Origin of the sequence: Iodobacter sp. BJB302 (assembly GCF_002735645.1) — a bacterium.
Classification (GTDB): domain Bacteria; phylum Pseudomonadota; class Gammaproteobacteria; order Burkholderiales; family Chitinibacteraceae; genus Iodobacter.
Genome location: NZ_PDZG01000024.1, coordinates 1 through 57671, shown reverse-complemented (window position 1 = coordinate 57671; position 57671 = coordinate 1). Strand labels below are relative to the sequence as shown.

General features: G+C 50.8%; 43 protein-coding genes and 1 pseudogene (1 of these 44 running past the window's edge). 22 read left to right on the top strand and 22 right to left on the bottom strand.

Annotation, left to right across the window (positions count from 1 at the left end):
* A protein-coding gene (locus tag CSQ88_RS09855) for an RNA polymerase sigma factor (protein WP_099397931.1) crosses the window boundary here: on the top strand, nt 1-442 show its 3' portion. It extends 119 nt beyond the left edge of the window; the window shows 442 of its 561 coding nt (coding positions 120-561); its start codon lies off the left edge, out of view; the stop codon is at nt 440-442.
* 252 nt (nt 443-694) lie between these two features.
* On the opposite strand, the gene pbpC is transcribed toward CSQ88_RS09855, so the two are convergent.
* The 3 genes from pbpC to CSQ88_RS09840 all read right to left on the bottom strand — a co-directional run bounded on the left by pbpC (nt 695) and on the right by CSQ88_RS09840 (nt 10198).
* Entirely contained in the window at nt 695-2968 is a 2274-nt protein-coding gene (gene pbpC, locus CSQ88_RS09850; protein ID WP_218963060.1) for a penicillin-binding protein 1C, read from the bottom strand.
* Nucleotides 2969-3171: 203 nt separating this feature from the next.
* On the bottom strand, nt 3172-3762 hold the full coding sequence (locus tag CSQ88_RS09845) for a YigZ family protein (protein WP_099397930.1): 591 nt from the start codon (nt 3760-3762) through the stop codon (nt 3172-3174).
* Between the two features lie 658 nt (nt 3763-4420).
* Nucleotides 4421-10198 (bottom strand): alpha-2-macroglobulin, encoded by a 5778-nt coding sequence (locus CSQ88_RS09840; protein WP_099397929.1) that lies wholly within the window; start codon nt 10196-10198, stop codon nt 4421-4423.
* Nucleotides 10199-10522: 324 nt separating this feature from the next.
* On the opposite strand from CSQ88_RS09840, the gene CSQ88_RS09835 reads away from it, so the two are divergent.
* Entirely contained in the window at nt 10523-10855 is a 333-nt protein-coding gene (locus tag CSQ88_RS09835) for a hypothetical protein (protein ID WP_099397928.1), read from the top strand.
* Nucleotides 10856-10927: 72 nt separating this feature from the next.
* Here CSQ88_RS09835 and CSQ88_RS23655 read toward each other — a convergent pair whose 3' ends face one another.
* The 4 genes from CSQ88_RS23655 to phoB form a co-directional block, all read right to left on the bottom strand.
* Nucleotides 10928-11428: a metal-dependent hydrolase gene (locus CSQ88_RS23655; RefSeq protein ID WP_099397927.1), complete on the bottom strand. Its 501-nt coding sequence runs from the start codon at nt 11426-11428 to the stop codon at nt 10928-10930.
* Between the two features lie 155 nt (nt 11429-11583).
* A complete protein-coding gene (gene tal / locus CSQ88_RS09825; RefSeq protein ID WP_099397926.1) occupies nt 11584-12663 on the bottom strand; it encodes a transaldolase in 1080 nt (359 codons plus the stop codon).
* A 508-nt stretch (nt 12664-13171) separates the two neighbouring features.
* Nucleotides 13172-14461: a phosphate regulon sensor histidine kinase PhoR gene (phoR, locus tag CSQ88_RS09820; RefSeq protein ID WP_099397925.1), complete on the bottom strand. Its 1290-nt coding sequence runs from the start codon at nt 14459-14461 to the stop codon at nt 13172-13174.
* A 152-nt stretch (nt 14462-14613) separates the two neighbouring features.
* The gene (gene phoB, locus CSQ88_RS09815) at nt 14614-15306 is read right to left on the bottom strand and encodes a phosphate regulon transcriptional regulator PhoB (RefSeq protein WP_046352408.1); all 693 of its coding nucleotides are present in this window, start codon (nt 15304-15306) and stop codon (nt 14614-14616) included.
* A 215-nt stretch (nt 15307-15521) separates the two neighbouring features.
* Between phoB and CSQ88_RS09810 the strand changes: the two genes are divergently transcribed.
* From CSQ88_RS09810 to ubiB, 4 genes are all read left to right on the top strand, one after another.
* Complete coding sequence (locus CSQ88_RS09810; protein WP_099397924.1) at nt 15522-15896, top strand: gamma-butyrobetaine hydroxylase-like domain-containing protein; 375 nt, start codon at nt 15522-15524, stop codon at nt 15894-15896.
* A 75-nt stretch (nt 15897-15971) separates the two neighbouring features.
* Nucleotides 15972-16709, top strand: coding sequence for a bifunctional demethylmenaquinone methyltransferase/2-methoxy-6-polyprenyl-1,4-benzoquinol methylase UbiE (ubiE, locus tag CSQ88_RS09805; RefSeq protein WP_099397923.1), 738 nt, complete (start codon nt 15972-15974; stop codon nt 16707-16709).
* Nucleotides 16709-17260: an SCP2 domain-containing protein gene (locus CSQ88_RS09800; protein ID WP_099397922.1), complete on the top strand. Its 552-nt coding sequence runs from the start codon at nt 16709-16711 to the stop codon at nt 17258-17260. Before ubiE ends, CSQ88_RS09800 begins: the two co-directional genes overlap by 1 nt.
* A gap of 409 nt (nt 17261-17669) precedes the next feature.
* Entirely contained in the window at nt 17670-19184 is a 1515-nt protein-coding gene (gene ubiB / locus CSQ88_RS09795; protein WP_099397921.1) for a ubiquinone biosynthesis regulatory protein kinase UbiB, read from the top strand.
* A 140-nt stretch (nt 19185-19324) separates the two neighbouring features.
* Here ubiB and CSQ88_RS09790 read toward each other — a convergent pair whose 3' ends face one another.
* Nucleotides 19325-20167, bottom strand: a complete 843-nt coding sequence (locus CSQ88_RS09790) for a PhzF family phenazine biosynthesis protein (RefSeq protein ID WP_099397920.1) — start codon at nt 20165-20167, stop codon at nt 19325-19327.
* Nucleotides 20168-20594: 427 nt separating this feature from the next.
* Between CSQ88_RS09790 and ppc the strand changes: the two genes are divergently transcribed.
* The 5 genes from ppc (at nt 20595) to CSQ88_RS09765 (ending at nt 28768) form a co-directional block, all read left to right on the top strand.
* Entirely contained in the window at nt 20595-23354 is a 2760-nt protein-coding gene (gene ppc, locus CSQ88_RS09785; RefSeq protein ID WP_099397919.1) for a phosphoenolpyruvate carboxylase, read from the top strand.
* Nucleotides 23355-23505: 151 nt separating this feature from the next.
* Nucleotides 23506-23997, top strand: a complete 492-nt coding sequence (locus CSQ88_RS09780) for a hypothetical protein (RefSeq protein ID WP_099397918.1) — start codon at nt 23506-23508, stop codon at nt 23995-23997.
* 760 nt (nt 23998-24757) lie between these two features.
* Nucleotides 24758-26692 carry a glycosyl hydrolase family 18 protein gene (locus CSQ88_RS09775; protein WP_257212546.1) on the top strand — a complete coding sequence of 645 codons (1935 nt, stop codon included), beginning with the start codon at nt 24758-24760 and terminating at the stop codon, nt 26690-26692.
* 128 nt (nt 26693-26820) lie between these two features.
* Complete coding sequence (gene murB / locus CSQ88_RS09770) at nt 26821-27837, top strand: UDP-N-acetylmuramate dehydrogenase (protein WP_218963059.1); 1017 nt, start codon at nt 26821-26823, stop codon at nt 27835-27837.
* A 169-nt stretch (nt 27838-28006) separates the two neighbouring features.
* Nucleotides 28007-28768 carry a TatD family hydrolase gene (locus CSQ88_RS09765; RefSeq protein WP_099397917.1) on the top strand — a complete coding sequence of 254 codons (762 nt, stop codon included), beginning with the start codon at nt 28007-28009 and terminating at the stop codon, nt 28766-28768.
* A 183-nt stretch (nt 28769-28951) separates the two neighbouring features.
* On the opposite strand, the gene trpS is transcribed toward CSQ88_RS09765, so the two are convergent.
* The 6 genes from trpS to gpmI all read right to left on the bottom strand — a co-directional run bounded on the left by trpS (nt 28952) and on the right by gpmI (nt 36277).
* Entirely contained in the window at nt 28952-29950 is a 999-nt protein-coding gene (gene trpS / locus CSQ88_RS09760) for a tryptophan--tRNA ligase (protein ID WP_099397916.1), read from the bottom strand.
* Nucleotides 29951-30201: 251 nt separating this feature from the next.
* Nucleotides 30202-30999, bottom strand: a complete 798-nt coding sequence (locus CSQ88_RS09755; RefSeq protein ID WP_218963058.1) for a molybdopterin-synthase adenylyltransferase MoeB — start codon at nt 30997-30999, stop codon at nt 30202-30204.
* Between the two features lie 179 nt (nt 31000-31178).
* Nucleotides 31179-31580 (bottom strand): hypothetical protein, encoded by a 402-nt coding sequence (locus CSQ88_RS09750; protein ID WP_099397915.1) that lies wholly within the window; start codon nt 31578-31580, stop codon nt 31179-31181.
* 106 nt (nt 31581-31686) lie between these two features.
* Nucleotides 31687-33150, bottom strand: a complete 1464-nt coding sequence (locus CSQ88_RS09745; protein WP_099397914.1) for a S41 family peptidase — start codon at nt 33148-33150, stop codon at nt 31687-31689.
* A 47-nt stretch (nt 33151-33197) separates the two neighbouring features.
* Nucleotides 33198-34481, bottom strand: coding sequence for a murein hydrolase activator EnvC (locus CSQ88_RS09740; RefSeq protein ID WP_180273617.1), 1284 nt, complete (start codon nt 34479-34481; stop codon nt 33198-33200).
* A 257-nt stretch (nt 34482-34738) separates the two neighbouring features.
* The gene (gpmI, locus tag CSQ88_RS09735) at nt 34739-36277 is read right to left on the bottom strand and encodes a 2,3-bisphosphoglycerate-independent phosphoglycerate mutase (RefSeq protein ID WP_099397912.1); all 1539 of its coding nucleotides are present in this window, start codon (nt 36275-36277) and stop codon (nt 34739-34741) included.
* 189 nt (nt 36278-36466) lie between these two features.
* Between gpmI and CSQ88_RS09730 the strand changes: the two genes are divergently transcribed.
* Nucleotides 36467-36772, top strand: coding sequence for a helix-turn-helix transcriptional regulator (locus CSQ88_RS09730; protein WP_046352391.1), 306 nt, complete (start codon nt 36467-36469; stop codon nt 36770-36772).
* A 54-nt stretch (nt 36773-36826) separates the two neighbouring features.
* Here CSQ88_RS09730 and CSQ88_RS09725 read toward each other — a convergent pair whose 3' ends face one another.
* Genes CSQ88_RS09725 through cutA form a run of 3 tightly spaced genes read right to left on the bottom strand, consistent with a single transcriptional unit; the run spans nt 36827 to nt 39149 of the window.
* Nucleotides 36827-37294 carry a TlpA disulfide reductase family protein gene (locus CSQ88_RS09725; protein WP_099397911.1) on the bottom strand — a complete coding sequence of 156 codons (468 nt, stop codon included), beginning with the start codon at nt 37292-37294 and terminating at the stop codon, nt 36827-36829.
* Nucleotides 37291-38823 (bottom strand): protein-disulfide reductase DsbD, encoded by a 1533-nt coding sequence (gene dsbD, locus CSQ88_RS09720; protein WP_099397910.1) that lies wholly within the window; start codon nt 38821-38823, stop codon nt 37291-37293. The genes CSQ88_RS09725 and dsbD overlap by 4 nt, the downstream gene beginning before the upstream one ends.
* On the bottom strand, nt 38820-39149 hold the full coding sequence (cutA, locus tag CSQ88_RS09715; RefSeq protein ID WP_099397909.1) for a divalent-cation tolerance protein CutA: 330 nt from the start codon (nt 39147-39149) through the stop codon (nt 38820-38822). Before cutA ends, dsbD begins: the two co-directional genes overlap by 4 nt.
* On the opposite strand from cutA, the gene CSQ88_RS09710 reads away from it, so the two are divergent.
* The gene (locus CSQ88_RS09710) at nt 39148-39585 is read left to right on the top strand and encodes an FxsA family protein (RefSeq protein ID WP_099397908.1); all 438 of its coding nucleotides are present in this window, start codon (nt 39148-39150) and stop codon (nt 39583-39585) included. The two genes, cutA and CSQ88_RS09710, sit on opposite strands and share 2 nt — an antisense overlap.
* Nucleotides 39586-39633: 48 nt before the next feature.
* Here CSQ88_RS09710 and CSQ88_RS09705 read toward each other — a convergent pair whose 3' ends face one another.
* The 3 genes from CSQ88_RS09705 to CSQ88_RS09695 all read right to left on the bottom strand — a co-directional run bounded on the left by CSQ88_RS09705 (nt 39634) and on the right by CSQ88_RS09695 (nt 41869).
* Complete coding sequence (locus tag CSQ88_RS09705; protein ID WP_099397907.1) at nt 39634-40227, bottom strand: YggT family protein; 594 nt, start codon at nt 40225-40227, stop codon at nt 39634-39636.
* A gap of 9 nt (nt 40228-40236) precedes the next feature.
* Entirely contained in the window at nt 40237-41055 is an 819-nt protein-coding gene (proC, locus tag CSQ88_RS09700; protein WP_099397906.1) for a pyrroline-5-carboxylate reductase, read from the bottom strand.
* A 103-nt stretch (nt 41056-41158) separates the two neighbouring features.
* Entirely contained in the window at nt 41159-41869 is a 711-nt protein-coding gene (locus CSQ88_RS09695) for a YggS family pyridoxal phosphate-dependent enzyme (RefSeq protein ID WP_099397905.1), read from the bottom strand.
* A gap of 274 nt (nt 41870-42143) precedes the next feature.
* Here CSQ88_RS09695 and CSQ88_RS09690 point away from each other — a divergent pair, with 274 nt between their 5' ends.
* From CSQ88_RS09690 to CSQ88_RS09680, 3 genes are all read left to right on the top strand, one after another.
* Nucleotides 42144-43184: a type IV pilus twitching motility protein PilT gene (locus tag CSQ88_RS09690; RefSeq protein ID WP_099397904.1), complete on the top strand. Its 1041-nt coding sequence runs from the start codon at nt 42144-42146 to the stop codon at nt 43182-43184.
* Between the two features lie 223 nt (nt 43185-43407).
* Complete coding sequence (locus tag CSQ88_RS09685; RefSeq protein ID WP_099397903.1) at nt 43408-44544, top strand: PilT/PilU family type 4a pilus ATPase; 1137 nt, start codon at nt 43408-43410, stop codon at nt 44542-44544.
* An 8-nt stretch (nt 44545-44552) separates the two neighbouring features.
* Nucleotides 44553-46466 (top strand): FimV family protein, encoded by a 1914-nt coding sequence (locus CSQ88_RS09680; RefSeq protein ID WP_099397902.1) that lies wholly within the window; start codon nt 44553-44555, stop codon nt 46464-46466.
* A gap of 97 nt (nt 46467-46563) precedes the next feature.
* Here CSQ88_RS09680 and uvrA read toward each other — a convergent pair whose 3' ends face one another.
* Nucleotides 46564-49425, bottom strand: coding sequence for an excinuclease ABC subunit UvrA (uvrA, locus tag CSQ88_RS09675; protein WP_099397901.1), 2862 nt, complete (start codon nt 49423-49425; stop codon nt 46564-46566).
* Nucleotides 49426-49610: 185 nt separating this feature from the next.
* On the opposite strand from uvrA, the gene CSQ88_RS09670 reads away from it, so the two are divergent.
* From CSQ88_RS09670 to CSQ88_RS09645, 6 genes are all read left to right on the top strand, one after another.
* Nucleotides 49611-50999 (top strand): MFS transporter, encoded by a 1389-nt coding sequence (locus CSQ88_RS09670; RefSeq protein WP_099397900.1) that lies wholly within the window; start codon nt 49611-49613, stop codon nt 50997-50999.
* A 23-nt stretch (nt 51000-51022) separates the two neighbouring features.
* Nucleotides 51023-51526, top strand: a complete 504-nt coding sequence (ssb, locus tag CSQ88_RS09665; RefSeq protein ID WP_099397899.1) for a single-stranded DNA-binding protein — start codon at nt 51023-51025, stop codon at nt 51524-51526.
* A 248-nt stretch (nt 51527-51774) separates the two neighbouring features.
* Entirely contained in the window at nt 51775-52956 is a 1182-nt protein-coding gene (locus tag CSQ88_RS09660; RefSeq protein WP_180273616.1) for a site-specific integrase, read from the top strand.
* Complete coding sequence (locus tag CSQ88_RS09655) at nt 52946-54544, top strand: site-specific integrase (RefSeq protein ID WP_143449456.1); 1599 nt, start codon at nt 52946-52948, stop codon at nt 54542-54544. Before CSQ88_RS09660 ends, CSQ88_RS09655 begins: the two co-directional genes overlap by 11 nt.
* Nucleotides 54541-56589: a hypothetical protein gene (locus tag CSQ88_RS09650; protein WP_218963057.1), complete on the top strand. Its 2049-nt coding sequence runs from the start codon at nt 54541-54543 to the stop codon at nt 56587-56589. Before CSQ88_RS09655 ends, CSQ88_RS09650 begins: the two co-directional genes overlap by 4 nt.
* Entirely contained in the window at nt 56582-56998 is a 417-nt protein-coding gene (locus CSQ88_RS09645; RefSeq protein ID WP_099397896.1) for a hypothetical protein, read from the top strand. The genes CSQ88_RS09650 and CSQ88_RS09645 overlap by 8 nt, the downstream gene beginning before the upstream one ends.
* Nucleotides 56999-57048: 50 nt before the next feature.
* Here CSQ88_RS09645 and CSQ88_RS09640 read toward each other — a convergent pair.
* A pseudogene (locus CSQ88_RS09640) lies at nt 57049-57464 on the bottom strand (DDE-type integrase/transposase/recombinase); the annotation flags it as partial.
* Nucleotides 57465-57671 lie beyond the last annotated feature (207 nt).

Below are 57671 nucleotides of genomic sequence, written 5' to 3'. Positions count from 1 at the left end.
AAGCACCGAGGACGCTGAAGATGCGGTGCAGATTGCGCTTTGGCAGCTTTATCGCCAGATCGGTGCGCTGCGCACCGTGGCTACGTTTGCAAGCTGGTTGTTTCGCATCGTCGAGCGCGAGTGCTATCGCTTGTTTCGCCGCCAAAAATATGCCGAATCGCTGGACGAGCTGGCACCACATGACATACCTCATTCACCGCCCGTCCCCGCCGACCTGAGGATGGATTTAATCCGAGCATTGCAGCAGCTCACCCCAATTTATCGCGAGGTTTTACTGCTGCGCGATGTACACGAGCTGACCGCTCCCGAGGTAGCCGCCGAACTGGGCCTGAGCCTGGAGGCAGTCAAAAGCCGCTTGCACCGGGCCAGAGCTCAAGTGCGCGAGCAGCTTTTGGCTAGTGGTTATTGGCGGAAAGATGAGGCGGTGCAAGTTGGGGAATGAATGATTTTTTTCTGAGGAGTAAGCATCGAGCGGCTGCTTGGAAAAAAGTCATTGTAGGGTGGGTTAGGCCGCTCATGTTGCTCATCAGGGAGCTGATTTATTTCGGCCGTAACCCACCACCGCTCAGTGTCATGGTGGGTTACGGCCAGGATGCGGCAGAGTCCATATTTAATATGTTTTCTGGCCTAACCCACCCTACGGTTACATTGCTTGTTTATTTCAACGTGTGTAGATACTTTTGCATCACATGGCCTACGGCAACAACTCCACCTTCACCTGCCTGCTGTCACTTCTGCCCTGATCGTCCACCACGCTAAGCTGATGCCAGCCGCCTGCCTGTGGCCGCCATGCCATGCCGCTGGATTTTGCGCTGCCCAGATAGATCTGATTATCAAACCAATAAAGCTGCTCACTGCTGGCGGCGGCTTGCAGGGGGATGGTCTCGTCGGGTTTGGACAGGCGCAGGGTGTAGCTGAGGCCTGCCAGCGGTGAGCTGATTTTGGGCGCGTCACCAGGGCTGGCTATGCCGCTGCAATCGATATGCGGTGGTTTGCGGCGGGGGACGCCTGCTTCTTTAAACAGCCTTGCCATATCGCTGCTCCAAAATTCAAAGATTTCTGTTTTGGTATGGGCAGGATCGTAAGGGGGGCAGACTGCGAGGCCGCTCTTGGTATCGATGTGCACTGGCTGATGCAGGGTGCTGACGCGGATAGGCGATTTGCCTGGGATAAACCATGTGCTGCTTTGCTGCGGGCAATAAGCATTGGGTAAATCGCCGCTGGCGGTGCAGATATTGATGCGTTTCAGGCCCATAGGCGTGCTGCGTGGCTGCGGCTTATCGGCGGGTTTTGCTAAGGCCAGTGCATCGCTGATGCGAAAGAACAAGGGGGCTGCGGCTTCCAGCCCGATCAGTGCCGGATTACCTTGCCCGTCAAAATTACCCAGCCAGACCACCAGCACATAGGGGCCAACCACGCCGGCTGTCCAGGCATCGCGAAAGCCCCATGAAGTGCCGGTTTTAAACGCCACCGGCCAGGCATTGCTGCCGCCGTCTGGCCGGGGATTTTTACTCAGCATATCCAGCGCCAGCCAGCTAGCTTCGGGGCTAAGCAAGACTTCACCGCGTGGCTTGGGGCTTTCTTTTAAGTAGCGCAGCGGTTTTAAGCGGCCATCATTAAGCAGCATGGTGTAAAGCCCGGCCAGCTCGACCATGCTGACTTCGCCGCCGCCCAGCACCAGCGCCAGCCCGTAGTGATTTTCTGATTTCAGTTTACTGATGCCTGCCAGCTGCAAAAAATCGTAGAAGCTGGGGTTTTTAAGCTGGCTGGCCAGCCACACGGCGGGGATATTGCGGCTTTTGATCAGCGCTTCGGTGGCGCTTAAGGGGCCAACAAAGCGCCCGTCGAAGTTTTCTGGCTGATAGGGGCCAAAGGCGCTGGGCGTGTCGCGCAAAATACTCTGCGGGTGGATCACGCCCTGATCCAGCCCCAGCGCATAAATAAATGGTTTTAAAGTGGAACCTGGCGAGCGTTTGGCCTCTGTGCCATTCACCTGCCCGGCAATGCTGGCATTGAAATAATCCGCCGAGCCGACCAGGGCGCGTACTGATTGATCCCGCGTATCGACCAGCATGGCGCTGGCGTTCACAATGCCGCGTGTGCTGCTTTGCGCCAGATATTGGCGGATTTGTTTTTCCATTAGGGTTTGCAATTGCAGATCGAGCGTGGTGTTCAGCGTGCTTTGCTCTGGCGAATCGGCCAGCCTTTGTTCCACCCAGTGCGGTGCACGAAACGGCAGTTGTTCGAGGCGTTTTACCGGCAGCGGCAGGGTCATCAGGCGGATTTGTTCCGGGCTGACGGTGTAGCGTTTTTGCCAGCGCTGCCACAAGCGCTGGCGGGCATCGGTGAGCGATGCGCCGCTACCCAAACGCTGATTAGGCTGCTGCGGAATCACCGCCAGCGTCAGACTTTCTGGCAGGGTGAGCGCTTTGGCTGGTTTGCCAAAGTAGCTAAGGCTGGCCGCCGCCGCGCCTTCAATATTTCTGCCATAGGGGGCGAGGTTTAAATAGGCTTCTAAAATATCGTGCTTGCTATAACGCGCCTCCAGCCACAGCGCCAGGCCGATTTGCCTGAGCTTGCCACTAGGGCTTTTTGTATTAAGCCGATATTTAAGCCGCGCCAATTGCATGGTCAGCGTAGAGGCCCCTTGCCTGGCCCCGCCGCCATAAGTGGCTGTGATGGCGCGAAGCAGCGAGATGGGGTTGATGCCTGGGTGGTAGTAAAACCAGCGGTCTTCCTGCAATTTAAGCGCGTCGATCAGCGTGGGGGAAAAGTCCTCCAGCGGCAGCCACAGCCGGTAGCGCTGATCTGGAGCAAGAGTCAGCCGCAGCAACTTACCATCTTGCGCCAGCACGGCAGTCGACCCTGCAACCGCCAGCGATTCATGCGGCCACAGGCGGATCAGCAGCAGCGGGCTGAGGATCAGCAGGGTAAGGATGAAGCGTTTGAAGAGCCGATGTTTCAACAAGCGGTGTTTCCTGCTGAGAGTGTCTCGTAGGTTGGGTTAGCGGGTTTGTTCGCCGATTTTAAGGCGGGCAAAACCGCGTAACCCAACATTTAGGCGTAAAAGAATGTTGGGTTACGCGATAAAGCTGCTAACCCAACCTACAAATACTTGGTGCTCTCCCCGCTCTCTGTGTCCGCAGAACTTTTCCGTAGTAGATTTGCAAATCAGCCACTCGTAAGCCGAACCTGCCCGGCGCATAGATTATTGATTTCTTCCAGCAGCGCAGTGGTTTTGTTCTGGGCGAGTTGCAGTTGTAAATAGGCTTCGATATTGCTGTAGTGCACGCCTAAGACGATGCCTTCGTTTTGGGCGACAAAGCGGCGGATGCGGCCTTCGTCGGCAAAGGGCAGGGCGATTTCGATATTGTTTTGGGCAACGCTGGTGATATATTCGGCATCCAGCAGGGCGGTGGCGATGGCGTCGGTATAAGCGCGGGTTAAGCCGCCAGCGCCCAGCTTGATGCCGCCAAAATAGCGTACCACCACGCCTAATACGCCATCGAGATGTTTGTGCTGCAAGACATTCATAATCGGCTTGGCCGCCGTGCCCGATGGCTCGCCATCGTCATTCATCCCCGATTCGCCGCCCGCGAGCAAAGCCCAGCAAACATGCCGCGCCTCGGGGTGTTGCTTCCAATATCCATCGACCAGTGCCAGCGCCTCAGCGCGGCCGCTCACGGGGTGGATATGGGCAATAAAACGGCTTTTTTTAATGATGATTTCTGCGGAAACCGCAGTGGCAAGGGATGTAGTCATGGGGTATCTGGCGTAGCTTGGGTTAGACGGTTTATTCGCGGATTTTTGCGGATAAATTGGCGTAACCCAACATGATCTGGTGAAACGATCAGGGATTAGGGATCAATAGTTTATCTGATCTGTGCACTTATTGCGCACCGCTTTTACCATGAAGCGGCATTGCCACTAAGCAAAAAAAAGACCTTTTTAGTGCCTTCGGCACGTTGATTTAGAAGCGGTAGCCACCGCAGGGGCGTTCTTTTCTTGAACGGCCAAGAAAGGAAGCGAAAGAAGGCCGCCCCACGAAACACGAAGGCCCCTTCGCTGCGGACAATCGAGGCGGCGGCGGGCGGGACTCGCTCGTGCCTCGCTGCCCCTGGCCGAAACCCCGCCCCGCTTGTTCCTCGCTCCGGCGTGTTTCAAGGGGATTCTAAAGCCCCGTGCAGAGAGCGTGGTCAAGGCATCTTTAGCAGTTTGTTCATAAAAAACAGTATGGTTAGCGCGTATGGGCTTGCACCCGCCCTACCTTCATTTGAAACTGCCTGGGTGCACAAACCTTGAACCAGAATACAAAAGAGAAATCCAAGTCATTATCGATTTTCTCTGTGAAACTCTGTGTCCTCCGTGTTCTCTGTGGTTCAAGATTTGGGTTTTTTTGCTCCCCAGAAGAGCCGCCATATCAAGGCTTCACAATCTCCAGTTTCCCGGCCACGCCACGGCCTTGTTGCTTGCTGTACATGCCTTCTGCGTAAGGGGCCGGGCTGGTAAATAGCCCCGCGTGTGTGGCGCGCAGGCGGTAGACGAAGGTGGCGGCGTCTTTGCTGATGCTGCCGTAGAGCACGAATCTGTCGTCGCGCATATCGAGGTAATCTGGCCGCCAGTTGGATTGTTTTTCACCCAGCGGCGCTTGCCATGCCGGGCGCTGCGGCGCTTCTCCCTCACCTTCCCCCTCACCTTCGATCACTTCAGGGGCTTCTTCTTTAGGCGATGGCACGATTTCTACGCCGCCGGGTAGCAGTTCAACAATTGCCATTTGGGAAGCGGGTTGATCCGCGCGCAGGCGCAGGCGGACTAAAAACTCTTCGCCTATTTTCACCTTGCTGATCACTTTACCGGCCAGATCCGTGTATTCACGGATCACTTCCACGCCCTGCTTAATGGCGGCGCTTGGCGGGGCTTTATCAAAGCCCGATTCGCTGAGCAGATAAAAGCCGGGCAGTGCGCCTTCTTTACCGAAGCGGGCGCGGTGGGCGCTAGGGGATAGTGCGGCGCTGTTTTCTAACTTACTGACTTTGCCGCTTTTATCCACTTCGGCCAGCGTAAATGTGCCCGCATTGGCGCCAAAGGCCTCCAGACCCAGCATCAAATAGGCCGCAGACAGCGAGTGATAGTTTTGGCTGCTGATGGCCTTGCCTAATTCGCTCAACTCGCTGGCTGGCACGCTGTTCAGCTGCTCTTTAAAGTGGCGGGCCAGCAAATAGAGGCGCTGGGCGTCGTGCACGGTAGGGTCGTAATAGGTTTCGGCCTGATTATTCTTGCCGATCAAGCGCCACGGCACGGCTTTAAATAATTTATTCGCCAGGGCATCTTGTTTGAGCAGCTTATAGCTGGCGGCTAAATAGGCGGCGGTCAGGTCTTGCTGCCATGTTTTGGCGTGATGCGCGTCCAGCTCCTGTTGCAAGGAGGCGATCATGCCGCTGGTCATGGTGCCCTGGCGGCTGAGTAGATAAATCGCGTAAGCACGCTCTCTGGCCTCGGCCAGATTCTGGCTGCTGCCGGTGGCCAGTTGCTCCAGCCAAGCATTGCTTCTGGCCAGCATATCGCGGCTGACCGGCAGGCCGCGCTCGGATGCTTCCAGCAAATAATGCACGGCGTACACCGATGCAAAGCGCGAGATATCAGGATTGCTGGCCCACAAGCCAAAGCTGCCATCGTCATTTTGCCGCTCGGCAAGGATCTGGATCAGCTTGCTAAACGCAGCCTGCGTTTTGGCTCTGTCTAAGTTAGGCAGCAGCAGAGCGGGGAAGCCCTTGCTAATCACCTGCTCGGTGCAGCTGTAGCCGTAGCCATCCAGGAAGCTTGCCAAACCCTGGGCCCAAACCAGCGGCGAGCCTGCCACGCCAGCAATCACCTTGCGGTGCTCGTTAAACAGCACACGGCTCAGCGCGACTTCTTCGCTGCTCTTATCAAATCGCCCGACAGTCAGCCTGGTGGAATAAGGCACGGCTGGGCGGATGCTGACGGCGTCCCGGGCAATGCCTTGCTTACCGCCGCTGCTGGCGGTAAAGCGCAGCGAGCCAGAGCCGAGTACCGCGTTGGCTTTAAGGCGGAACTCGGCATTGGCCTCGCGCTGCCCGTCTATGTTCAGGTTTTGCAGCGCTGGCGAGATCATAGTAAAGGCAGCATCGGCGTCCAGCTTCAGCTGCACCGCGGCCTTGCCCGGTGCGCGCAGATTATTAAACACGCCTACGCTGACGGTAAATTCATCCCCAGGGGCCAGCGCATAAGGCACATTCGGGCTAAGGATTAAATCGCCGCGCACCTGCGTGCCGCCTTCAAAGACGCCGATTTTATCCACCGTGACTGCCACGGCCATCAGCCGTAATTTGCCGTTAAACGTGTCCGGCACGGTATAGCTTAGCGTTTTGCCCTGCGGCCCCACGTCGATCAACCCCGACCACCACGCTACGGCGGGTTGGCGTTTGCGTTTAAACGGATTGAGGTGTTTGCCAAGCAGCCCGGCAGCGTCTCCACCCGGCGCTGCGCCCTGCATCAGGCGAGAGAATTCCGGCAGGATTAAGTCGAGAATCTGGCTGGTACGTACATCCAGGGCGCGTTTTTGGAAGAAAAAATCCAGCGGTTGCGGCGTTTTATAACGCGCCACTTGCAAGATGCCTTCGTCCACGGCAAACACCACCACGCGGGCTTCCTGATTGCTGCTTACTTTTAGCTCCAGCTTTTGCCCCGGTTTCACTTCCCTGGCGTTGGCGATTTTTACATCCAGGCGCCTTGCGTCTAAATTCACCGCAAACGGCACTACGCCGTAAGAAAGCGGGCTCATATAGACTTCATCGCTGCTTGGGCTGCGGATAAATTGCACCGAGATATAGCCATTGCCTTCAAAGTCTTTAGGCAGGGTGATTTTTTGTACCGAGCTGGTTGTGTCGGCCTTAAACCAAACGTGGCTATAGACTTTATCGCGCTCGATGGTGATCAGCCCCGCGCCGGTATAGGGCGCACGGATATTGATCTCGATCTCGTCACCGGGCTTGTAGTCTTTCTTATTTAAGGTAAGTTGCAGCTCGGCATTGCGCTCTAAAGAACGGGCAATATTGGCTGCGCCCACCACGGTGTATTCGATGCGGTTTAGCTCCGCGCCATCCGGCCCCCTCACGACCAGCGCAAAATCACCCGGCTCTGCTGTGGGTAGCGTCAGATTGCTGCCGCTGGCGGGCAGGCTGAGTGGCTTGCTATCGCGGTTTATTTCCTTTTTTCGCGATTGATATTTGTAAGTTTCATCGGGCTGTTTCACTAGCACCGATACATATTTCCGCTCTACCCAGCTGAGGGTCAGCTGCTCTGCGGCGATTGGTTTTAAATTGGGCGCAATTGCCAGCCAGTGTGCGGTACGTTTGGCATTGCGCTGGATATAGCCCAGCTCGCCATCGCTTTTTACCCCGACTAAATAGGGGGCGGATGAAACCAGCACGGCACTTTCCGCCGCCACGCCGCGGCCAGAGCCAGATTCAAAAGCGCGGGCAGTTAAATGCAGCTGATAGGTAGAGCGGGCAAAGCGCGCCAGATTCAGCGTCAGCTCGGCGTCCCCCTGATCATTGCTGGTGGCGGGTGGCAGGGCGTCTCTAAATGGCTCTTTTAGCTGGCCCGCTTCGCTAAAGCGATATTGGGCATAGGCCGCAAAGGCGGGCACGCTAGGCGTTAAGATCATTTCTCCTTCTACGCGCCGCCCACCGGCTGGGCTGCCAAACAGATGCATGACTTTTACATTAGCCTTGATGTCTTCGGGCTTAATCCAGCCTTCCACCGGTGCATTGCTCAGCGTGGCGTTCACCTTCATGCGGTCTGGCTCAAATTCTTTGATTTTGATGCTGCCGCTGCCGATCTGTTCGCCGCGCTCTTTGCCTTTGACCAGATAAACGCCGATTTGATAATCGCCGCTGGGCGAGGTTTCGCTGCTGGCAAAATCAACGCTATCAAAACCGCTGGCGGATAGCTTGATTTTGTCCTTTTTAACCGTCTGCCCGCGCGGATCGGTGATTTCGATTTCCAGCGGCAGGCCTGCCAAAGAGCCTGCCCAGTTGGCGGTGCGGGTAATGCTGTGGATATGGGCCGTTTCGCCCGGGCGGTACATGCCCCGGTCTGAAAACACAAAACTGCTGAGCTGCTGCGCCGATACGGCATTGGCCACGCCGCCAATATCAAAGCGCGACAGATTCAGCTGCCTGTCGTAGCGGTTGATCGGCAGAAATGACACATCGTCGCTCTGTTTCACCAAATACATCAGTGGCGCTTTTTCGCGGGCTAAATCTTTAAGCGCAGGGAAATGAGCGCGGCCCAGCGCATCGGTCTGGCTGCTGGCCACGGTTTGCCCGTTGCGGCCAATCACTTCTACCGTGGCCGCAGCAACGGCTTCGCCGCTAGAGATCGATTGCACAAACACATCATTGCTATTGTCCACCGCTGTTTTGGCCAGCACGCCTAAATCAGAAACCAAAATAAAGCGGCTATCGCTAGGCTCGTCTTCACGGTTTTTAGGCGCTTTAGGATCAAAAGGCGTGAGTTTCAGCATAAATACGCCACGACGGTTGCCAGTTTTGTCCGCCAGATAGCGGGTCAGATCAATACTGTCGTAGTAAGGTTTGCCGGGGTCGGTGGCGGGCAGGGTGCGCTCTTCGGTGAAGCGCTCGACCAGGGTATCTAAATACTGATCGGCGATTTCAGGCTTAGCAAAGTTGCCATTATTTTGGTCCACCAGATGATGCAGCTGATTAGGAAGCAAACGACCCACTTCGATGCGAACGCCGCTGAGGCCACGCGCCACAAAAGCCACTTTTTTATCCGACGCCATAGAAAGCAGCGCGCCATTTGATAAGAGCTTGATGGCTTTGGGATAAGGCGCAACCTGAAACACCTGCGTCATTACTTTGCCAGACTGATAGCCACCAAAGGCCTGCACACCGGCATCCACTTGTAAAAACACCGAACGCCCAACGGGGGCAGAGAATTTCCAGCTATGTTGTGTGCCGTATTCTTCTTCACCCGGCAACGCTTTTAGCGCCAAGGCGTTGGTGAGCACGGCCTGCCCAACCTGGCTGGCACCCCATTGATACACGCCGCGCTGATCTTCCTTAGGCGTATTAGGCGGATATTCTGGCAGCAGCCAGGCACGCACTTTGCCTTTGAGCGCGGCTTCGGATACCGGCACATTGCTGCTGAACATCACCACCTGCTCTGGCTCGTAACGCTCATTATCGGCCAGCAGCATTTTCACCTGATCAAAGCGCAGGCTGTAGAGGCCGGGTACGCTGATCTTGCTGTCTAAATCGGCTTCAAGCTTATTGCCGCCCTGTGCGGCCTGAGCGCCTTTTGCAAGGGTGAGCAGAATATCGCTGTCTTCTTTAGGAACAGTGAGCGGGGCTGAATGAATAAAGGCGTTGAGTTTGGCTTTATCAAAGCTGATGGAATAGGGCGGCACCTTATCGCTTTGATAGCTCAGCCCGCCGCCCAGCTTCAGGCTGATATTTTTCTGAATGCTGGCAGGGTCTACCGGATGGCTAAAGTGTAAGGTGGCGACCAGTTTTTTAAGGTTAGCGTCGCGCGGGTCCTGGTAAAAACGCGATTCGGCCACATTGGCGGCAAAGGGCGCGGTCTTGAAAGTAAAGCTGTATTCCTCGAGCTTAACGCTTTCGGCAAAGAGTTTTTTCTTAGCGAGCGAGACTTCAAACTCGGCATCAATCGGCCAGTCGGCCTTGGGGCGGAACACCAGTTTTCTATCGCCTTCCCAAACCCAGCTTCCTGCTAGGGCAGGGGAAAGTTGCACGCCATCGCCTGCGGCTTGATCGATTTGCTTGAGTGGTGCAGCAGATTCGTTAAATTCAACCACCAGCGGCAAAGGCTGCGGCCGGTCTTTTTCGTCATAGGGCGTCAGCTCTGGCGCGGTGACTACATAGCTCACCCTCTGTGGTTTGGGCTGAGCCTGATACCAGCGCCAGCCCATCGTTCCACCCGTTGCCAGCAGGGCAAGAGCCAGCGTTGCAATCCCCGCTTGCTTAGGTTTGGCACGCATCCAGAGAACGCCAGCCTCCAGCCACAGCGCCAGCTTCTTGAGCCAGCCCGGCGCTTGCCAGTTCACCTCGCCAAACAGCAGCGTTAAAACCCAGGATATCCCGCGAGATAAAAGCTGGAAAGCGGGCAAGCAAATCTGCAAGGCTTTGTTCATTATGGGGCTCGGCTATTGTTAGGGCGGGTGAGACCCGCCAGATTCTGGCATAAATACTATAAAAACAGCGGGTTTTACCCTGGCTGTAAAATTCAGCCTGTGCTTGATTTGCCAGCTCTTGAAATTGTAAGAGCTATTCTAATGCCCTGCTTGGGAAAGAAGTTTTTCAGGCAAGGGAGTGTGCAAATTCGCCACTGGCTGCATTCTAATACGCAAAATTCGCAGTCTGCTCCAGCGAAACGGCAATCTGTCTTTCTGCCGTTTTCATCCATTCGCCGTGATTGCATACTGAAGTTATTCCAAACGAGGACATTGGGTTTTGCGATGAAAAATATCCTGATTGCATTATTACTGTTGTTGCTGGCAATTTACGTGGGGGCAGATTTTTTTAATCACGGCATGAATTTAAGCTTTAGCGGTGATGGGGATAATTGGGAATGGACAAGCAGTGGTGCTGATGCGCTGATTGCTATTCCCGTATTACTGATTGTGGGTGCAATTTTATTCTTTGTATTTTCTGGTGTAGCCGTACTTATTCTGGCCATTGGCCTGTTCGCCGTATTAGCCTGCCTGTTACCTGCGCTGATTTCATTAGCCGTGCCGGTATTGATGGTGTATTTGCTTTATTTGCTGATTCGTAAAGCGAAGAGTGTGTAGGCTGGAAGGAGCGCTATCAGTCCAAATTTTCTCTGTTTGGGAAATATTGGGCTGATAACAGCCAGGAAACAATCAGTTGTTCTTTGTACGCTTAATGTAAATACAGATTGCTAAGCTACAAATGACGAGCTCTAAAACGAATGACCAATGCAGTATGAAATTAAGCCACCATGGTTTATATAGGGATTTTACTGTAAATAGAGCAAATGGTTTGTCAATAAATGGAAAAAACCACCAGATATCCCCCACTACAGTGTCTAAAATGAGATGCACCATGCAAGATGAAAAAGCAATAAGTGAGAGTAATCCCAGTTTTTTATGCGAAGAGAAAGCATAGATTGTGTATGAAATAAAAGCCAAAGAAATCCATAGTAAAGGCCAATGAGTTATATATTTATGGTGGTGCGTCTGGCGATGGTCAATTAAATAAAAGTAAATAAGATCCAAATCTGGAAGTATTGAGCCTAGTACGGCAGACAAAACAATAAGGCGTGCTGGAATTGTTGTATTTTTAATTTTTTTTAAAATAGATACAGCGTAGATGTAGCCCGAAGGAATATGCGCTATGAACATGTTTGTCTGTGCTTTTATTTGGTTGTGATTAAGTTTGGAATGGCCACTATATTTATTTTCTGAATACGATAAGACTTTGTAGCCTGCTAATTGTTGTTATCAGGATAAAAAAAGAGCGCACCCTGTGCGCTCTTGGTATTTCAAATCATGCAAATTTAAGCAGTCAGTTCCAGCAGTTTGATAAAGGCGTCGTCAAATTGCTTCAGGCCTTCGGTTTGCAGCTGCTCGCCTTGCAGGTTGTAGTTGATGCCTAGCTTACGCAGTGCGGCCATATTGGCAACGGCTTTGTCTAAACCTGTTTCCAGTGTCAGTGCGGCTACGCCGTGGTCGCGGAACAGAGCCAGTGTTGCGTCAGGCACGGTGTTCACTGTTTCCGGGCCGATCAGATCCGCCACATACATTACATCGCTATAGGCTTTGTTTTTGGTGCCGGTAGAGGCCCAAAGCATGCGTTGTGGATTTGCGCCCAGTGCTTTCAGTGCAGCAAAACGTGTGCCGTGGAAGAGTTTTTTGTAATGTTCGTAAGAAACTTTTACAAACGATTTGGCCACTTCACCGCGCAGTGCCAGCGCTTCTGGTGTGCCGATTTCTTCCAGTTGCGGATCAATCAGGCTGTCTACACGGGATAAGAATACCGATGCAACTGCATGAACGTGATCAACCGGCTGGCCAGCGGCAACGCGTGCTTCCAGACCGCGGATATAGGCGGTGAGTACTTCGTCAACGTGTTTCAGGTTAAACATCAGGGTGACGTTGATATTCAGGCCAGAGGCAATCAGCTCTTCAATGGCGATCACGCCTGCGGATGTGGCAGGCACTTTAATCATCAGATTAGGGCGGTTAATGGCTGCCCACAGACGTTTTGCGTTGGCAATGGTGCCAACTGCATCGTGTGACAGTGTTGGGGATACTTCCAGCGATACATAGCCGTCTTTACCCTTGGTTTCATCGTAAATCGAGCGGGTTACATCGCAAGCAGCCTGCAGATCAGGAATCACCAGCGCTTCGTAGCGTTGTTCAGCAGTTAAATCTTGTTTTTTTAATTCTGCCAGGTCGCCGGTGTAAAGCGGATCAGAGCTGATTGATTTAAAGAAAATGGCCGGGTTAGATGTCACCCCCATGATGCCGTCTTCTTTCAGAATTTTGGCAAGTTCACCAGATTGAATCAGACCACGCGATAAATTATCCAGCCAGATGCTTTGACCTAGGGGCTTAATAGCAGCGATTTTGCTCATGGGTGACGCCTCAAATAAGAGATGGGAAAGGTTGATGCTCGGCGTAAATTATCCCCTATCCCTGTGGCTTGCGCATTTGTGATCACGCAATAATTTTGACTATTTTTTACTATTTTTTTGTGGGAATGGGGATTGACAGGGAGGAGGAACTAAAATTTTATAACGACAATCTATTTTAGTGCCTTCGGCACGTTGATTTAGGTGCGGGCGTCCCGCCGGACCTTCCTTTCTTGTGTGGCCAAGAAAGGAAGCGAAAGAAGGCCACTCCACGAAACACGAAGGCCCCTGCGCTGCGGACAATCGAGTCGGCGGCAGGCGAGACTCGCTCGTGCCTCGCTGCCTCTGGCCGAAACCCCGCCCCGCTTGTTCCTCGCTCCGGCGTGTTTCAAGGGGAGATTTAAGCCCCGTGCTTTGATCCGCGAAACGAATCTGGGATGCTGGGTTTTACGATGCTTAATTCAAACCCCGTGTTCTCCGTGTTTCACGATTTGGGTTTTGCTGCCCCGCATCAATTGTTAATCAATCGCTGCGGTGGGAATTTCACTGAGAATACGCTGCCTTCGCCTGATTTGGATTGCACCAGTAATTGGGCCTGGTGGCGCTGGATGATGTGTTTCACGATGGCTAATCCCAGCCCCGTGCCGCCGGTGGAGCGTGAGCGGCCTCGGTCAACGCGGTAAAAGCGCTCGGTCAGGCGGGGTAAGTGTTCAGGCGAGATGCCGATGCCCGAGTCTTTTACGCTGAATAATCCGTGCTCAAAGCTCAGATTCCACGAAAGGGTAATCTCGCCGCCATTAGGCGTGTAGCGGATGGCGTTCGAAACTAAATTGCCAAAAGCAGAATGCAGCTCGTCGTGATTGCCAATTAATCGGATTGAATCGAGCTGGCCGATCGTCACGATGTGGCGGCCTTGCGACAGGCCCTCGGCTTCGGCAGCCAGCAGGCGCATCAGTTGCGGCACGTCGACTTCTTCTTCGCGCATTTGCTGGCCACTTTCCAGACGGGAAAGGGTAAGCAAATCGTCAACCAGACGCTGCATACGCTGGGTTTGATCGTACATCAGCTGCAAATGCTGGCCGCGTGTTTCCGGATCTGTATCGGGCATATCGATCATGGTTTCGATAAAACCGCCTACTACTGTCAGCGGGGTACGCAGCTCGTGCGAAACATTGGCGACAAAATCGCGGTGTACGGTCTGGACGCGATCCAGCTGAGTAATATCGCGCGATAAAAGAAGTTTACGGCTGGAATCAAAAGGAACGAGCTGCACGGATAGAACCTGCTCTTGCGGACGGTGAGTATGTAAAACCAGAGGGTGGGCAAAGTCTTGGCTGCGCAGATATTCGCGCAGTGACGGATGGCGGACAATATTGCTGATTACTTGCCAGACATCGCTCACACGGTTAATCGCCATATGCTGGGCGGCAGAGCGGTTACACCATTCGATTCTGTCGTGCTCATCCAGAATCACCACGCCATCGGGCAGGGCCTCGCTGGCATTGGTAAAGCGATCCAGCGTATTGGTGAGGCGTTCCTTAATTTTGCTTTGCAGCCTGACCTGGTTGTAAACCCGGTCGAACACTTCCTGCCAGAGCAAAATGCCACTCGGTACATTATCCACGCGGGAGTCTTCTACCCAGCGGTGTAAGCGGCCAAGATTCACCAGGTGATACAGAACTGAACAAGATAAAAGACCTATCGCGGTTGCCATGCCATAAGTCAGACCAAAAATAGCACCAATGGAGGCAGAAAATACCGCCACTGTCAGGTAATGAATCAGAGATCGTAGCCAAAGCATTCGGTTTTATATCCAGAGTAAAACACTCGCCTTTTAAAAATACTAAGGCTTACAAGGCGTCCAGCATTTATCCATAAAGAATTTTGTATTTCTTTTAAAGCTTTATGTAAGGATTTTATCGCTAAACCAAGGGCTTGTCGTTAAATGAATGCTTAATTATTGTGAGCAGACAGTCTGTAGCCTGTACCGCGTACGGTTTGAATCAAACGGTCAAAATTAGTTGATTCCAGGGCAGAGCGCAGTCGTCGGATATGCACGTCTACAGTGCGTTCTTCAACAAATACGTGATCTCCCCAGACATGATCAAGCAATTGCGCTCGTGAATGTACGCGTTCCGGATGAGTCATAAAAAAGTGCAGCAAGCGAAATTCGGTAGGGCCCAGATCGATGGTTTCGCTGTTGCCGGTGACACGGTGTGTAGCAGGATCAAGGCGCAGGCCCTGAACTTCAACGGTGTCATCCGTAATTTGCGGTGCGCGGCGGCGTAGCACAGCCTTAATGCGTGCTTGCAATTCACGCGGGCTGAAAGGCTTGGTAATGTAATCATCAGCGCCTGTTTCAAGGCCGATGACTTTATCCTGCTCGTCCGAGCGGGCGGTGAGCATGATTAAAGGAATTTGCCGGGTACGCTCTTCAGAGCGCAGCTTCTTGGCAAAATCGATGCCGGTCATGCCAGGGAGCATCCAGTCGAGCAGGATTAAATCGGGCAGGGCATTTCTTACAATGTTTTGCGCGCTTTCTGCAGAGTCGGCACGCATCACATGATGGCCAGCCTGAGACAGATTGAAAGCAATCAGCTCCTGAATGGCGGGTTCGTCTTCAACAAGTAAAATATTAGCGGGCATAGCGATTGACCTCGCGGAATAAAGTTCCACATTTGTTGCAAGATTAAGGCCTGAATATGTATTTAATATGACAAGTCTGACAAAAGTGGTCTTATTTTTCTGAGCTGTGTCGTATTTTTTACACTCTGCCTGCGCGGATTGGCGTGCAAGCCGCTGTTAGCAAAGGACTGAAGCGGGGTATTATGCGGGGGTTACGTCAAAGAGCTTTTCTGCCCATGTCCGGACTATCAAAAACAACACCTTTGCCAGTAGAGATAAAACTTCATCAGGCCTCAAAGCAGCTGGAGATTCATTTTGATGAGGGCAGTTGTTTTATTCTGCCCTGTGAGTATCTGCGGGTACACAGCCCTTCTGCTGAAGTGCGCGGCCACGGTGCTGGCCCCGGAACATTGCAGGTTGGGAAGGCGGACGTCAATATTATTGATATTGTGCCGGTGGGCAATTACGCAGTGAAACTGGTATTTGATGACGGCCATGATTCAGGGCTTTATTCATGGGACCATCTTTATGAGCTGGGGCGTGATCAGGCGGTCAATTGGCAGGCTTATTTAGATAAGCTGGCACAGGCTGGGGCTTCAAGAACTCCGTAGCTTGGTGCAAACACACGAAATTAAAGCGATTTACGTGCAATGGCGGGTGTAACCGCCATCTGATGAGAGAAAATAATGAGCGATCCAAGTACCCATTTTGGTTTTAAAACGGTTAACGAATCCGAAAAAGCGCAAAAAGTCGCTGAGGTTTTTCATTCGGTGGCTAAAAAATACGATGTGATGAATGACTTAATGTCAGGTGGTTTACATCGCATCTGGAAATTTTTCACGATTGAAACCAGCGGTGTGAAAGCCGGTGACAAGGTATTGGATATTGCCGGTGGCACGGGTGATTTATCCAAAGCCTTTGCTAAAAAAGTCGGTAAAACCGGCCAGGTATGGCTCACCGATATTAATAGCTCCATGCTGGGCGTGGGGCGTGATCGCCTGCTGGACCAAGGCTATGCCTTGCCGGTGGCGCAGTGCGATGCAGAAAAGTTGCCGTTTCCGGATAATTATTTTGACTGTGTTTCGGTGGCCTTTGGCCTGCGCAATATGACGCACAAAGACGCTGCGCTGGCGGAAATGCATCGCGTACTCAAGCCAGGCGGGCGTTTGCTGGTGCTGGAATTCTCGAAAGTATGGGCGCCGCTTAAACCTGCTTACGATATCTACTCGTTTAAATTGCTGCCGTTTATGGGCAAGCTGGTGGCCAACGATGCCGATTCTTACCAGTATCTGGCCGAATCCATCCGTATGCATCCGGATCAGGAAACCCTCAAGCAAATGATGAAAGACGCAGGCTTTGGCTGGGTGGATTTCCATAATATGACGGGTGGCGTGGTTGCTTTGCATAAAGGGACAAAAATTTAATGTTGCTGGCCGCCGTACTCAATCGCCTTTTGGCAGAGGATGCGGCAGCGAAGGCGGAGCTTGCGCAATTCGCTGGCCGTACAATTAAGATTTCTTTGCCCATGGTCAGCGAAACGCTGGTGCTGATGCATGATGGCCGGCTGGCAAAAAGCATGGCCGAAGCAGAAGCCACGCTGGATTTGCCGCTGAGCTTTTTCACCCGCCGCATGCAGGATAAAACCGCCGCCGCCCGCCATGTGCGCCTCAGTGGCGATGGCGAGCTGGGCAGCCGCATCGGCCATGTGCTGAGCGGCCTGCGCTGGGATGCGGCTGAAGAGTTATCTAAGCTGATTGGCGATGTGGCAACGCAAAGGCTGGTGAGTATTGCAGGCAAAGTGGGCGGAATTCCCGGCGCAATGGGTTCGAGATTAGTAGTTAACTTAGCCGAATACTGGCGCGACGAAGCCCCGCTTTTAGCGCATAAGCGCGATGTAAATCAGTTTTGTAATGATGTGGATGAATTACGCGATGCGCTGGCAAGGCTGGAAAAGCGAGTTTCAAAGTTAATGTAGGGTGGGGTCTTCAATAAATGGGCCAAGCAAAATCAAATAGTTTTTTTAGTGCCTTCGGCACGTTGATTTTGGAGCGGGTGCCCCCGCGGGGGCGTTCTTTTCTTGCTTCGCCAAGAAAAGAACCAAAAGAAGGCGACCCCACGAAACACGAAGACTCCTTCGCTGCGGACAATCGAGTCGGCGGCGGGCGGGATTGGCTCGCTGCCTCGCTCCCTGGCCGAAACCCCGCCCCGCTTGTTCCTCGCTTCGGCGTGTTTCAAGGGGAGATTTAAGCCCCATATCGAGAGCGTAGTCATAATTTTTTGTCTTTGTTTGCTACTAAGAACCAAACTGGTTAGCGCACATGTGGTTTCACCTGCCCTACGATGCTAACCCTCTACCTGCATCACCTCTCTCTTAAGTTGAACCAATGCGTCTTTCTCGTTTAATTAAAATTGTCCGTGTGGTTTTTGGCTATGGTCTGGATGAGTTCTTACTCGGCCATGCGCGTGTGCGTGGTTTGGGTAAGCTGATTCAGTCGCTGCTGTCTGGCCGGGATTTAAGCGCGCCACGGGCCGAGCGTTTGCGGTTGGCTTTGCAAGAATTAGGGCCGATCTTTGTTAAGTTTGGTCAGGTCTTGTCGACCCGCCGTGATCTGATGCCGCTGGATATCGCCGATGAGCTGGCAAAACTGCAAGACAATGTGCCTCCCTTTGCAGCGGAGACCGCAGTCGCGGTGATTGAAACAAGCTTAGGGCGCAAGCTCGATGAGCTGTTTGCCGAGTTTGAGCAAACGCCGGTGGCCAGTGCATCAGTGGCGCAGGTGCATAAGGCGCGTTTACATAATGGCCAGCAGGTGGCGGTCAAAGTTTTACGCCCGGATATCCTGCCGGTGATTGAATCTGATTTAGCGCTGATGCGCATCATGGCGGTATTGCTGGAGAAGCTCTCGGCCGACGGTAAGCGTTTGCGCCCCAGAGAAGTGGTGGCGGAATTTGATCGCTATCTGCATGACGAGCTTGATCTGATGCGCGAGGCGGCTAACGCCAGCCAGCTGCGCCGCAATTTTTTAAATTCCAGCCAGCTCCTGGTGCCCGAAGTCTTCTACGACTTTTGTGCGCGTGAAGTGTTTGTGATGGAGTGGATGGACGGCATTCCGGTCGGGCGCATCGATGAGCTACTGGCGGCGGGGATGGATTTAAAAAAACTCTCCCGCTTTGGGGTGGAAATCTTTTTTACCCAGGTATTCAGAGATGGGTTTTTCCATGCCGATATGCACCCAGGCAATATCCTGGTGGCGGCTGATAATCGCTATATTGCTTTGGATTTTGGGATTGTTGGCACGCTGTCTGATAGCGATAAGCAATACCTGGCGATTAACTTTCTGGCGTTTTTTAACCGCGATTACCACCGTGTGGCTACCGCCCATATTGAATCGGGCTGGGTGCCAAAAGAGACGCGGGTAGAGGAATTAGAAGCGGCGGTTCGCACCGTTTGCGAGCCTATTTTTAATAAGCCGCTCTCGCAGATTTCTTTTGGCCAGGTGCTGCTGCGCCTGTTTGAAACCTCGCGTCGCTTTAATGTGGAAATCCAGCCGCAGTTGGTCTTGCTGCAAAAAACCCTGCTCAATATTGAAGGCTTAGGCCGTCAGCTCGATCCGGATTTAGACTTGTGGCAGACCGCCATGCCGTTTTTAGAGCGCTGGATGCACGAGCAAATTGGCTGGCGCGGCATGCTGCGTAATCTAAAAAAAGAAGCGCCGCAGTGGGCGGCTTTATTGCCAATGTTGCCGCGTAAATTAGGTGAGCTGCTCGATCAGAACCATACAGAGTTACTGGTGGCGGGCTATAGCGGCCTGATGTGGGAGCAGAAAAAACGTAACTGGCTGCTGGGCGTGATTGCCGCGCTTTTGGCTGGTTTATTGCTCACATGGTGGTTTAAGTAAGACGGGCCACAGGCCCAGATCTGCCGGGGCGGCATAGGCCCCGGCGTTTTATCCGGGGCACCCCGCCCGCGCCGGAGCGGCTTTTAGCGTAAATGTGCTTTCAAATGGGCCGCTCTGTGCTCCCCTCCGGCATTTGCAGCTTAAAGCTCAATCACACCTCCGCCAACCCGATGGGTGTTGCCGCCAACCCGGATATTGCGCTGCGCATCCACTTCTACATGAATCACGCTTAAACGGCTGAACAGGCGTTGTATGGTCAGCCCCTGCTCGATTCTCAGGCTAAAAGGGGCGCTTTGCCCTGATGCCATCATCCAGCCCGCAATATTTGCCGCCCCCGTGCCTGCTCCAAAATCTTCATACACCTGAAATGCATCGCAGGAAAAAAACCGGAGGGTGATATGGTCGCCATCGCTGGACCATACAGCGGCCTGGGGTAAGTTTTTGCTGGTTTCGGCCAGCCTGGACAGCGAGCTGACCTGTGGATTGGCCTGCAAAACAGATTGCTGTGATCTGACCTGCACAATGAGTTGTTCCAGCCCGCAATCAACAAATAAGGGCGTGCCAATAATATCTGTTGCTGCAATGCCAAGGGCCGAGGCAATTTCTAAACTGCTGTGCTGTGCCGGGCGGGTGTGGGCTGTGGCCAGCTGGCTCCACCAGCGGTCTCCCTGGCGTAACAGCCAGGTTTGCCCCTGATTGGTTTTAAATGCCTGTGCGGCAAGGCCTGTTTCATCGGGGTGCGAGGCTTCGGCGGTGGCCAGCATGGCTTGCACTGAAAAAGGCAGCATGTATTGCGTTGAATGCACATGAACTTGTGTGTCGTTTGCCGCAATAAATGCGGTTTCTGCTACGCCCATTTGAAATGCCAGCGTTTGCCTGGTTGGCTCGTCAGGCATTTCTTCAGTGGTAAACACGACAATCGGGTTCCCACTTAAACGCCGTTCAGCAAAGGTATTGATGAGGTGAAAGGGATAGGACGTCATAGCAGCAGCCTGGAAGTGAGTGCAGTAATATTTGCGAATGAAAAAAGCGACAGGTGTTTTTATTACATGATTATGCCATTGAATCTTTCCAATATATTTTTTTAAGCTTACTATTTGATTTTATTTTATTGGTGGGGTGATTCTCGATTTGTAAAATTTACATTTAAATAATGGCTTACCATTCAGCACTTTATTCACTTAAATGAGTATTTGCGCTTTGTTTGTAGCAAATTGGGTGTTAAAAACCACACTTTTTTCCTAGTGCGATTGAGGGGTTTCAGATATTTCCTTATAGATCTAACATCTGTTAGAAATGTAGTCCGGGTATTTAAGGTACATATTTTTTTGTAATAATCTATCAGTGAAAGCCGCAGGTTCTTGTTAGAATGAAACCGTTTGCCCGATTCAATCATGAACTGGATTGCTGATGCCCGTACTCGAAACGATTGCTGATAAAGATCTGCCCCTTAAACGGGATCTTGAATTACTCGCTGAACTACTCGCTGCGACCATTCGCGAGCAAGCAGGGATTGCTACTGCCGAGCAGATAGAGTCCATTCGTGAACTCGCTCTGTCCTATGTGCAAGGCAGCAATCCGGAAGCGGGTAAAATGCTTGCCAAATCTTTATCTGGTCTGGATCCAGCCACCACCGTTGCCTTGGTGCGTGGTTTTGGTTATTTTTCGCACCTGTCTAATATTGCTGAAGATTTACACCATAATCGCCGCCGCCGCGCGCATAAGATTGCGGGCTCCGGCCCTCAGCGCGGCAGTATTGCAGCAGCGATTAATACCTTAACAGGCAGAGGTGTTAAGGCCGCAGAAATTATTTCCATGCTGGGTGAAAGCTTAATTGCCCCCGTGCTGACGGCTCACCCAACTGAAGTAAAGCGCAAGACCATCCTGGATTCCCACCGTGCTGTGGCGCAGCTCTTAGCCGAGCGCGATCGCTATGCCATGACGCCTGAAGAGTTAAGCGATAATAAAGCGGCTCTGGAGCGTGTCTTGCTGGCGCTGTGGCAAACCCGCGAAATTCGTACTTTTAAGCTGACTGTTCAGGACGAGATTGAAAACGGTGCTGCGTATTTCCGCAATACTTTCCTGCACGAACTGCCACGGCTTTATCTGGATTTGGAAGACAAGCTGGCAGGGCTCTGTGAGCAGAGCATCAGCCTGCCTAACTTTATTCAGGTAGGCAGCTGGATTGGCGGTGACCGCGACGGTAATCCTTTTGTAACGGGCGATGTATTGCGCTACGCCGTGTCGCGTCAGTCTGGTATTGCTTTAGATTACTATTACCAGCAGTGCATGAAGCTGGAAAACGAATTATCGATGTCCACACGGATTGTGGATGTGGATTCTGCTTTGCAGGCCCTGGCCAATTCGGCCACAGATGAGAAAGACCGTAAATCAGAAGAGCCATATCGCCTGGCTGTCTCTGCCGTGCGGGCGCGTATTTTTGCTACTGCGGTTAAAATTGGCACTTTCCATCATCAGTTGCACGATGTGGCCAATGCGGCTGAATATGCGAATGCGCAAGAGCTGCTGGATGATTTAGCCGTGATTGCGTCCTCGCTTAAAGCGCATGGCGCAGCACTTCTGGCCAATGGCCGTTTGCGCCGTTTGCAGCGTGCGGTATCGGTGTTTGGCTTCTATCTAGCACCGCTGGATATGCGCCAGTATTCCGGCATGCATGAAAAAGTGATTTCCGAGCTGTTTACCCATGCAGGCCTTGAAGAATATATGCGTCTGGATGAAGCATCGCGCCGTGCGGTGCTGCTGCGTGAATTATCCAGCGCCCGGCCTTTGACTTCGGCCTACGTTGAATACAGCGAAGATGTGCAAAAAGAGCTGGATATTTATCGCGCCGCAAGCGAAGTGCAAGCGCGCTACGGCGCATCGGTACTGCCTAATTACATTATCTCTAACTGTGATTCGGTTTCGGATATGCTGGAAGTGGCCGTGCTGATGAAGGAAGTGGGCCTGGTGCAGCTTGCGCCTAAGCTGTCTTCCAAAATTAATATCATTCCTTTATTCGAAACCATTCCTGATTTGCGCAGTGCAGGCAAAATCATGACCGAGCTGTTTGCAATCCCACAGTGGCGTAATCTTTTGGGCTGCCGGGATAATGTGCAGGAAGTGATGCTGGGTTATTCGGATTCGAATAAAGACGGTGGTTATCTGACCTCCAACTGGGAGCTGTATAAAGCAGAACTCACGCTGGTTGAAGTATTTCAGGCCGCTAACTTTAAAATGCGTCTGTTCCATGGCCGTGGCGGTACAGTTGGCCGTGGTGGTGGCCCGGCGCACGATGCGATCCTGGCCCAGCCTGCTGGTTCAGTGAATGGCCAGATTCGGATTACCGAGCAGGGCGAAGTGATTACCGCCAAGTATGCCGATCGCGAAGTAGGGCGCCGTAATTTGGAAATCCTGATTGCCGCCACACTGGAAGCCAGTTTCCCAGAGGCTTCGCCCCCACTGAATGATGTGATGGAACGCCGTCAGCTGATGGAAAAGCTCAGTCTGAGCGCCTATCAGGCTTACCGTGATTTGGTGTACGCAACGCCTGATTTTATTACCTATTTCCGCGAAGCTACTCCGATTAACGAGATTCCGAGCCTGAATATCGGCTCCCGCCCGGCAGCGCGTAAGAGCACCAACAGCATCGGCGATTTGCGTGCCATTCCTTGGGTATTCTCATGGAGCCAGTGCCGCTTAATGTTGCCGGGCTGGTATGGCTTTGGTACTGCAATCAGCGAGTACCTTAAAGAAGCAGGCGATGAAGGTTTGGCGCTGTTGCAGCAGCTTTATCGTGACTGGCCGTTCTTTAACTCCACGATCTCTAATATGGATATGGTGCTGGCTAAATCGGATATTGCGATTGCGGCCCGTTACTCTGAGCTGGTTCAGGATCAGGAGCTGGCACAGCGTATCTTTACGCGGATTAAAGCAGAATGGCAGCGTACCGTAGATGCGGTACAAGCGATTTCCAAGCATGGTGAGCTGCTGGCTGATAACCCAATGCTGGCCCGCAGCCTGGATAACCGCCTGCCTTATCTTGACCCGCTGAATCACCTGCAGGTTGAGCTGCTCAAACGCCTGCGCAGTGGTGAGGCGAGTGAAGATGTACAGCATGCGGTGCATTTAACGATTAACGGCATTGCGGCGGGTTTGCGTAATAGCGGTTAAGACGTGCAATAACTGATAAGAAGCTGGGCTGGCGTGTAATACGTAACCCAGCTTTTTTTTGCTTGTGGATTTAGCCTGTGCTAGTTTGTCAGGCTAAAATAAGCTTGTATGAACTTTTTCATTACTCACCGCATATTGATTCTTCAGGGCAATGTCTGCATTGAAAGCCACCACCTGCCGCTATTTAGTGCTTACTCTGCTGCTCTGCATGGCTTTGCCCGCTGCAGCAGCAGGTAAATTGCCTACCCATTTTGGCGATAAGATGGAGGCGGCTTTGTCTTGCCGCAGTGAATGGTCGAATGAATGGTGGCGCAGTTATTTCCGGCAGTATTTGGGCGACCCTCTGCGGGTATGGGGAGAGGCAGAGTGGTTTGAAGCACAAAATGCCTCACTGGGCGGCAATACGGTAAGCGAAGTATTTGTGAGCTTGCCCAGCTCGGGTGCCTTGATGGTGGGGGCGCTGATTCCTAATCAAATCGAAACCGTGCGCAAGAATATCGAAGCGAGCATGGGTTTTGTGTTTGTTCCCTTGGCGGGGAAATATCCTCGTTATCTGTCCAAATTTGGCAGCGTTTTGGTCGGTCTTCCGAATGACCAAACCAAGTGGTATTGCGCGCGCTGGAATTTGGGTAATCGTCCCTGATGCTGCAAAGTGCAGTTATCCCATTTTTTAATCTTTCTAAATAAGAAAGATTAAATATAAAAAATATTTAAAAAAATAATTAATTTCTTTCTTATTTTTTACTTAAATAGTTTTTTTATAGCTTGTGATGTTTTCTGCTGTTTTCTTTTAAATCAATATTTCATTCCAGTTAATACCAATTATTGCAATTGCCTCTTTTAGCAAGGGCGTCTGATAGGACGGAAGGAGCTTGTTGCATTTAATTACAAATATGGAATTGTTGTGTATGGCTCAAGAAAGCAAATATTCAGTATAAGCAGTTTAATGTATACTTTTTTTGCTAAACACACAGGTTTATATTGAAATATTTGTGTAATTCTTGTGCGAAAACTACACCAATAAAATCATATAAATTACAAAAAATAAAAATTATGCTGCAACGCAATATTTGTGAATAACGCTATTTTTGATTGAAAACGGAGTTTCCTGAATAAAATGCTGCATTGCGTCAATGATTATGATACCTGGCTATGTAGTTAAAGCAGGCTGTTTTGCAGTGAAAGCAGCAGAGCATTTTTTTATTCACAATTGAGGGCTTGACAAGAAAAATAGAATGGTGAGTAATGAAACCCATCATGACCGGTTACAAAGAGAATTGGCTTGATACTGCTCTGAATACAGGTGAAGCTTTCGCAGAATTGACAGCTTGTAGGAAGGCGCTAATACCAGTTGAGATGCGTGAATAACGCCAATCAGTCTAAAGAGGATGGAGACTCCCTTTATGTCGAACTACAGTCGTTTAGCAGCAATTCCTGCTGCGTTTATTGTGATGCAAGCGTTTGCGGCACCCGCCTGGGATGCTGCAACCACCTATACCGGTGGAGAAGTGGTGAGCTACGGTGGTAAGGATTGGAAAGCACAATGGTGGACTAAGGGTAATGTGCCTGGTGCAGATCAGTGGGGCCCATGGGCTTTGCAATCGGGTACACCAACACCAGCACCTACTCCCGTGCCTACGCCAACTCCTGTTCCTACACCAGGCCCAACGCCAGTTCCAACGCCTGCTCCTACACCAGCGCCATCGGCTTGCTACCAAACATGGACAGCAACGACAGCCTATACGGGCGGGCAATCGGTTACTTATAAAGGCCGTAACTACAAAGCACAGTGGTGGACTCAGGGCGATGACCCAACGACCAATGTGGGCGCAGGTAAGCCATGGCTGGATTTAGGTGCCTGCTCAACAGTGCCAACGCCTGTTCCAACTCCGGTGCCGACACCAGTACCAACGCCTGTTCCTACTCCGGTGCCGACACCAGTACCAACGCCTGTTCCAACTCCGGTGCCGACACCAGTACCAACACCTGTTCCAACTCCGGTACCAACGCCTGTTCCTACACCAACACCTGCACCAACACCATCAGGCAGCACGCAAGTTGGGTCTTACTTTGCACAGTGGGGCATTTACGATCGTGGCTATCTGGTGAAACATGTTCAGACCAGCGGCTCCGCGGCGAAGATGACTTTCCTGAACTATGCCTTTGGTAATATCTATGCCAAAAATGGCGGCTACGAATGCGGCATCGTGACTAAGGCAGAAAATGGCTCGCAAGACGGTGGCGATGGCTGGGCCGACTTCCAGAAAGGTTTCGGCGCAAGTGATTCCGTGGATGGTGTGGGTGATGTTTGGGGCGAAGATGGCAAAGGTGGCTTGAAAGGTAACTTTAACCAGCTTAAAAAACTGAAAGCCAAAAACCCTAACCTTAAAGTGTTTATTTCTTTAGGTGGCTGGACCTGGTCTAAGTGGTTCTCGAATGCTGCTGCTACCGATGCAAGCCGCAAGCAACTGGTTTCCAGTTGTATCGATCTTTACATCAAGGGCAATATTCCATTTGATGCAGGCTCTAATGCCGGTGGTAAAGGCACGGCTGCTGGCGTATTCGACGGGATTGATATCGATTGGGAATACCCGGGCGTACAAGGGATTGGCACCAATACCGTTTCACCTAACGATAAGCAAAATAACACCCTGCTGCTGAAAGAATTCCGTGCTCAGCTGGATGCGCTTACCGCAACAACAGGCAAGAAGTATGGTCTGACTGTAGCGATTGGTGCAGGGGCTGAAAAAATTGCCATGACCGAGCCGGGTGAGTACAGCAAGTATCTGGATTGGATCAATCTGATGTCATACGACTTCAATGGCGGATGGGATGCTAAGGGGCCGACAGACTTCCAGTCGCATCTTTACAATGATCCTGCCAGCCCGCGTTATATCGATCCTAAAACAGGTAAACCAGGTTTAGCAGCGCAATACAATATCGACAGCGCAGTGAAAAACCTGATTGCAGCAGGCGCACCAGCCAGCAAGATCGTATTAGGTATTCCTTTCTACGGCCGTGGCTGGACGGGCGTGCCTAATGTCAACAATGGCTTGTATCAGTCTGCAACAGGCCCGGCTAAGGGTACATACGAAGCCGGGATTGAAGACTATCGCGTTCTGAAAAACGCGGCTGGCTCTGTATATGTTCATCCAGTTACCAAGCAGTCATGGAAATACGATGGCAATACATTCTGGTCTTACGATACAACCGATGTGATTCAGACCAAGCTTGATTATGTTAAAGCCAATGGTTTGGGCGGCGCATTCAGCTGGTCGCTTGATGGTGATGACAGCACCGGCACATTGATGAATGCAATGAGCAAGGTGCGTCAGTAAGACTCAAAAAATCTAGTCAGTGAAATTAGCAAGCTAGCTAGACTTTTAACCCTCATGCTCAGGCATGGGGGTTTTTTTTGCCTGAGTGGGGGATAATCCCCACTTTGCTGATTTGATCTGATCTCCCCATGTTGCCCATTCAATATAATTTTGATCTGAAAAACGCTAATACCCTCGGTTTGCCCGCCGTTGCCAGCCATTTTCTTCCGCTGACTGATTCCGCCCAATTATTTGAACTCTGTCAGAACCCTGGCTTAAAAGCGCTGCCATGGCGTGTTCTGGGCGGCGGCAGTAATTTGGTTTTGCCTGAGCAAATCAATGCCCTGGTGATTGCTGTTGCTTTGAAAGGGCGCCGTTTACTGAGGGAAGACGATGAAGCATGGTATGTCGCTGCAGCAGGCGGTGAAAACTGGCATGACTTTGTAAGCTGGACCTTAGCGCGGGGCTGGGCCGGCTTAGAAAACTTATCGCTGATCCCCGGTACAGTAGGGGCCGCGCCGGTGCAAAATATTGGCGCTTATGGCGTGGAAGTTAAAGATTGCCTGTATGAGCTAACAGCCTATAGCCTTGCAGATGGCCATGCCCGCGTATTTAGCGCAGCAGAATGCCAGTTTTCCTATCGGGACAGCTGTTTTAAGCAGGCCGAAGCGGGCAAATGGCTGATCGGCGAAGTTGTCTTTAAATTAGCAAAGTCTGCCAGCATTAAAACGAATTATGGCGATATAGGGCAGGAGCTGGCCGCGCTGGACTTGCCTCTGTCGGCCAGCGCCGTGGCTCAGGCGGTGATTAATGTCCGCCAGCGCAAATTGCCTGATCCGGCGGTAATTGGTAATGCGGGCAGCTTTTTTAAAAACCCGGTCGTGGCGGCTGAGCTGCGCGGGCAGGTGCTGGCCGAGCACCCGGAGCTGGTTTCTTATCCTGCAGGGCCAGATCATTACAAACTGGCCGCAGGCTGGCTGATTGAGCGCGCTGGCTGGAAAGGCCGTCAGCTGGGGCCGGCAGGTATGTACCAGAAACAAGCGCTGGTGCTGGTGAATCATGGCGGCGCAACGCAAAACGACATAGCCAATCTCACCGCCGCCGTACAAGCCGATGTGAAAGAGAAATTTGGCGTAGAGCTGGAGGCAGAGCCGGTTTGGTGGTGATGCTGGCGCAGTAGGGCTTCCGATCGCTGCTAAGTTATTTAGCTTTTGTAAGCCACAACTTAATAAGCACTCTCCTAGCATAGGGCTTAAATCCCCATTGAAGCCGCGATACGAGAAATAAGCGGCCCGTGGTTTCGATCAAGGGGCTGCTGCTAAAGGACAATACTCTATGTGGATAGACACTCATTGCCATCTGGATGCCCCGGAATTTGCCGCAGACCGGGATGAGGTGGCGGCGGCAGCAAGGCTGGCTGGGGTTAAGCAGATTGTGGTGCCTGCGGTGAGCGAGGCGACTTTTGCCGATGCGCTGGCGATGCGCACCCGCTATGGCTGTTTTCCGGCTTTTGGCCTGCACCCGATTTATACGGCGGTGCATCGGGATGAGCATTTGCTGACTTTGCAGCATTATCTGGAGCAGCATCAGCCGGTGGCGGTGGGTGAGATTGGGCTGGATTTTTATGTGCCCAATTTGGATGCTACAAGGCAGGTTGAGCTACTGGAAGCCCAGCTGAAGCTGGCACGGGATTTCGATCTGCCGGTGCTGCTGCATCTGCGCCGCGCTCAGGATCCGCTGCTTAAATATTTGCGTAAATGGCGGGTTAAGGGCGGCATTGCCCACGCCTTTAATGGCAGCGTGCAACAGGCCGAGGTGTTTATTTCGCTAGGGTTTAAGCTGGGGTTTGGCGGGGCGATGACTTATTCAGGCTCGCAGCGGATACGCAAACTGGCCCGTGATTTACCCTTAGAAGCACTGGTAATGGAAACCGATGCCCCGGATATTCCGCCAGCCTGGCTGGACCGCCAGCGCAATCAACCCGGCGAACTCGTCAGAATGGCGGAGGTGCTGGCAGAGTTACGCGGGATCAGCCTTGAAGAATTAGCCGCCGCCACATGCGCCAATGCAAGGGCCGTGTTGCCGGGATTACTGTAATTGAAAATATAAAAAAACCAGATCTTAAAACGCAGAGAGCACAGAGAACACGAAGATTCACGGAGAAAACTTTACTTGCTGATGTTTTTCTCTGTGATCCTCCGTGCACTCTTAAACGCCCGCATTTCAAGACTTGGGTTTTATTAAGCTGGTGGAGTTGCTGTTAAGTCTGTGAAATTTGAGTTAGCTAAAATAGTCCAACTCCAGTGCCGATTTGACTTCGCCCAGAGTGGCTGCCGCTACGGTGCGGGCACGGGCTGTGCCAGCTTTTAAAATCTGCATTACATGTGCCGGATCTTTTGCAAGCTCCAGGCGGCGATTGCGGATAGGGGCAATCAATTCTTGCAGGCGTACTTCCAGGTGCTGCTTGATAACCGAGTCTGCCAGGCCACCCTTGCGGTATTTGGCTTTTAAATCATCCACAAAGCTGATATCCGCCTCAAACGCATCCAGAAAAGTAAACACGGCATTGCCAGCCACCTGGCCCGGATCATTGATTTTTAAGTGCTTGGAATCGGTGTACATGCTTTTTACAAACTGAGTAATTTCATCCGGGCTGGCCGATAAATGCAGCACATTGCCCTGAGATTTACTCATTTTAGATTTACCATCCGGCCCAGGCAGGCGGCCCGTTTGCGGGATGATGGCGCGCGTTTCGAGCAAAATATCTTTGCCCACTATGGCATTAAAGCGGCGAACAATCTCGTTGGTTTGCTCAATCATCGGGGCCTGATCGGCGCCTACAGGAACGGCTGTGGCTTTAAACGCCGTGATATCTGCAGCCTGGCTTACCGGGTAGGCCAAAAAGCCGGCCGGAATATCCCTTTGGAAGTTCTTTTGGCGAATTTCTTCTTTAACCGTAGGATTGCGCTCAAGGCGGGCAACGGTTACCAGATTCATAAAGTAGTAAGTCAGCTCGGATAATTCCGGCACCTGCGATTGAATAAAAATCGTGTTTTTAGCAGGATCAAGGCCAACAGCGAGGTAATCGAGTGCTACTTCAAGCACATTGCGATGTACCACATCATGATCGGTATCGGTCAGTGCTTGGGCGTCAGCCAACATTAAAAATTGTGTATGTTTGTCCTGAAAGGCAAGGCGGTTTTGCAATGAACCTACAAAGTGGCCTAAATGCAGCGGGCCAGTTGTTCGGTCACCAGTCAGAATAATATGCGAAGTCATGTACTCGATCCTTGTTTGGATTAAAGCCGCCGAGCCCATGGGGTATGTGGATATAACAATGCCGCCTGGACCGGCGGCATTGTTCAATAAAATGAGCTTAAGCCGCCAGTAACATATATTGGCGGTAGTACCAGCTCTGGGCTGGGGGTGTAGCGAAAAGGGTGGCTTGTGTTGCTTTCATGGCCATCACTATTGCAGCTTTCATGCCGTCTGTCTACCGTATGTGATTACTTAATGATAACTATTGTTGTTTAGCTTTTGTTACAGCCGCAGACAGGGCAGGCCGGATCACGCTTATAGCGCATTTCCCGCCATTGCATATTGCGCGCATCCAGCAGCTGTAAACGTCCAATCAGCGGGCTGCCAAGGCCAAGAATTAGTTTGAGTGCTTCTGCTGCCTGTGCGGCCCCAATCATCCCTACGAGAGGGGCAAAAACCCCAAAAGTAGCGCATGGACCATCGCTGGCCTCGCCTTCTTCACCAAACAGACAGTGGTAACAGGGGGCGTTGTCCAGCCTGGAATCAAAGGCTGTAAGCTGCCCATCAAAGCGAACTGCAGCACCAGAAACCAGAGGCACTTTATGCCTAACACAGGCGCGGTTTACAGCATGGCGGGTGGCAAAATTATCACAGCAATCCAACACGATATCTGCAGCGGCAACAAGCTGATCCAGTTCTTTGTTGCTTGCTCTGGTACTCAGCGCATTAACCCTGATGTGCGGGTTCAGTGCATAAATGGCCTGAGCGGCAGATTGCGCTTTATTCTGGCCCAGACTGGCTGTGCTGTGGATGATCTGGCGCTGTAAATTAGATAAATCAACCTGATCATTGTCCACAATGGTGAGCGTGCCCACGCCTGCCGATGCCAGATAAAGTGCCGCAGGTGATCCTAAGCCTCCGGCGCCAATTAACAGTACATGGGCCTGGCTGATTTTTTCTTGGCCTTCAATGCCAATTTCATCGAGCAGAATATGGCGGCTGTAGCGCAGCAGGGCTTGATCATCCAGCGTGTCTTCGCAGCTGGCAGAAGGGTTTGGGCAGACGCTCATGGTTGAAAATCGCAGTTAGGGTGAGAAATTATACGAGAAGGCGGCAGGTGCTGCGTGTTTGGGCTTAAAGAGCGGGGGATACGGGCAGATCATGAGGCGGCAAAATGCGTTTCTTCAAACTTGTTTTGCTTCGTAAAAAAAGCGCCAGCCATGCTCAGGATTATTAACACAGTACTCCCTTACAAATACCGCCGCAGTTCTTCTGGTGTTTCATCGTGATCGCCGTGCGGATGTTTTTCCCATACTTTAACGTAGACATCACGGTTTTTAATATTGTGTTCAGGGATTTCTAAATTACTGCAGGCGATATCTTCGCAATAGTGGGCGAGGGCGCGTTTGATTTTGCTCAGGATGCTTTCATCTAAATGAAAGCCTGCTTGCTTTAACTGCTCTTCCAGCCACTGTAAGCGGTATTGGGGTAAAGGGTAGCGTACGCTGATACAGGGCTTATTGCCTGATGTGTGTGCAATAACCCCCTCTAAAGAATTCAAAAAGAGTACGGCATGCAGGGCTTGATCTGGCGGAAGCGGATAGAGCTGTATCAAATGATGCCTGGCACCGTTGCTTAAGCAGGGTTTCATCGCGATCCTCCTGTAGACGTTTTAGTTTAGGCCGATGAAACTTACTTTGCACGCAATGAAAAACAGCTCCCGGAGGAGCTGTCTGATCAGATGCAGGCTGCGGCTGTTATTTAGCAGGCGCGGCTACATTTTTATTTTGCAAAATCTGCTGCACTTTCAGAATATTCAGCGCTTGTTGCAACTGGTAGTCGTTTTTAGAAGCAATTTCACGTGGATTGTCTTCAGCTGTTTCGCTGGCTGAGGCCGGTTTCAGCTTTTTAATTTCTGCTTTGATTTCCGCTTTGGTTTCAGATGCTGTTTTTTTGCTGCCAGCTTCCTTATCGGTCGGATTATCTAAACGATGTCCTAAATCGGCTTCACGAATACGGAAGGCGTTTTGCTCCTTGCCGTTCAGCACTGCTTCTTCGACTTCAATATCCGGTGTAATGCCTTTCAACTGAATTGAGCGGCCAAGTGGCGTGAAATAACGAGCGGTGGTGAGCTTCAGTGCGGTTTTGTTATCAATAGGCATAATGGTCTGCACCGATGCCTTACCAAAGGTTTGCGTACCCACCACAATAGCGCGTTTATGGTCTTGCAATGCGCCCGCTACAATTTCTGAAGCCGAAGCAGAGCCGCCATTCACCAGTACAACCAGCGGCACGTTTTTCACTTCCTTAGGCGTGTTTTTAAAATAATCTTCTCTGCCATTCTGACGCAGATAGTTTTCTTTGCTTGCTGTCAGTTTGATTTTGGAATCAGGAGTGCGGCCTTCGGTGTAAACCACCAGCGCATCTTTAGGTAAGAATGCAGCAGAAACACCTACGGCACCATTTAACAGGCCACCCGGATCATTCCGTAAATCGAGCACAACGCCTTTAAGCGGTGCTTTATTTTCTTTGTACAGGGCATCAAGGGCCTGAGCTACGTTTTCTGTGGTGTGCTCCTGGAACTGGGCAACACGGATGTAGCCGTAGCCTGGTTCGGCCATTTTGGATTTCACGCTTTGTACTTTAATGACAGCGCGTTTCAGCGTCAGAATAATGGGCTTGCCTTCGCCTTTACGCAGCATGGTCAGCGTCACCGACGAGCCAATTTTGCCGCGCATTTTAGTCACGGCATCATTGAGCGACATGCCTTGTACCGGCGTTTCATCAATCTTGGCAATAAAGTCGCCCGCTTTTACACCGGCACGATAGGCAGGTGTATCTTCAATGGGCGATACAACGCGCACAAGGCCGTCTTCCATGCTGACTTCTATTCCAAGGCCACCAAATTCGCCCTGGGTTTGAATCTGCATATCTTTGAAGGCTTCGGCATCCAGATAAGTGGAGTGCGGATCAAGACCCGATACCATGCCTTTAATGGCTTCAGTAATGAGTTTTTTATCTTCGACTGGCTCTACATAGCTCTGCTTGATCAAGCCAAAAACAGTAGAAAATGCACGCAGCTCTTCAACGGGTAAGGGGTTGCCTCCCGCATCTTTATCAGCCACTGCGTTAAAGGAAAGACTCAGGGCAATGCCCAGACCTGCACCTGCCAGTAGCAAGGCAATCTTTTGGAGCTTTGGTTTTTTGTTGCTCGAGGACATCCGTGTTTTCCTGTTATAGGCTTGCTGATATGGGGCGTCGTAATGGTCTAGCCAGCCCACGCCAATGGGTCTACGGGGCGGCCGTTTTGTCTTAATTCAAAGTATAAGCCGGAATCTGCCATTCCACCGCTGTTACCACTGGTGGCAATGCTGTCCCCAGCCTTAATCGTATCACCGACTTGCTTAAGAATGCTCTCGTTTGCAGCGTAAATACTCATATATCCACCGCCATGATCGACGATCAGCATATTGCCAAAGCCGCGTAGCCACTCGGCAAAAACCACCCGGCCACTGGCTACCGCTTTGACGCTCTGGCCGGATGCAGCGCGAATAAATACGCCTTTCCATTGCCCGCCTTCGCCACGAGCCGTGCCATAACGGCCGGTGATTTCACCCTTAATCGGTAAGCGCAGCTTACCTTTGAGCGATGCAAAGGCTTGTCCGGACTGACCCGCATCTGGCAGCGCGGTAGTGACTTCTGGTTCGGGCTCGGCCTTGGGTGCGGGTTTTCCAGCGGCTTTTGCTTTGGCTTGAGCTGCCGCATTTCGTGCGGCACGCTCCCTGGCTTTTTTCTCAGCAAGCTGCTTGGCCTGGGCGATTTTTTTGGCGCGCTCAAGCTCCTGGCGTTTGATAATGGCGTTGAGCTTATCAACCAGCCCTGTCAGCCGTTTTTCATCGGCGGCCAGTTTTTGGATTTGATTACGCTGGCTGCTGATTTCTTGTGAGAGGTTGCTCACAATTTGCTGTTTTTCCTGCTGCTCGGACACCAGCATTTCTTTTTGCTGTTTTTTCCTTTGTGCAAGCTGTTGCAAAGCTTCATTTTTTTGCCGGATATCTTCACTTAAGCGGGAAAGCTCACTCAGCTGCGCTTCCAGTTTATTTGCCAGCTGAAGTTGCGAGCGGCTGATATAGCGGTAATAAGTGAGCTCGCGGCTGACTTGATTAGGGTCTTGCTGATTGAGTAGCAGACGCCATGCTTCAATTTGCCCGGCTTTGTAGCGTGTTTTCAGGATTTTCCCAAGGCGAAGCTGGCTGGCCTGAATCCCTTTGCGGGTATGGCTGATATCGTTTTCAAGGCGGGAAATTTCAGCGCTGGTGAGGGCTTGTTCTTGCTGCATGGAGCTAAGAACCCGATTGGCATCGGAAATCGCTGTTTCAGAATCTTTTAAAGCGTCGCTGGCTTCGCTGCGGTGCGATTCATTGGCTGCAAGGTCTTTTTTCAGCTCTTGCAACTGGCCACGCAAATCTTTTAACTCAGCTTGTCTTGCTTCGGATTCTTGTTTAGGCGCGGCAGGCGTAGTCGGTGCAGCCAGTGCACAGCTTGTAAGCATTAAAAGAAAAAGCGCTCTGAGCATTCTTATAAGTTTACCAAGTATTTACCCTTACTTAGGGATGGTTTAAGCCTGCCTAGGCTTAAAAATGAGTGTGAAGTATGGCAGGTGTAATACCTGCAAATGAATCGCTTACTTCCCTGATTTCTTATTCTTTAAGCATCATAAAGCTAAAATATAAGCGATCTGACCACCTGCTGGTGGTCAGTCGCTTTATGGATTACATCCTGGCTATCTTACCAAATGCCCCTCGCCGTTCAGGACAAATGTACAAGTGATTTGCCCGTCATTTCTTCCGGCTGATCAAGGCCCATTAATGCCAGCATGGTAGGGGCAATATCACGTAAAGCACCGCTGCCCCGTGCCGCCATTGTTGCCGGGCGGCCGATATAGGCAAATGGAACCTGGTCTGTTGTATGTTGGGTGTGTGGCTGATGTGCTGTGTGATCAAACATCAGCTCACAATTACCATGATCGGCCGTAATCAGGATTTCTCCACCGGCTGCAAGCATGGCGTCAACACATTGTGCAACACTCTGGTCTAAAGCTTCAACTGCTTTAACCGCAGCGTCAAAAATACCTGAGTGCCCAACCATATCACCATTGGCATAATTACAAATAATGGCTGCGTATTGCTTTGATTCAATGGCTTCAACAATCCGGCGTGTGACTTCCGGTGCGCTCATTTCAGGCTGTAAATCGTAAGTGGCTACCTTGGGTGAAGGCACCAGGATGCGATCTTCCCCGGCGAATTCTTTTTCTTCGCCACCTGAGAAAAAGTAAGTGACGTGCGGGTATTTTTCGGTTTCAGCAATACGCAGTTGTTTTAAGCCTAAGTTGGCGATGTACTCACCAAAACTGTTTTGTACCTTAGGTTTGTCATAAGCCACCTGCAGTGTCGGATAGGCAGAGCCGTAATTGGTTGCCGTACTGAATGAAGCAAATTTGGGCTGACGCGCTTTAAAGCCATCAAAGCCGGCATCGGTGAGTGCGGTGGTGATCTGGCGGGCGCGGTCGGCTCGGAAATTCATAAAGATCACAACATCGCCGTCCTGCATGGACGATGGCGCACCAATAGCGGTGGCAGAAATAAACTCATCGTTTTCATCACGGGCGTAACCGGCTGCCAGAGCCTCAGCGGCGCTGTCTGCATGGTAGAGACCCTTACCTTCAACCATAACGTTGTAGGCTGGTTCAATTCGTTCCCAGCGCTTATCTCTGTCCATGGCCCAGTAGCGCCCTGTGACCGAAACAATCCGTGCTGCAGGGTGGCTGTCGCAAACGGCCTGCAGTTTTTCCAGGTAAACGGCGGCGCTGCGCGGTGGTGTGTCACGGCCATCCAGGAAGGCATGAACATTGATCTGGCCTACGCCCGCGTCGCTGGCTGCGGCTACCAGGGCATTAATATGGGCTTCGTGGCTGTGAACCCCGCCATCAGAGATCAGGCCTAAGATGTGCAGCGTTTTGCCACTGCTTTTCGCTTGTTCAATTGCTGCGGCAAAAACAGCGTTCTGACCGATAGAGCCATCTGCCACATCACAGTCGATACGGCTGATGTCTTGCTGCAGCACGCGGCCAGCGCCAATATTAAGGTGGCCAACTTCAGAGTTACCAAACTGGCCTTTAGGCAGGCCAACATACTCTTCGGATGCGTTGATCGTGGTCCACGGGTAGGTGGCAAACAGGCGATCAAGGTGCGGTTTTTTTGCTGCAGCAATGGCATTATCTGCTGTCTCTTCGCGGTAACCGAAGCCATCTAGAATCAGCAAAAGAACGGGCTTGACGTTTTGGCTCATATTTATTTTTCCTGTGATGGATGCTGCTGCGGATTTAATGCTTGCTCAGCAGACAAACAAATTTTAAATATTGCTAGTATTCTAACCCATTGCATAATAGCCTCTATGACGTTTGGCAATATTTCTACCAAATTAAGCCAGAAATAATTAGAATATCCCCTCAAACTTTTTTAATCTCAGATAGCGATTATGGCCAATTCCATTGAGCATATGGACGACCCCCACATTGATCAGGCATCGCGTGCGATGAAGGCGATGTCACACCCCTTGCGTTTAAAAATTCTTTGCGTACTGGGCGACAAAGAAGTCAGCGTGCAGGATATCGTTGAGCAGGTTGGTACGACTCAGTCGAATATTTCCCAGCACCTGGCTCTGATGCGGGAAAAAGGTGTGCTGCGTACCCGTAAAGATGCCAATCGGGTTTACTACCGTGTGGGTGATTTACGTACGCTGGAAGTGATTGTTATGTTAAGAAACGTATTCTGCGGCTTTTAAATTCTTACATCGCGTATTTTTTACGCGATGTGATTGCTGTAATTTTGCTGATGATTAGCGCGTTAATTCTTTTAAATAATTCTCCAACTTTTCTTTTTTGAGTCTTCCCAGCTCAATTGCAACTCGTTCACCTTTTGCATTGTATATTGCGGTAAAGGGTAATCCGCCAAGCTGATTACCTTCTTTACGCATTAATTCCATTGCATTGGCTTCCCCAAATAAAACCGGATAATTTATTCCGTATTGCTTTGAAAATGCAGCGACATCTTTTTGCTCGTCGATGGCTACGCCAATAAACCGCACTTTCCCTGCATATTGTTTTTGTAATGCAATAAATTCCGGGATTTCTTCTCTGCAGGGGCTGCACCATGTTGCCCAGAAATTAATAATGAGCGGTTTACCTTTCCACTGAGAAAAAGACTGTGTTTTGTTTTGTAAATCAGGAAGTTGGGCTGAAAAAACAGCACTTTCCGCCTGGACAAGGCCACTGAGTAAACTCAAGATAATGAAATATTTTTTCATTGTTTTTCCTGTTGAAGCCGTTCTAAAGTGGCTTTAAAGGCCGCCGGATTTTGATAGCCAATCACGCGTTCATTCAGAAAATGGCCATTACTTCCCGTAAATAAAATTGCGGGGGGGGCAAACAGCCTGAACCGCTTTAACAGCGCCTGATCTGCAGAATTGTTTTGTGTGACATCGGCCCTGAGTAAAACCATGCCTGCTAAGGTTTTTTGAATGTCCGGATCGCTGAGTGTATCGCGTTCAAATTCTTTGCATGCAATACACCAATCAGCATAAAAATCGAGCATCACCATTTTGCCATTGGCCTGATTAATTGCCTGATCTAATTCCTGCTCTGATTTAATTGTGGCAAAGTGCAGGCCGTTTTCTGCTCCTGATTTTTCCCATAAGGGCCTTGCAACCCATACGGCCATTGCCATAAGTAATACACCGAATACAATTTTTACTCCGCGCATGATGCGGCCGGAAAGCCTTGGCAGGATGCTTCCGCCGAAAGCACCAATCGCGAGCAGAGGCAGGCCAAGGCCCAGTGCCAGCATATAAAGTGCGCTGCCGCCCAGCAGTAAATCGCCGGTTTGCCCCAGATAAGCCAGCGCTGCAGCTAAGGGTGGGGCGATGCAGGGGCCAACAATCAGTGCGGAGAGGGCCCCCATGGCAAACACCGAAGTAAATTGGCCACCCGGCAAGCGGTTTGACCATTCATTCATTTTACTTTGAATGCTGCCGGATAATTGCAGGTCAAATAAGCCAAACATTGCCAGCCCCATGAGGACAAAAAACAGGGCGAACAGTGCAATAACAAAAGGTTGTTGTAAGGCTACAACAAGTAAAGTACCTGTTGCCGCTGCCGCAATCCCGATCAGTGTGTAGCTCAGCGCCAGGCCTTGTACATAGGTAAACGTCAGTCCCAGGGCGCGCATTTTGCCTTGCTGACCATTGCCCAGCACGATGCCGGATACGATAGGGATCAGGGGGTACATACATGAGGTAAGGGCAAGTGCAATGCCTGCCAGAAAAAACACGCTTAGTGTGGCAAGAAATCCGCCGCTGAAATAAACATCGGCCCCGCCGGGGCCGATTTCAGCAGGAGCCGTACTTTTACCAAACAGCTGATCCAGCGCATCTTTTGGCGGCTCACCTGGTTTTAGAATCTGTGTCTGAGGCGGATAGCAAACGCCCACCTCGGCGCAGCCTTGGAATTTTGCAGTAATGGCCGCATTTATGGGAAATGGGGTGCTGGATTTGATTCGTACCGAGGTGTCGTGCTTGTACACCTGCACTTTGCCAAAGCTGGGGTCATTTTTTTCTGTGCCCGCAGGCAGCTGGGGCTGGATAGTCTGATCCGCTTTAAAAGTAATCCGGTCACGGTAGAGGTAATAACCCGGTGCCACTTTAAAACGCGCTTCCAGAGTATGGTCATCAATCTGTACCATGTAAGCCTGAAACGCTTTTTCAGGAGCAAGTAAATCATTTGCAGCATGGGCTGTGCCCATCAGGGCAAGGAAAAATAAAATAATACGCAGCATCATGCCTGTACCTCTTTACTAAGCCAGCTCAGATAGGCGGGTAATCCCGCTACAGGGCTCAGGGCGATAATTTCGACGACTTCATAAGGGTGATTTTCCTGCAGCCAGGCCTCTAAAACCGGATAAGCGGTTTGGGTCGTTTTAATCAGCAGGGGAACTTCCTGCGCGATTTCGATTCTTTCATTCCATCGGTATGTAGATTGTACTGGCGCCAATTGGTTCACACAGGCAGCCAAACGGGCTGTTACAAGGCCGGTGGCTAAACGATTTGCTACATCCTCGTCCGGGCAATTGCACAGGACGATCAAAATATTTTCTGGAGTTGTCATGCCTTACCTGCTGTTATTACTTTTTGTGGCGTACCCGATTGCTGAAATTATCACGATTGTTTTACTGGCAAAAGCCATTGGTACTTTTTGGGTCGTGCTGTGGCTGATTGCGGCTTTTTTTGGCGGCCTGCTGATGTTGCGCCATCATAAATTAGCGGTGGGTGCGGCTTTATTTGGCGACTTACGCTCTGGCCGCTTGTCGGTTCACAGCTTGTTTGCAGTGGCCCGTTATTACATTGCTGCCGTTTTATTATTACTGCCCGGTATTTTGGGCGATGTGGTTGCGCTGGTTTTACTGTTGCCTTGGGGCAAGCTGGCAGGAAAAAATGCCGCTTCCCCGGCTGCAGGCACATATTCTTCGCCCGGTGCCGCGGGTGATGTAATCGATGGTGAATATCGCCAGGTAAAGCCTGATGCGGATCGCTTACAAGGTTAATGAGTTAATTTAAAAATCGCCGCCGGCTGCTGCCTGCGGCGATTTTTTTTATTTCAGCATAATCATGCTGACGCCTTGCAAAATAATCTGCTCTAAGCTGGGCACAATAACATTCAGCACCAGCTGAATGGCCAGAATCAGCACCAGAGGCGTGATATCCACACCCCCAATAGGTGGGATAAAGCGGTGTAAGGGGCGCAGAAAAGGTGCTGTCAGTGCGGTAAGAATCGGCATCAGCGGGTTATACGGCGCAAGCCAGGACATCAGTGCCTGGCCGATCACAGTAGCAAACAGCAGATATAAAGACATCTTGCAGATTTCAAGCAGGGCTGCCAGTGCCAGTGAAAACAGTGAAAACGGCGCTGTAAAGTCAAAAGGCCATGGAGATAAGGCCAGTAAGACGGCATGCATCAGCAGGGCCACCAGCCAGGAGAGCATCAGGCTGGCGCTATCCAGCCCGTGAAAAGGCGGCAGGATACGCCTGACAGGGATCACTGCCCAGTTGGTCAGCGATAAAACAAACTGAGTAAGCGGGTGCTTGAATGGAATCCTTGCGGCCTGCAAGAAAAAGCGGGCCAGCAAAAGCAGAATAAAAAATTCTGATAAATTACGAATTAAAAAATTGAATGTGTTTGCAAGCATTGTAAATCCTCAGACTTCAAGACTGCGTGTGGATTCTTCCCCCAACTCGCGGGAGCGGGCAGCCGCGGCAGAAGCTGCTGCAATAATGGTTGTGCGTACCTGGCTGGTTTCAAGTGCATTAATGGCCCGCTCAGTGGTGCCGCCTTTGGAGGTCACTTTCTGCCTTAAGGTAGCGGCATCGTCCTCGCTTTGCAGCGCGAGTTTTACGGCTCCTGCAAAGGTCTGGTAGGCCAGCTTACGGGCAATTTCCGGGCCAAAGCCCTGAGCGCGGGCTGCAGCTTGTAAGGCTTCCATAAAATAGAATACATAGGCGGGGCCAGAGCCCGAAATTGCCGTGATTCCATCGATATCACTTTCTTTTTCTACCCAGACCATTTCGCCAATGGCAGCCAGCATGCGCTCGGTTAATTCCCGGTCTGCAGCATTCACTTCGCTGGTTGCATAGGCCCCGGACATCCCTTCCTGAACCAGCGCCGGGGTATTAGGCATGACTCGTACAATGCGCGGATATGCATCCAGCCACTGCGAAAGGGTTTCTACCCTGATACCTGCGGCAATGGAAATAACGAGCGCACCATTGATTTGCTCTCGCAAAGATTTGGCTACAGCTTGTAATTGCTGTGGTTTTACTGCGAATAAAATAGCCTCGCTTTGAGGGAGCGCCGTTTCCGGATCGCTGCAGCTCACGCCAAAATCGGCGCTCAGCTGTTCCCGCTTGAGTGCATCAGGTTCAACCACATGAATCTGAGCGGCTGTAAAGCCCTGTCTGATCATGCCGCCTATCATCGCGATGGCCATGTTTCCGCCACCGATAAAAGTGATTTTCATAAATTCCTTACACTGGTTGGCCCAAAAAAATCATGCATTACCTGGTCTGTTTTGTTTGATGCCTGAGGGCAGATATAAATACGGCACTCAGGCAGATCAGACACTAAAGTAATGATGAATTATCCGGATAGCTGCGGGCGCCGAATAATGCGGTTCCTACCCGCACGAGGGTAGAACCCTCGCTAATGGCGGTTTCTAAATCACCGGACATTCCCATCGATAAAGTATCTGTGTCCATGCCTGCGGTGATTAGCTGATTTTGTAAATTTCGCAGAAGAGTAAACTGCTTTGCCAGCTGCGTTAAGTCTTGCGTAGATTCGGGAATACACATTAAACCCCGCAATTTTATACGAGGTAATTGACAGATTTTTGTCGCCAATGCCATGCATTCATCAGGAGCAACACCTGATTTAGAGGCTTCACCCGATACATTGACCTGAATGCAGACATTTAAATCGGCCAAATGTTCCGGACGCTGTGCAGAAAGCCGCTCAGCAATCTTTAAACGATCGACAGAGTGCACCCAATCTGCCAACTCTGCCACAGATCGGGTTTTATTGCTCTGTAAGGGGCCGATAAAGTGCCAGATGATTTCATTACAATCGCTTAAAGCTGCATGTTTATCTATTAACTCTTGAACATAATTTTCGCCAAAGGCGCGCTGTCCACATGAATACAGCGATCTGATGGCATCACTAGGGAATGTCTTACTCACGGCCAGTAAGCTGATCGAGCTGCTTTGTCTCTGACTGGCGGCGGCGGCTTTTGCAATGCGCTCTTGCACACCTTGCCATGCTGTAAATATCGTTGCCATAATGGGTTATCAACTCTTGTGTGTGCTCTGTATCAGACGGGGCTTGAACAGATTTAATCATCTGTTTTGTCAGCAGGTCTTCTTTTGAGTGTTTATAAAAGAGGACATTGTTGGTTCGGGTGATATGTAGAGGATTTTTGAAGCCGGGCTTCTTAAATTTAAAAATTCTCTAGATATGGCCAAAACGTGCTTTTCTGCAGTAGATCAGTCTTCAGTCCGACAGGCTGCTTGGGCATTATTACGCGAAAACCTATTATGCGGACAGGATTAAACAATGGAAATCTCAGAATTATTAGCTTTTACCGTAAAGAATAAGGCATCTGACTTACATCTCTCCTCTGGTTTGCCTCCGATGATTCGGGTAGACGGGGATATTCGCCGGATTAATACGCCCGCTCTCTCGCATAAAGACGTGCACGATATGGTGTACGACATCATGAACGACGGCCAGCGTAAGATTTACGAAGACACCCTGGAATGCGATTTTTCTTTTGAAATACCGCGTTTAGCGCGTTTTCGGGTGAATGCCTTTGTGCAAAATCGCGGGGCAAGTGCTGTTTTCCGGGTGATTCCATCAGATATCAAAACACTGGAAGAGCTGGGCTGCCCGCGTATTTTCCAGGAAATTGCCGAAACACCACGGGGCCTCGTACTGGTTACCGGCCCGACCGGATCGGGTAAATCAACTACCCTGGCGGCGATGATTAACTATATCAATGCCAATGAATATGGCCATATTTTAACGGTTGAAGACCCGATCGAGTTTGTTCATACCTCGCAAAAATGCCTGATTAACCAGCGCGAAGTGGGGCCGCATACCATGAGCTTCTCTAACGCTTTGCGCTCTGCTTTGCGTGAAGACCCGGATGTGATTCTGGTTGGGGAAATGCGCGATCTGGAAACTATTCGTCTGGCACTGACGGCTGCTGAAACGGGGCATTTGGTGTTTGGTACCTTGCATACGTCTTCTGCCGCTAAAACAATCGACCGGGTGGTTGACGTATTCCCGGCCGCAGAAAAAGAAATGGTGCGCTCGATGTTGTCCGAATCATTACGTGCGGTTATTTCACAAACCCTGCTAAAAAAGAAAGAAGGCGGGCGTGTGGCTGCGCATGAAGTGATGATTGGTATTCCGGCGATTCGTAACCTGATTCGTGAAAATAAAATTGCGCAAATGTATTCGGCGATTCAAACCGGATCGCAATTTGGTATGCAAACACTGGATCAGTGCCTGCAGGGTTTATTGCAGCGCAACATTATTTCTTTACCTGAAGCAAGAATGAAAGCGGCGATTCCTGATAATTTCCGCGGTTGATTTAATTCAGATCAGAGGCAATGGTGGTATAAGCGTGGTATTTACTTAAATCATGATTGCCTTTTTTTTAGTCATAAACCCGTTAAGCAATTGGCTGCAATGTGATTCTTGAAGCGTTTGGCATGTTTTTTTAATCACATTACTTATTAATCAAGTAAGATACCGCTGGTTTAATAATAATGACTTCACAGCCTTTTGGTTAACGCATAGCGGAAAAAGAAAAATGGAAAAAGAACAGGCCGCAAAATTTATGCATGATCTTTTGCGGCATATGCGTGGCAAAGGCGCTTCAGACTTATTTATTACTTCTGAGTTTCCGCCTGCGATGAAGATTGATGGGAAAGTAACGCCTGTTTCCAATCAGATTTTAACGGCTCAGCACAGTAAAGAATTAGCACGGGCGATTATGAATGATCGCCAGGCTGAAGACTTTGAAGCGAGCAAAGAATGTAACTTCGCTATCAGCCCCGGCCAGCTTGGCCGCTTCCGGGTGAATGCATTTATGCAGCAAGGCCATGTGGGCATGGTGCTGCGTACTATTAATTCTGAAATCCCTTCCCTTGACGATTTAGGCTTGCCGCCGGTGCTGCGCGATATCGCCATGGCTAAACGCGGGCTGGTGATTTTTGTGGGCGGTACGGGATCGGGTAAATCGACTTCGCTCGCCGCCATGATTGGCCATCGCAATGAGCATGGTTATGATCACATCATTACCATTGAAGATCCGATTGAATATGTGCATGCGCACAAAAACTGTATTGTGACCCAGCGTGAAGTGGGCGTTGATACTGATTCCTGGCAGGCTGCGCTTAAAAACACCTTGCGCCAAGCTCCTGATGTGATTCTGATTGGTGAGATTCGTGATCGCGAAACTATGGATTACGCCATTGCTTTTGCTGAAACCGGCCACCTTTGCATGGCTACCTTGCATGCTAACTCGGCCAACCAGGCGCTGGACCGGATAATTAACTTTTTCCCTGAAGAGCGCCGTCAGCAGCTGCTGATGGATTTGTCTTTAAACTTGCGCTCATTTGTATCGCAGCGCCTGGTTCCGCACCGTACCGGCAAAGGCCGCGTGGCCGCTGTAGAAGTGATGCTGAACAGCCCCTTGATTTCAGAATTGATTTTTAAAGGTGAAGTTCACGAAATCAAAGAAATTATGAAAAAATCGCGCGAGCTTGGGATGCAGACCTTCGATCAGGCCTTATTTGATCATTATGAAGCCGGAAAAATCACTTACGAAGATGCTTTGCGTAATGCTGATTCGGTGAATGATTTGCGCTTGAGTATTAAGTTGCAAGGTTCTGAGGCTAAACACACTGATATTCTTTCTGGCCTTGATCATCTTGATATTGTTTAAACCTGCTTATGCGACTTATTCAATTTTTAATTTGTTCAAGTTTACTTGTCCAACCTGCGCATGCCGCCGTACTGGGTGATATTCAGCTTCGGTCTGCGCTGGGTGAACGCTTTAATGCCCAGATTAATATTATTGCCAACGAAAGTGAGGAGCTGGGCACTCATTGCTTTCGGCTGTTGCCTGCCAGTGAAGCCAGCACCGCGCATTTTAGTGCCCGCTTATCGTTTGAATCGAATGAAAATGGCGGTGTGCTTACCTTAAGAGGCGATGAGCCTTTGCAGGAGCCTCTGCTTAATTTCTCGATTCGTTTGCGCTGCCCCAGCGAAAAAAGTGCAAGTTTTCAGCGTGATTACAATGTTTTACTCGACCCGCGTGAATACCGGGGCAAGCAAAGTGCTGATTTAGCACCGCTTGCTCCTGCACCCCGCCGCAATTTGCCTGCCTTTTCAGGGGTCTGGCAAAGCCAGGAGGGCGATTCAGTAGAGCGGATTGCCCGCGCCTATTTTCCACAGGATAGGGCCAGCAGGGCCCGGATGGTGGATGAGATTTACCGCTTAAACCCGGATCTGGCGCAAAACACCCATGCCCGCTTGCCGCTGAATACCGATGTGAGGCTGCCTGACCGTAAGCGATTACTATCTAATGCGGCTGTCAGTGATGAGAGGTCGCCCGAGCCTGAAGCGCAATTGCTTGCGCCAGCCAAAGAGTCTTTACAAATTACCGCGCCTACTTTGCCCCGCCTTGCGCAGGGCGGCTTTCAGCTGCGTTTATCCGAGTCGCTTTTATCCAGCCAGACAAAAACACCTTTAAGCCCGGATGAAAGCTTGCGTGCCCGGGAGCGCTTGCAGCTTTTGGAGAGCGATGATCAGGCCGCGCAGCTACTGCAGTTTAAATATCAGATCAGCCAGCTGGAAAAACAATTAGCAGCCGTCCAGGGCAGATCTCAAACAGAAATACCCAGTGATAACACGCCTGTTTTTTCCGGAATTAATCGCTTCAGCTGGCCAAGCGCCTGGTGGCTGCTGCTCTTATTGTTTATTCCCCCCATTTATTTAATGCAGCGGCAGCGCCGGATTGCGCAGGCCGATATGGATATTTTTCCGCTGGGGCAGAATGCATACAGCTCTGGGGCGGGGGGCGTACCGCTGAGTGAGCGGTTTATGGACGCGGTGCCAGACCGAAGCCTGCTGATGGGGGCGATGAGCAATTTTTCTCAGGCTGCATCAGACTGGAGCCGGGATGATGTTGATGTGGTACAGCCCAAAAATGTGTCAGAAGAAGCGCAGATGCTGCTGGATCACGGCTTGGTTACGCAGGCCGTAAATCTGTTGAAAAGCGAGATTGAGCAGTATCCAAGCTCTTTAGCTTTATGGATGATGCTGTTTGATGTGTATGTGACTCAGGGTATGCGTCAGGAGTTTCAAAACAGGGCCGTTGGCTTTCGCCTGCAGTTTTCCAGCGATGGGCTGTGGCAGCAAGTGCAGGGTATGGGCAGGGCTTTAGATCCGGATAACCCGCTTTATTTGTCTCTTGATGAAACAGCCAGCCCGCTGATGTTTGCCCAGGAAGGCATGAGCTTTGCAGTGCCTGAAAGCAAAATTGAACATGTGGATTTTGCAACCGGTGAGCTGGTTGAGTATAAACCAGACCCCTGGCGCAGTGTGCCGGAGCAGATCGATTTTTCTGTAGAAATGCCTGATCCCTTATCTTCGCTTGAAGTCAGGCTGCCAGAGATATCCGGTTTGGATTTATCCTTTTTCCAGACCGAAGACCCGGTTTTACAGTTAGTGGTAGAGCATCTGGAGCAGCAGGACATATACGGTGCCTGCCAGACGCTGGAGCAGCTGCTTTACCGCGGCACGATGGAACAAAGGCAGACTGCTATCAAGTGGCTGGATGTGCTGATTCCATTACAAATCTGAGTGCGCTCCATGTGGAAGTGTGCGTTGCAGGATTTAAATGAATAAAAAACGGCTTAAGCATGCTTAAGCCGTTTTTTATTTAAACCACGGCTGGTCACTACAGCGTTTGGTGCGCCGCTAAAGTTTTAGCCAGATACTGCCCGGTATGGCTTTCTGTGCAGGCTGCTAACTCTTCTGGTGTGCCGCTCATTAAGATACGCCCGCCTCCCGCGCCGCCTTCTGGCCCCAGATCAATCACCCAGTCTGCAGTCTTCACCACATCCAGATTGTGCTCAATCACCACCACGGTATTGCCGTGCTCGCGCAGGCGATGCAATACCGCCAGCAGCTGGTCGATATCATGGAAATGCAAACCGGTGGTTGGTTCATCCAAGATATACAGCGTGCGGCCGGTATCGCGTTTGGATAGCTCCAGCGCCAGCTTCACCCGCTGCGCTTCACCACCAGACAGCGTGGTAGCGCTTTGGCCTAAGCGGATGTAATCTAGGCCCACATCGGTCAGCGTTTTAAGCTTACGCGCTACCGTGGGTACGGCAGTAAAGAATTCCAGTGCCTGCTCGACGGTCATCCCCAATACTTCGGTGATGTTTTTTCCTTTGTAGAGCACTTCCAGCGTTTCGCGGTTGTAGCGTTTGCCGTGGCAGACATCGCAAGGCACGTACACATCGGGCAGAAAGTGCATTTCTACCTTCAGTACGCCATCGCCCTGGCACGCTTCGCAGCGGCCACCTTTTACGTTAAAGCTGAACCGCCCCGGCCCGTAACCTCGCTCGCGGCTGGTGGGCACGCCGGCAAACAGCTCACGAATCGGCGTAAACATGCCGGTATAGGTGGCAGGATTAGAGCGCGGTGTGCGGCCAATGGGTGATTGATCGACGTTAATCACCTTATCAAAGTGATCCAGCCCGCTGATGCTTTCAAATGGTGCTGGCTCGCCCGATGCACCGTTGAGCTCTTTCGCTGCAATGGTATACAGCGTGTCATTAATCAGCGTAGATTTACCCGAGCCTGATACGCCGGTGATGCAGACAAATAAGCCCACTGGCAGCTTAAGCTCAACTTGTTTCAGGTTATTACCCGAAGCGCCTTTCAGCGACAGCCATTTTTCCGGATCAGGCTGGCGGCGCTCTGCTGGCACAGCAATCTGCCGTGCGCCGGATAAAAACTGCCCGGTAATTGAGCGTGGCTCGTTCATGATGTCTTCCGGGGTTCCCGCAGCCACCACTTCACCACCATGCACGCCTGCGCCCGGGCCCATATCCACCAGATAATCGGCCATACGGATCGCGTCTTCATCGTGCTCAACCACGATCACGGTGTTGTCCAGGTCGCGCAGATGGCGCAGCGTGCCCAGCAGGCGATCGTTATCGCGCTGATGCAGACCAATCGACGGCTCATCCAGCACATACATCACGCCAGTCAGGCCGGAGCCAATCTGGCTGGCCAGACGAATCCGCTGTGCTTCACCACCGGAGAGCGTATCGGCACTGCGATCAAGGCTGAGGTAATCCAGGCCCACATTGACCAGAAAGCCGAGGCGCTCACGAATTTCTTTCACAATTTTTTCGGCAATCTGCGCTTTGGCGCCGGTCAGTGTTAAAGCACCAAAGTAAACGGCCGTGTCTTTGAGTGCCATGCGGCTGACTTCGTGCAGATTGCATTCACCAACACGCACATTACGCGCTTCTACACGCAGCCTTGCGCCTTCGCAATGCGGGCAGGGCTGGTTGTTCTGGTATTTGGCGAGTTCTTCACGCACAGCCATGGAATCGGTTTCAATATAGCGGCGCTCCAGATTGGGGATAATCCCTTCAAAAGCGTGCGAGCGGGAAACCTTATTGCCGCGCTCATTCATATAGGTGAAGGCAATTTCCTCAGTGCCCGAGCCATGCAGGACGGCTTGCTGTACTTCTTCAGTCAGCTCTGTCCATGCTTCGCTGACATCAAAGCCATAGTGCTCAGAAATACTGGTCAGCATCTGGAAATAAAACTGATTACGCTTATCCCAGCCCTTAATCGCGCCCGCTGCCAGGCTTAAATCGGGGTGAGCCACCACGCGCTTAGGATCAAAGAAAGTGATCTGCCCAAGGCCTTCGCACTTAGGGCAGGCGCCCATGGGGTTATTAAACGAGAATAAGCGCGGTTCCAGCTCCGGCAGGCTGTAGCTGCAAATCGGGCAGGCAAACTTGGCAGAGAACCAATGCTCTTTACCGCTGTCCATTTCTAAAGCAATGGCGCGGCCTTCGGCGTGGCGCAGGGCGGTTTCAAAGGATTCGGCAAGGCGTTGTTTTACGTCTTCGCGCACTTTCAGCCGGTCCACTACCACTTCGATGGTGTGTTTCTTGTTTTTATCCAGCTTAGGCGTTTCATCCAGCTCACAGATTTCGCCATCGACACGTACACGCACAAAGCCCTGCGCGCGCAGCTCGTCAAACAGATCAACGTTTTCGCCTTTTTTGCCGACCACAACCGGTGCCAGCACCATGAGTTTGGTTTCTTCCGGCAGTGCTAAAACGTGATCAACCATCTGGCTGACGGTTTGCGATTGCAAAGGCTGCTTATGCTCGGGGCAAAATGGCGTGCCGACGCGGGCAAATAAGAGGCGCAGATAATCGTGGATTTCCGTCACCGTACCCACGGTAGAGCGCGGATTATGACTGGTGGCTTTTTGTTCGATGGAGATCGCAGGGCTAAGGCCTTCGATCAGATCGACATCGGGTTTTTCCATCAATTGTAAAAATTGCCGTGCATAAGCGGATAGCGATTCCACATAGCGACGCTGGCCTTCGGCATAGAGGGTATCAAACGCCAGAGACGATTTACCCGAACCGGAAAGGCCTGTAATCACAACTAAGCTGCCGCGTGGCAGGTCGAGATTAACGTTTTTTAAATTGTGCGTGCGAGCGCCGCGAATGCGAATTTGCGGGGCTTCGGATGATTCGATACGACGGTACGACATAAAGGCCGGTATCTGCAGTAAAGAGGAATCAGATAATATACCGGACTTTCCTGTTGAAAGTGTGTTGGAAGCATTTACTTGACCATTACATTTGCACTGAAACGCCATGGTTTACTTGTTTTTATGCCCGCGCGTCAGGTAAGGATGTCATTCCAACACGCCAGAGCCCACTTCAAATTGCTGCCATGAATCCAATAGAACTACGTGCCTCGCTTGGCTTAGCCGGGCTTTATGCCCTGCGTATGCTGGGAATGTTTCTTATTCTGCCTGTGTTCGCTGTTTACGCAGGCAAACTACCCGGCGGAGATAATCATACGATGGTCGGTTTGGCGTTTGGCGCTTACGGCCTGACGCAAGCCTTATTGCAACTGCCTTTTGGTATGTGGTCAGACCGGGTTGGCCGCAAGAAAGTCATCTATATTGGTCTCGCCCTGTTTGCGGTGGGCAGCGTGATGTGTGCCATGGCCGATCATGTGGCCTGGCTGATCGTCGGCCGTGCGGTGCAGGGGGCAGGGGCAATCTCGGCGGCGATTACCGCACTGCTGGCTGATTTAACCCGCGAAGAAAACCGCACCAAGGCTATGGCGATGATTGGTGGCAGTATTGCCAGCACCTTTGCGATTTCTTTGGTGGCAGCACCCACCCTGGCGGCGTGGATTGGTTTGCCGGGTATCTTCCTGCTGACGGCGCTGCTGACGATCGCCGCGATGATAGGCGTGCGGCAAATTATTCCTGATCCGATTGTTTCGCGCTTTCATTCTGATGCAGAAATCAGCGCCACCCGTTTGCCTGCAGTATTACGCCACCCGCAGTTATTACGCATGAACTACGGTGTATTTGCCCTGCATGCGGCGCAAATGGCCATGTTTACCGTGATGCCCTTGCTGTTGACTAAGCTGGGTGGTGTTAGTCTGGAGCATCATTGGTGGGTCTATTTGCCGGTGGTGCTGGTCAGCTTTGTACTGATGGTGCCGGCGGTGATTTATGGTGAAAAAAAACAACACCTGAAAGAAGTGTTTATTTTTGCCATCAGCCTGATGCTGCTGGCCCAGCTGGGTATGGCGCTGTATATGCCCAATCTGGCCATGATTGTGGTCTGGCTGTCGGTGTACTTTATTGCCTTTAATATTCTGGAAGCCACTCAGCCCAGCCTGATTTCCAAAATTGCCCCAAGCGATGCCAAGGGCACGGCAATGGGTGTCTATAATACCTGCCAGTCTTTAAGCATGTTTTTAGGCTCGGCCATTGCGGGCTGGCTGTATCAGCAGCATGGCAGTGTGACGGCGATCTTTTTGCTTTGCGCTGCTCTGATGGTGATCTGGCTGTTTTTTGCCGCAGGCATGCAACCGCCGCTGCCGGTAAAAACACAAATGTTCCACATCGGCGATAATTGGGCAGGCGATGGGCAGGCACTGTCTGTTAAACTTGCCGCAATTGACGGCGTGAAAGAAGCCGTCGTTTTGATTGATGAACGCGTGGCCTTGCTGAAAGTCCTGCAAACCGGCTGGGACGAAGCTGCGGCGCGGCAACTTATTGAAGAGACGGCTGGTTTGACTGCCCCGTCTGCCCTGTAAAAGATAAAACAAGAGATAAACCAATGGCTTCATTGAATAAAGTAATTCTGATCGGTAACCTGGGCAAAGATCCTGAAAACCGTTTCCTGCCATCGGGCGGCGCAGTGTGTAATTTCAGCATTGCCACCACCGAAAGCTGGAAAGACAAAGCCACCGGCCAAAAGCAGGAAAAAACCGAATGGCACAATATCACCATGTACAACCGCCTGGCCGAAATTGCCGCGCAGTACCTGAAAAAAGGCTCATCGGTTTACATCGAAGGCCGTCTGCAAACGCGTAAATGGCAAGATAAAACCACCGGCCAGGACCGCTACACCACCGAAATCATCGCCGACCAAATGCAAATGCTAGGTGGCCGCTCCGGCGGTAACAGCGCACCGGCAGACAGCGGCTATGACGATGGCGGCTTTAACCAGCAGCCCGCATACCAGCAAGCCGCCCCAGCCCCGGCCCGCCGCCCAGCACCCGCACCTGCTGCCGCAGCACCGAAGAGCTTTGATGATTTTGAAGACGATATCCCGTTTTGAGGTTTACCTCAGAGTGATTTTGTAAAGTAATACCAAAAAAGCCTAGCGTTTGCTAGGCTTTTTTGTTTCTATCGAGGAATTTTTTTGTAAAGATTTTCTTGTCTTTTATTGGAAATGCAATACATTGAAAATGGTATAAATTTGCTGCTTGGAATGAGTTGCCAATGCACTTGAAAAACTATCGAATCAAGAGTTTTGTAATGCAAAGTGGGGAGAGGTATTGCTTGTTGCTCAATAAGGCAACAGGGATGCCAATGCACTACCCAAACTTATATCTAACTACGCAAGTGCGGAATAACTCGAACTCAGTTGCAGCGATGGAGGCAGCCCTGTCAGGTATCAATGTTCTATTGAGCTATTGTGACGACCACCAGATCAATCTATCTGAGCGATTTATGCAGAGTAAGTTTTTCTCCATAAGTGAACTGGATGCCATCCGAGATTATTGTCAGCACAGTTTTGCTAGGGAGAAGGCAAATTCACACTGTAATGAGATCGATATTAATCGTAAGTCTGGGCTCAAATCAGTCAAGAAAACTGGGCTAACAAACGAATACATACGCTTAACACATATAGCTAAGTATACGGAGTGGCTGGCGACTATCCTGCTTACAGGCCTAATTGAGCGAAAGACAATGCTTGATATCGTCAAAATGAAGAAAGGTTTTGAATCTCGGCGACCGTTCAACAAGGGACGTAACCAAGTCGGGCGGGAAAAGGGGCTTGTCCGGAAACAGGAGGCTGTATTACTTGAGATCATCCAGCCTGGTTCGGAGCGGAATCCTTTTGAAAATCAGTCCATTCAGATCCGCAATCAACTGTTGATTATGCTGCTGCTTCATCTGGGTATTCGCAGTGGTGAATTGCTCAATTTACGGGTGTCAGATATTGACTGGGGCAAAAATCAGATAGTCATTGCGCGTCGGGCGGATGAGAAGAATGACCCTAGACGTCGGCAACCTTTGGTGAAAACACTTGATCGGCGATTGCCGATGAAAGACACACTTGTTCAGGCCATTCATCGGTATGTTGTTCAGTTTCGTAGCAAGGTGCCCGGTGCGAGGAAACATGAATATTTATTGGTAACACACAAGTCTGGCCCAACGCAGGGGCAACCGATGTCAAAGTCGGCATTAATCAAAGTCATTAATCTGCTTGCAGATGCAACACCCGAACTTATCAGTCTGCATGCTCATGAGCTTCGTCATACTTGGAATAATCGTTTCTCTGAGTTCATGGATGCAAGCGATGACTCGTTTACACCGGAGGAGCAGGAAGCGCAACGTTCCTATTTGCAGGGCTGGAAGCCTTATTCAGGAACTGCGGCGACCTATACCAAACGCTTTACACGGGAAAAAGCTTTGGAAGCCAGTCTAAAGCTCCAAGAAGATATGACCAGAGTCCCAGAGAATTTGCCAAATGATAAATAAAAGTCTTGCTGACGTAGTGCATGGCACTGATGTTGACGGAAAGTCTCTAGTTGTCAGAGGCGATACCCAATGTCAATCTCTTGGGGGTTACTGGTTTGATGAGCGCGAAATTTTCTGGGTGTTAGCTAAAAATATCAAGGTGAACGTGGGCAGCGTATCAAAACTTTTTGATGTGAACTGGCAGGATGGTTATAGAAAGTCGCTTTCGTATTGCGCAAAAACTATGTCGGCGAATCATGTAAAAAACATAAATTCGAGAATGAATGCGTTTCTTCGCGTTATGGTTACGCGAACAATTACTACTACTGCTCTTATAAATTATCGGTCCACCCTGACAAGAGAAACAGAGCACCATCTTGGAGCCCTTCGTGGTTTCCTCTACAAATGGCACAACCTTGGCCATCTTGGAATCAGTGATGATGTCATTGATCTACTGAAAAGCTGGACGCTCAAGGGGAACATTAAGGGCGATGCAGTTAAGCGATTAGACCCCACTGAGGGGCCGTTAACAGATAACGAACTGTTGGCCTTCAACGAAGGTGTAGTCAGAGCTTTTGAACAAGACAAAATCGCGTTGGCTGAACTGGCCGTTTGCTTGTTGATTAGTCATACCGGCCGGCGCCCAAAGCAGATTTTTCACATCAAGCTCAGCGACCTCGACGGAACGAAAACGAATAAAAAGGGTGAGCCGATGTTTCTCATCCACATCCCCAGAACAAAACAGCGCGGCGAGGTTTTTCGAGATAGTTTCAAAACGTTTGCGATGACTCAGGAACTGTGGATCGTTCTTAACGCACAACGAAAAAACAGCATTTCATCGATTGAGCGGGTCTTGGGGTACGAACTTCAAGAGGCAGATCGTGCTGCATTACCCTTGATCCCGGATTTAGTGGCGTTTGAAGGTGTTACGTCCGTCGTTGAGCTTCGCTCCTTGCTTGCTACTGACCACCTGCATTTACCATCAGCGCAGATGACGGCAATCTTGAAAAAGGCTGTGGTTGCAGGAGAGATCATCTCCGAACGAACAGGTGAAATGCTCGGAGTTATTGCGACCAGATTTCGTTATACCAAGGGTACACGGGCTGCGCGAGAAGGTTTCGGTGTAATGGTTATCGCCGAATTACTGGATCACTCAGATATCCAGAACGCGGACGTTTATACCAAAAATATTCCCGAGCATGCTCGTGCACTGAATAAGGCTATGGCCTTGCAGTTGGCACCCTATGCGCAAGCTTTTCAGGGCGTTCTAGTTGATCGTGAATCGGATGCAATGCGTGGCTCTGATCTGCCTAATCGCATCAAGTTCAAAGGGCAAAGCATGGCGACCTGTGGGCAGTACGGGTTTTGTGGTGCGAATGCGCCAATACCCTGTTACACCTGCAATCATTTTCAGCCCTGGCTTGATGGCCCGCATGAAGAGGTTCTTGCCGACCTGCTTTCAGAGCGAGAGTGTGTGCGGGAAGTTACTGGTGATATGGCAATGGCAGCGGTAAACGATTGGACTATTTTCGCAGTAATTAATGTCATCCAGCGATGTGAAGCACGTCGAACTGAATTGGCGATGGCGGCATCGAAAGCAGGTCAATGATGGCTGATCTAAAACACTTCTCGCCAAAGTCGGAGCTATCAGCATCTGAAAATCTCGCCGAGTTCATTCGCATGTGCAGGTATGACTTGACTGTTTTTGGATCTAGATTGAGTTGGGATGACACTAGTTGGCCTAAGGCAGCCAATTTCACAAAACTTGGTGTTAAGAGCAAAGGGTATGGTGAGTCTGATCGAATGAATGAAGTATTCATCGATTTTGCAAAATCATACTTTCGCTATCAGCAAGGGCATCATCCAACCGGGACCAAGAATGAGTCCAAGGCGTTGCGCGTGATAGAAGCCGCCTTATTGCAAGTTCATGGGACTGCAGCTATTACTCGATTGGATACGGTAGTTCTGGATGAGGCCGCCGCTCTGGCTAGAGGGCACTATTCGCCAATTGCGGCTTATCATTGCGGGCGAGAGCTTCAAAAGTTGGCTTGTTTCGTTTCTGAGAAGAGCATGATCCCTTCTGACCTTAGTACCTGGAAAAGTCCAATTAAAAAGCCGAGTGATATCAGTATCCAGACAGGAACAAAAGCAAAAGAGATACAGGAAAAGAAGCTGCCGAACCAAGCCGCCTTGGGTGCATTGGCTGAAATTTTTGCGAACAATCCGACTGATCCTAAAGATATTTTTACATCGAGTACCTTTGCTATGACGATGTGTGCACCTGTGCGTATATCTGAGATTTTGGATTTGCCAGTGGATTGCGAAGTTGAAGAGCGAGATACTGATGGAGCCATTCAATACGGATGGCGTTTCTTTTCGGGCAAGAGCTACGAAGGGGATATAAAGTGGATACCTGAGGTCATGGTTCCAATCGCAAAAGAGGCCGTACGACGTATCCGTGTCCTTACTAGTAAACCAAGGCAACTTGCCGAATGGATTGGGAATAATCCAAGTACGCCTTATCGACACGAGCAATGTCCTGATGTTGCAGATGATGAACCACTTACTATGTTCCAAGTGTGTGCATTCTTAGGGTTTAAAAGTGAAACTCGGAAAGATTGCAGAACTGCCCTTTGTAATATAAAGATCACGGCAAAGGACGGTGTACACACCTTAAATCGTCTTTGGCAGCAAACAATAAACGATCAACCGGATGGTTTTCCTTGGTTAAATATTGAAAAGAAAATCAGGTACAGCAATGCCCTCTTTTGCATGTCTCGCAACCTCATTGGCTCCCAACGGGGAACAAGCCCAGTAATTCTTTGGGCTCCAACCAATAGCATCTTCAATAACGACCTTAGTCCGCGTGAGAGTTTGCCTGGTCATCATCAAAGCATCTTTGACCGATATGGGTTCAAAACAGGAAATGGCGATCGTTTAAAACTGACCTCCCATCAGGCTCGTCATCTGCTCACTACGCTCGCTAATCGTGGCGGCCTGACGCAAGAGCAGCTTGCCAAGTGGGCTGGGCGGGCAGATAAAAAGCAGAACCGTGTCTACAACCACATGAGCGAATGGGAGATGGTTGCCAAGGCAGAAGCTCTGGATACCTCTCTTACGCTTTTTGGCCCGAAAGGTGAGGTGAGTCAGCATGTTCCTGTGTCAAAGCAGGAGATCAATTTGATGGAGCGGGGGGCGATGCATGTTAGCCTATGGGGGGTGTGCGCTCACGACTTCATCATGTCACCGTGCGAAAAATTTCGCGATTGTCTCAATTGTGAAGAGCATGTTTGTATCAAAGGTCAGGGCAAGGATAACTGTGAGCGATTAACACGTATCAAGATGCGCTTGGCTCAGGTAGAGAAGGATTTCACTGAGGCTCAGGCTGCCATCAGTAATGGGTATGCTGGTGCCGATAGGTGGTATGAGTACCATCTCAAGACCTTAGAGCGGCTACGACAACTCGTTGAGATTCTGGAAAGCGCCCAGGTTCCAGATGGAGCACAGATTAAGTTGTGTGATGGCAAAGACTACAGTCACCTGCGCCGGGTGATCAGGCTCAAGGTGGTTGAATCGGGGATTGTAGAGCAAAAAGTGCCGGATACCGCGCTGCTTTCCAACCTTTCGCGATTGTTGGGTGATAGTTATGGCTAAACACTTGAAGCAGACTGATGTCGATGCAATTGTGGATATTATTCGCGGTTGGCTGGCTGATAAGCTTACTTGGGACGAAGTTTGCGAAGCCTCAGCAAAGGTCATTGGAAAAACGCCAACCAGGCAGACTCTCAATGCTCACACGGCAATCAAGGACGCTTATTCCGCCAAGAAGTCTGGTCTGAAAATCCATGGACCAAGGACGGCGATGCCAAGTAGCTTAGCTGTGGCTGCACAGCGTATCGCACGACTTCAGACCGAGAACGACGAGTTGAAAATGAAGAATGACATGTTGCTCGAGCAGTTCGTTAAGTGGCAGTACAACGCTTACAAGCATGGGCTTAAAGAACACCAGCTTAATGCGGAACTTCCTCGAATTGACCGGGAGCGAACCGAGGATGCTAAATGATTGCTAATCTGTTGATCAAGAATTGGGGGCTCTGAATCGTCCCGGGTTTTCTAGACACTTCCGAGCCGTTCGAAATACTGCTTTTCATACTCTACTGGTGATAACCCATTATTGAAACTATGGCGTCGCCTGGGGGTGAAAACATCTCGATATAATTGAACACATCTCGACGCGCATCCTCTCGGTTAAGGTAGGTTTGTTGTTTGATTCGTTCCCGCTTCAATAGCTGGAAGAAACTTTCCGCGACCGCATTGTCATGGCAATTACCTCGCCGACTCATGCTCGGCTTTAGATTGTGCGCACGCAGTAAGTCTTGCCAATCATCACTACTAAATTGGCTACCTTGGTCCGAATGCACTAAGACCTCTTGCTTGGGTTGACGCCGCCAAACTGCAATTAATAAAGCTTTAATCGCCAATTCACGGTCCATCCGTGCACCCATCGACCAACCTATAACTTGTCTTGCCGAATTTCATCTTGGCGTGCACTTGTTTGCGCATGTTCTGGCAAAGGCGTGGCATAGCGTTTAATCCAGCGTAAGCGCCCAGCCCTCCCATCTAAACGCCCTTTCCTTTTTTCGTCATGCTGAGGTTTTTATCAAGCAGGAGGATTTATGGGGGATTTGCAGACGCGGCGCGGGGAGTGGCTACTGCGCGTGGCTCAGTGGCGGGAG

Coding starts and splice junctions, on each gene's coding strand:
- CSQ88_RS09755 (WP_218963058.1), bottom strand. CDS start 30,999: ATGAGCGTCTGCCCAAACCCTTCTGCCAGCTGCGAAGACACGCTGGAT.
- CSQ88_RS09790 (WP_099397920.1), bottom strand. CDS start 20,167: ATGACGTCCTATCCCTTTCACCTCATCAATACCTTTGCTGAACGGCGT.
- phoB (WP_046352408.1), bottom strand. CDS start 15,306: ATGCCCGCTAATATTTTACTTGTTGAAGACGAACCCGCCATTCAGGAG.
- ubiE (WP_099397923.1), top strand. CDS start 15,972: ATGAGCGATCCAAGTACCCATTTTGGTTTTAAAACGGTTAACGAATCC.
- CSQ88_RS09745 (WP_099397914.1), bottom strand. CDS start 33,150: ATGTCCTCGAGCAACAAAAAACCAAAGCTCCAAAAGATTGCCTTGCTA.
- CSQ88_RS09650 (WP_218963057.1), top strand. CDS start 54,541: ATGATGGCTGATCTAAAACACTTCTCGCCAAAGTCGGAGCTATCAGCA.
- ubiB (WP_099397921.1), top strand. CDS start 17,670: ATGCGTCTTTCTCGTTTAATTAAAATTGTCCGTGTGGTTTTTGGCTAT.
- proC (WP_099397906.1), bottom strand. CDS start 41,055: ATGAAAATCACTTTTATCGGTGGCGGAAACATGGCCATCGCGATGATA.
- uvrA (WP_099397901.1), bottom strand. CDS start 49,425: ATGTCGTACCGTCGTATCGAATCATCCGAAGCCCCGCAAATTCGCATT.
- ssb (WP_099397899.1), top strand. CDS start 51,023: ATGGCTTCATTGAATAAAGTAATTCTGATCGGTAACCTGGGCAAAGAT.
- CSQ88_RS09690 (WP_099397904.1), top strand. CDS start 42,144: ATGGAAATCTCAGAATTATTAGCTTTTACCGTAAAGAATAAGGCATCT.
- CSQ88_RS09845 (WP_099397930.1), bottom strand. CDS start 3,762: ATGACTACATCCCTTGCCACTGCGGTTTCCGCAGAAATCATCATTAAA.
- CSQ88_RS09705 (WP_099397907.1), bottom strand. CDS start 40,227: ATGCTTGCAAACACATTCAATTTTTTAATTCGTAATTTATCAGAATTT.
- CSQ88_RS09800 (WP_099397922.1), top strand. CDS start 16,709: ATGTTGCTGGCCGCCGTACTCAATCGCCTTTTGGCAGAGGATGCGGCA.
- CSQ88_RS09750 (WP_099397915.1), bottom strand. CDS start 31,580: ATGAAACCCTGCTTAAGCAACGGTGCCAGGCATCATTTGATACAGCTC.
- CSQ88_RS09725 (WP_099397911.1), bottom strand. CDS start 37,294: ATGAAAAAATATTTCATTATCTTGAGTTTACTCAGTGGCCTTGTCCAG.
- trpS (WP_099397916.1), bottom strand. CDS start 29,950: ATGACTTCGCATATTATTCTGACTGGTGACCGAACAACTGGCCCGCTG.
- CSQ88_RS09645 (WP_099397896.1), top strand. CDS start 56,582: ATGGCTAAACACTTGAAGCAGACTGATGTCGATGCAATTGTGGATATT.
- CSQ88_RS09695 (WP_099397905.1), bottom strand. CDS start 41,869: ATGGCAACGATATTTACAGCATGGCAAGGTGTGCAAGAGCGCATTGCA.
- CSQ88_RS09780 (WP_099397918.1), top strand. CDS start 23,506: ATGTCTGCATTGAAAGCCACCACCTGCCGCTATTTAGTGCTTACTCTG.
- phoR (WP_099397925.1), bottom strand. CDS start 14,461: ATGCTTTGGCTACGATCTCTGATTCATTACCTGACAGTGGCGGTATTT.
- gpmI (WP_099397912.1), bottom strand. CDS start 36,277: ATGAGCCAAAACGTCAAGCCCGTTCTTTTGCTGATTCTAGATGGCTTC.
- CSQ88_RS09685 (WP_099397903.1), top strand. CDS start 43,408: ATGGAAAAAGAACAGGCCGCAAAATTTATGCATGATCTTTTGCGGCAT.
- murB (WP_218963059.1), top strand. CDS start 26,821: ATGTTGCCCATTCAATATAATTTTGATCTGAAAAACGCTAATACCCTC.
- cutA (WP_099397909.1), bottom strand. CDS start 39,149: ATGACAACTCCAGAAAATATTTTGATCGTCCTGTGCAATTGCCCGGAC.
- CSQ88_RS09670 (WP_099397900.1), top strand. CDS start 49,611: ATGAATCCAATAGAACTACGTGCCTCGCTTGGCTTAGCCGGGCTTTAT.
- CSQ88_RS09840 (WP_099397929.1), bottom strand. CDS start 10,198: ATGAACAAAGCCTTGCAGATTTGCTTGCCCGCTTTCCAGCTTTTATCT.
- CSQ88_RS09740 (WP_180273617.1), bottom strand. CDS start 34,481: ATGCTTACAAGCTGTGCACTGGCTGCACCGACTACGCCTGCCGCGCCT.
- CSQ88_RS09775 (WP_257212546.1), top strand. CDS start 24,758: ATGTCGAACTACAGTCGTTTAGCAGCAATTCCTGCTGCGTTTATTGTG.
- dsbD (WP_099397910.1), bottom strand. CDS start 38,823: ATGATGCTGCGTATTATTTTATTTTTCCTTGCCCTGATGGGCACAGCC.
- CSQ88_RS09655 (WP_143449456.1), top strand. CDS start 52,946: ATGATAAATAAAAGTCTTGCTGACGTAGTGCATGGCACTGATGTTGAC.
- CSQ88_RS09730 (WP_046352391.1), top strand. CDS start 36,467: ATGGCCAATTCCATTGAGCATATGGACGACCCCCACATTGATCAGGCA.
- CSQ88_RS09680 (WP_099397902.1), top strand. CDS start 44,553: ATGCGACTTATTCAATTTTTAATTTGTTCAAGTTTACTTGTCCAACCT.
- CSQ88_RS09835 (WP_099397928.1), top strand. CDS start 10,523: ATGAAAAATATCCTGATTGCATTATTACTGTTGTTGCTGGCAATTTAC.
- CSQ88_RS09710 (WP_099397908.1), top strand. CDS start 39,148: ATGCCTTACCTGCTGTTATTACTTTTTGTGGCGTACCCGATTGCTGAA.
- tal (WP_099397926.1), bottom strand. CDS start 12,663: ATGAGCAAAATCGCTGCTATTAAGCCCCTAGGTCAAAGCATCTGGCTG.
- CSQ88_RS09660 (WP_180273616.1), top strand. CDS start 51,775: ATGCCAATGCACTACCCAAACTTATATCTAACTACGCAAGTGCGGAAT.
- CSQ88_RS09765 (WP_099397917.1), top strand. CDS start 28,007: ATGTGGATAGACACTCATTGCCATCTGGATGCCCCGGAATTTGCCGCA.
- CSQ88_RS09810 (WP_099397924.1), top strand. CDS start 15,522: ATGTCCGGACTATCAAAAACAACACCTTTGCCAGTAGAGATAAAACTT.
- CSQ88_RS23655 (WP_099397927.1), bottom strand. CDS start 11,428: ATGTTCATAGCGCATATTCCTTCGGGCTACATCTACGCTGTATCTATT.
- ppc (WP_099397919.1), top strand. CDS start 20,595: ATGCCCGTACTCGAAACGATTGCTGATAAAGATCTGCCCCTTAAACGG.